Annotated in this window: 37 protein-coding genes; 24 read left to right on the top strand and 13 right to left on the bottom strand. The window is 34.3% G+C overall.

Annotated features, from left to right (window positions below; all coding sequences use genetic code 11):
• Window positions 1–65: 65 nt before the first annotated feature.
• The 12 genes from BMW37_RS11760 to BMW37_RS11705 all read left to right on the top strand — a co-directional run bounded on the left by BMW37_RS11760 (window position 66) and on the right by BMW37_RS11705 (window position 13,080).
• Window positions 66–665: a hypothetical protein gene (locus tag BMW37_RS11760; protein WP_093321336.1), complete on the top strand. Its 600-nt coding sequence runs from the start codon at window positions 66–68 to the stop codon at window positions 663–665.
• Window positions 666–895: 230 nt separating this feature from the next.
• A complete protein-coding gene (gene map / locus BMW37_RS11755; protein WP_093321334.1) occupies window positions 896–1,696 on the top strand; it encodes a type I methionyl aminopeptidase in 801 nt (266 codons plus the stop codon).
• 358 nt (window positions 1,697–2,054) lie between these two features.
• The gene (gene hglS / locus BMW37_RS11750; RefSeq protein WP_093321331.1) at window positions 2,055–3,461 is read left to right on the top strand and encodes a 2-oxoadipate dioxygenase/decarboxylase HglS; all 1,407 of its coding nucleotides are present in this window, start codon (window positions 2,055–2,057) and stop codon (window positions 3,459–3,461) included.
• 26 nt (window positions 3,462–3,487) lie between these two features.
• The gene (gene fbp, locus BMW37_RS11745; protein WP_093321329.1) at window positions 3,488–4,489 is read left to right on the top strand and encodes a class 1 fructose-bisphosphatase; all 1,002 of its coding nucleotides are present in this window, start codon (window positions 3,488–3,490) and stop codon (window positions 4,487–4,489) included.
• 217 nt (window positions 4,490–4,706) lie between these two features.
• Window positions 4,707–4,892: a hemin uptake protein HemP gene (gene hemP, locus BMW37_RS11740; RefSeq protein ID WP_093321326.1), complete on the top strand. Its 186-nt coding sequence runs from the start codon at window positions 4,707–4,709 to the stop codon at window positions 4,890–4,892.
• A 104-nt stretch (window positions 4,893–4,996) separates the two neighbouring features.
• Window positions 4,997–7,138, top strand: coding sequence for a TonB-dependent hemoglobin/transferrin/lactoferrin family receptor (locus tag BMW37_RS11735; RefSeq protein WP_245711062.1), 2,142 nt, complete (start codon window positions 4,997–4,999; stop codon window positions 7,136–7,138).
• Window positions 7,139–7,185: 47 nt separating this feature from the next.
• Window positions 7,186–8,265, top strand: a complete 1,080-nt coding sequence (locus BMW37_RS11730) for a hemin-degrading factor (RefSeq protein ID WP_093321324.1) — start codon at window positions 7,186–7,188, stop codon at window positions 8,263–8,265.
• Between the two features lies 1 nt (window position 8,266).
• Window positions 8,267–9,133, top strand: coding sequence for a heme/hemin ABC transporter substrate-binding protein (locus BMW37_RS11725; RefSeq protein ID WP_093321321.1), 867 nt, complete (start codon window positions 8,267–8,269; stop codon window positions 9,131–9,133).
• 132 nt (window positions 9,134–9,265) lie between these two features.
• Window positions 9,266–10,333, top strand: a complete 1,068-nt coding sequence (locus BMW37_RS11720) for a FecCD family ABC transporter permease (RefSeq protein WP_093321319.1) — start codon at window positions 9,266–9,268, stop codon at window positions 10,331–10,333.
• 41 nt (window positions 10,334–10,374) lie between these two features.
• Window positions 10,375–11,214, top strand: a complete 840-nt coding sequence (locus BMW37_RS11715; RefSeq protein ID WP_093321316.1) for a heme ABC transporter ATP-binding protein — start codon at window positions 10,375–10,377, stop codon at window positions 11,212–11,214.
• 50 nt (window positions 11,215–11,264) lie between these two features.
• The gene (locus BMW37_RS11710) at window positions 11,265–12,662 is read left to right on the top strand and encodes a TonB family protein (protein ID WP_177168659.1); all 1,398 of its coding nucleotides are present in this window, start codon (window positions 11,265–11,267) and stop codon (window positions 12,660–12,662) included.
• A gap of 28 nt (window positions 12,663–12,690) precedes the next feature.
• Window positions 12,691–13,080 carry a hypothetical protein gene (locus BMW37_RS11705; protein WP_093321311.1) on the top strand — a complete coding sequence of 130 codons (390 nt, stop codon included), beginning with the start codon at window positions 12,691–12,693 and terminating at the stop codon, window positions 13,078–13,080.
• A gap of 116 nt (window positions 13,081–13,196) precedes the next feature.
• Here BMW37_RS11705 and fbaA read toward each other — a convergent pair whose 3' ends face one another.
• The 6 genes from fbaA to mltA all read right to left on the bottom strand — a co-directional run bounded on the left by fbaA (window position 13,197) and on the right by mltA (window position 18,881).
• Window positions 13,197–14,273 carry a class II fructose-bisphosphate aldolase gene (fbaA, locus tag BMW37_RS11700; RefSeq protein ID WP_093321308.1) on the bottom strand — a complete coding sequence of 359 codons (1,077 nt, stop codon included), beginning with the start codon at window positions 14,271–14,273 and terminating at the stop codon, window positions 13,197–13,199.
• A 99-nt stretch (window positions 14,274–14,372) separates the two neighbouring features.
• Window positions 14,373–15,536: a phosphoglycerate kinase gene (gene pgk, locus BMW37_RS11695; RefSeq protein ID WP_093321305.1), complete on the bottom strand. Its 1,164-nt coding sequence runs from the start codon at window positions 15,534–15,536 to the stop codon at window positions 14,373–14,375.
• 353 nt (window positions 15,537–15,889) lie between these two features.
• The gene (gene rimI / locus BMW37_RS11690) at window positions 15,890–16,336 is read right to left on the bottom strand and encodes a ribosomal protein S18-alanine N-acetyltransferase (RefSeq protein WP_093321303.1); all 447 of its coding nucleotides are present in this window, start codon (window positions 16,334–16,336) and stop codon (window positions 15,890–15,892) included.
• Entirely contained in the window at window positions 16,314–16,805 is a 492-nt protein-coding gene (locus tag BMW37_RS11685) for a DNA polymerase III subunit psi (protein ID WP_093321301.1), read from the bottom strand. The genes rimI and BMW37_RS11685 overlap by 23 nt, the downstream gene beginning before the upstream one ends.
• A gap of 17 nt (window positions 16,806–16,822) precedes the next feature.
• Complete coding sequence (tcdA, locus tag BMW37_RS11680; protein ID WP_093321344.1) at window positions 16,823–17,650, bottom strand: tRNA cyclic N6-threonylcarbamoyladenosine(37) synthase TcdA; 828 nt, start codon at window positions 17,648–17,650, stop codon at window positions 16,823–16,825.
• Window positions 17,651–17,789: 139 nt separating this feature from the next.
• Window positions 17,790–18,881 (bottom strand): murein transglycosylase A, encoded by a 1,092-nt coding sequence (gene mltA / locus BMW37_RS11675; protein ID WP_093321298.1) that lies wholly within the window; start codon window positions 18,879–18,881, stop codon window positions 17,790–17,792.
• A gap of 310 nt (window positions 18,882–19,191) precedes the next feature.
• On the opposite strand from mltA, the gene BMW37_RS11670 reads away from it, so the two are divergent.
• The 6 genes from BMW37_RS11670 to ydiK all read left to right on the top strand — a co-directional run bounded on the left by BMW37_RS11670 (window position 19,192) and on the right by ydiK (window position 23,435).
• Entirely contained in the window at window positions 19,192–19,338 is a 147-nt protein-coding gene (locus BMW37_RS11670) for a YnbE family lipoprotein (RefSeq protein WP_177168661.1), read from the top strand.
• Window positions 19,339–19,408: 70 nt separating this feature from the next.
• Window positions 19,409–19,798, top strand: a complete 390-nt coding sequence (locus BMW37_RS11665; protein WP_093321296.1) for a YdbL family probable chaperone protein — start codon at window positions 19,409–19,411, stop codon at window positions 19,796–19,798.
• A gap of 144 nt (window positions 19,799–19,942) precedes the next feature.
• A complete protein-coding gene (gene yvcK / locus BMW37_RS11660) occupies window positions 19,943–20,860 on the top strand; it encodes a uridine diphosphate-N-acetylglucosamine-binding protein YvcK (RefSeq protein WP_093321293.1) in 918 nt (305 codons plus the stop codon).
• Window positions 20,861–20,873: 13 nt separating this feature from the next.
• Complete coding sequence (locus BMW37_RS11655) at window positions 20,874–21,632, top strand: SanA/YdcF family protein (protein WP_245711061.1); 759 nt, start codon at window positions 20,874–20,876, stop codon at window positions 21,630–21,632.
• Window positions 21,633–21,638: 6 nt separating this feature from the next.
• Entirely contained in the window at window positions 21,639–22,271 is a 633-nt protein-coding gene (gene nth / locus BMW37_RS11650; protein ID WP_093321290.1) for an endonuclease III, read from the top strand.
• 90 nt (window positions 22,272–22,361) lie between these two features.
• Entirely contained in the window at window positions 22,362–23,435 is a 1,074-nt protein-coding gene (gene ydiK, locus BMW37_RS11645; protein WP_093321288.1) for an AI-2E family transporter YdiK, read from the top strand.
• 393 nt (window positions 23,436–23,828) lie between these two features.
• Here ydiK and BMW37_RS11640 read toward each other — a convergent pair whose 3' ends face one another.
• Complete coding sequence (locus tag BMW37_RS11640; protein ID WP_177168658.1) at window positions 23,829–24,863, bottom strand: CorA family divalent cation transporter; 1,035 nt, start codon at window positions 24,861–24,863, stop codon at window positions 23,829–23,831.
• A 374-nt stretch (window positions 24,864–25,237) separates the two neighbouring features.
• Between BMW37_RS11640 and BMW37_RS14970 the strand changes: the two genes are divergently transcribed.
• Window positions 25,238–25,402: a transposase gene (locus BMW37_RS14970; protein WP_143047647.1), complete on the top strand. Its 165-nt coding sequence runs from the start codon at window positions 25,238–25,240 to the stop codon at window positions 25,400–25,402.
• Window positions 25,403–26,690: 1,288 nt separating this feature from the next.
• Here the strand turns inward: BMW37_RS14970 and BMW37_RS11635 are convergent.
• Together BMW37_RS11635 and BMW37_RS11630 are read right to left on the bottom strand one after the other, a co-directional pair.
• On the bottom strand, window positions 26,691–28,340 hold the full coding sequence (locus BMW37_RS11635) for a fumarate hydratase (protein WP_093321282.1): 1,650 nt from the start codon (window positions 28,338–28,340) through the stop codon (window positions 26,691–26,693).
• Between the two features lie 125 nt (window positions 28,341–28,465).
• Window positions 28,466–29,950 carry an anion permease gene (locus BMW37_RS11630; RefSeq protein ID WP_093321279.1) on the bottom strand — a complete coding sequence of 495 codons (1,485 nt, stop codon included), beginning with the start codon at window positions 29,948–29,950 and terminating at the stop codon, window positions 28,466–28,468.
• A gap of 811 nt (window positions 29,951–30,761) precedes the next feature.
• On the opposite strand from BMW37_RS11630, the gene BMW37_RS11625 reads away from it, so the two are divergent.
• The 4 genes from BMW37_RS11625 (at window position 30,762) to BMW37_RS11610 (ending at window position 36,833) form a co-directional block, all read left to right on the top strand.
• Window positions 30,762–33,545, top strand: coding sequence for a flavocytochrome c (locus tag BMW37_RS11625; protein ID WP_093321277.1), 2,784 nt, complete (start codon window positions 30,762–30,764; stop codon window positions 33,543–33,545).
• 451 nt (window positions 33,546–33,996) lie between these two features.
• Complete coding sequence (locus BMW37_RS11620; RefSeq protein ID WP_093321274.1) at window positions 33,997–35,031, top strand: FAD:protein FMN transferase; 1,035 nt, start codon at window positions 33,997–33,999, stop codon at window positions 35,029–35,031.
• A gap of 130 nt (window positions 35,032–35,161) precedes the next feature.
• Window positions 35,162–35,542 (top strand): lysozyme, encoded by a 381-nt coding sequence (locus BMW37_RS11615; protein ID WP_177168657.1) that lies wholly within the window; start codon window positions 35,162–35,164, stop codon window positions 35,540–35,542.
• A gap of 13 nt (window positions 35,543–35,555) precedes the next feature.
• A complete protein-coding gene (locus tag BMW37_RS11610; RefSeq protein WP_093321268.1) occupies window positions 35,556–36,833 on the top strand; it encodes a hypothetical protein in 1,278 nt (425 codons plus the stop codon).
• Window positions 36,834–37,476: 643 nt separating this feature from the next.
• Here BMW37_RS11610 and BMW37_RS11605 read toward each other — a convergent pair.
• The 4 genes from BMW37_RS11605 to BMW37_RS15815 all read right to left on the bottom strand — a co-directional run bounded on the left by BMW37_RS11605 (window position 37,477) and on the right by BMW37_RS15815 (window position 40,231).
• A complete protein-coding gene (locus BMW37_RS11605) occupies window positions 37,477–38,739 on the bottom strand; it encodes a hypothetical protein (RefSeq protein ID WP_093321266.1) in 1,263 nt (420 codons plus the stop codon).
• Between the two features lie 16 nt (window positions 38,740–38,755).
• Window positions 38,756–39,316, bottom strand: a complete 561-nt coding sequence (locus tag BMW37_RS11600) for a lysozyme (protein ID WP_093321263.1) — start codon at window positions 39,314–39,316, stop codon at window positions 38,756–38,758.
• Window positions 39,317–39,324: 8 nt separating this feature from the next.
• Window positions 39,325–39,534, bottom strand: coding sequence for a PAAR domain-containing protein (locus BMW37_RS11595; protein WP_093321260.1), 210 nt, complete (start codon window positions 39,532–39,534; stop codon window positions 39,325–39,327).
• Window positions 39,535–39,715: 181 nt separating this feature from the next.
• Complete coding sequence (locus BMW37_RS15815) at window positions 39,716–40,231, bottom strand: DUF6708 domain-containing protein (RefSeq protein WP_093321258.1); 516 nt, start codon at window positions 40,229–40,231, stop codon at window positions 39,716–39,718.
• Window positions 40,232–40,349: 118 nt separating this feature from the next.
• Here BMW37_RS15815 and BMW37_RS11585 point away from each other — a divergent pair.
• A partial coding sequence (locus tag BMW37_RS11585) for a helix-turn-helix domain-containing protein (protein ID WP_143047645.1) occupies window positions 40,350–40,575 on the top strand: 226 nt, incomplete at its 3' end.

Here is a 40,575-nt window from a genome sequence, read left to right as displayed (position 1 = left end):
GGCGCACTTTTCTGTTTTTATCTGTCATGTAATGTCTCCAGTTTGATTGTCATTGTAGGCTATAATTGCCTACAAGAAAACTATACCAGTACAAGACAGGGATTGTTAAATATAGAATTGGTCTCCCACCAACAGATGTTTTATCCTCTATTACTGAATATGAAAATGGTTTAAAGACATATCCGTTAATAGCTGCTACATACCGTTTTATTTTGGAATATATGGAAGGGAAAGATGAAGATATACCTAAACTACGAAAGTTAATTTATAGTTGTTTGCCTATCGATAAGCATAAAGAAACCCCTTATTGGAGTGCTTTAATATGTTTAAGGATGTTTGATCCGACATTTAAAACTATCAATCAGCCGTTGAGTTTTTTAAGTCAATTATCATTAACTCCTATTTTTTGGCCATTTCGAGTTTTGGCTAATTTAACATGTAAACGACCTATATGGAGTGATGAAATTGAACATTTGTGTCGTATTGAAAAAGATGACCCCAATGAAATTGATGGAAGTAAAAACCCTAAAGGATTTAAATTATTTCGTTATGCAGTAGGCTATCTTACCCTTAAAGAATACAGTCAATTGATCCATAATATAGATGAAGCTAGTCAACTAAATATTCCTTCATCTAATTCACAAAACATTAGAAAAAATAACTGATTGTTTTATCATATTTATTCTATCACACTAGCCTGGGTAAACGGATGATGTTCATACAGTTAGTTCTCCTGTATCGTTACGCCTTATATCCCCGCCCTAAAGGACGGGGTTTTACTGTAAAATGGATAAAAATCGTCACTTTTCACTTAAATTTTTGCTATAGTAACCTTACAAGGTAGACATTTTAACCATTCCAATGATTTAAAATCAAATGACGATAAGAGTAAATTATGACAATATCAATTAAAACGGCTGATGAATTACAAAAAATGCGTGTTGCAGGCAAACTAGCTGCTGAAGTATTGGAAATGATAGCGCCGCATGTAGTACCAGGCGTGAGTACTGGTGAACTTGATAGGTTGTGTGCAGAGCACATTACCATTAAACAAGAGGCGATTTCAGCATGCCTTAATTATGGTCCTAGAGATAATCCATTTCCAAAATCAGTTTGCATCTCAATTAACGAAGTGGTTTGTCATGGGATCCCAACTGACGAAAGAATTTTAAAAAACGGTGATATCGTTAATATAGATGTAACCGTTATCAAAGATGGATATTTTGGTGATACATCAAAAATGTTTATTGTAGGTGAAGGCTCAATCCTAGCTAAACGTCTTTGTAAAATCACCCAAGAAAGTTTATATAAAGCAATCAGGATCGTTAAGCCTGGTATTCGTTTGAAAGAAATTGGTGAAATCATCCAACCCTATGCTGAGTCAGAACGTTTTTCTGTTGTTCGTGATTTTTGTGGACATGGTATTGGAAATGTTTTTCATGAAGAACCCCAAGTATTGCATTATGCCGCTAATGATGGTGGTGTTATTTTACAGCCAGGAATGACATTCACAATTGAGCCTATGCTTAATGCTGGTGATTACAGAGTTAGAATTATGAAAGATGGCTGGACTGTTAAGACAAAAGATAGATCACTTTCAGCTCAATATGAACATACTCTTGCGGTGACAGAAACTGGATGTGAGGTGTTTACACTAAGAGAAGAAGAGGATTTTCCTGCGATAATACACCATTAGTTTTTCACTTTTCAGGTAAACCCGTACAGCATACCCTATATTTATTCCAAGCCAGAATGCAGGTAATATATAGGGTATGCAATCTTATCTTAAGGTATTGTTTAATTTGCTCCACCCTTCTATTCTTATCAATTGTTTATCAACGTGTTAAAAAACATTCACTTGAACATTAATTAGTCAGATGTGAAAAATTCTGTTAAAATCTCCTGCACTTCATGCCCTATTAATTGTTACTTTTAACAATCGAGATTTTTCTACCCAAGATAACCCCTATCAATTCGGAGGCTGTTTGTGAACTTACTGCCATTTGCTGCATCTAAATGCGAATTATCCGTAAATTAAACAAACTGCATAAATTATGAATGACACAAAATTGATTTCTAAAGATGAACTTAGAGCACTATTTTCAGCTGAACTATCAAAAATGTATCAGTCTGAAGTCCCTAAATATAGCACCTTGATTTCATTAACCCAAAAAGTCAATCAAGATGTATTGTCTAATCACCCATCGCAAAAAGAAGCTTTGATCAAAAATAATGAATTTGATAGATTATCTGAGGAAAGACATGGTGCTATTCGAATCGGTTCTGCCAAAGAATTGGGCATATTAAGACGTTTATTTGCTCTGTATGGCATGTATCCTGTAGGATATTATGACCTTGCACCTGCTGGGATACCCGTCCATTCCACTGCATTTAGACCAATAGAAAAATCTTCTTTAGAAGTATCTCCTTTTCGCTTATTTACATCATTATTAAGACTTGAACTTATTGATGATGCTGAAATAAAAGCCTCAGCAATACACCTATTAAATCAAAGAGAAATCATCTCACCGGAACTTTATCATTTATTAGTTAAGGCTGAAAATCAAGGGGGAATATTTAAAAGCGATCAATTACAATTTATAGCATTAACAGTTGATATCTTTAAATGGCACCAAACTGCGACAGTCACTGAAACACTTTATCAGAAACTTCTAACACAACATAGATTAATTGCTGACGTAGTTGGATTCAAAGGCCCACACATCAATCATCTCACACCTAGGACACTAGATATCGATGAAGTACAACGTTTGATGCCAGATTATCAGATTACTCCTAAGGCGACGATTGAAGGCCCTCCAAAACGTAACTGTCCTATTTTATTAAGGCAAACAAGTTTTCAAGCTTTAAATGAAGCTATTTTATTTTTAGATGAAAAGACAAATAACTGGGTAAAAGGAACACATACTGCTCGATTTGGTGAAATAGAAGCCAGAGGAGTTGCATTAACGCAAAAAGGAAGAGCTTTTTATGATGAGTTAATTCAAAAAGTTAAAGAGTTTTTCCCTGGTGAAATAAAACCACATGAAAGCCACCTATACAATGAAAAGCTCGCTTCAATTTTTAGTGTGTTTCCTGATAATTGGTATGAATTAATGATTAACAAATTGGCTTGGTTTAATTTTTATCCAGTAAAATCAGAGATGCATCACATTTTAGATAACACACATTCGCATAATCTGCTAACGCTTATTGATAATGGTATGATTGAATTTAGCCCCATTATATATGAAGATTTTCTACCTGTTTCCGCTGCGGGTATATTTCAATCGAATTTATCAAACAAAAGTACCATGCCACTAAAAGCGATTTCGGCTAGAGCTGATTTTGAATCAGCATTAGGACAAAACGTTTTAGATGAAATGTCACTTTACGAAAAAATTCAATTAGATTCAATCTCTCTATGTGAATCGGTGCTAAACATCCGTATTATTTATTAATTTATTTTCTTGTTTAAAGGAGCCTCATGATTACCTTAAGTGAATTTGTTTATGCCAAACAACATGAATTTTCTTCTGCTACAGGAGAGTTATCCGCTCTTCTCTCCTCTATAGCGACAGCAGCAAGATTTATTAACAGAGAAATCACTAAAGCAGGATTGAGCGACATATTGGGCTTTAATGAAAGTTCTAATGTACAAGGTGAGGCTCAGACAAAATTAGATGTTCTAGCAAATGAGCGAGTAAAAAAAGCGCTTTTATCAAGAGGTGAAGTTGCTGGTATCGCTTCAGAAGAAGATGATGATGTTGTCATATTTGAAGGAGGACGAGCTGAAACATCCAAATATGTAGTCTTAATAGATCCCCTAGATGGTTCATCAAATATTGATGTTAACGTGTCAGTCGGAACAATTTTTTCAATTTACAGAAGAGTGACGCCAATTGGTCAACCCATTTCTAAAATTGATTTTCTTCAACCCGGAAATAAACAAGTTGCCGCAGGGTATGTATTATATGGGTCATCAACCATTCTAGTTTATACTACCGGCCAAGGTGTACATGCATTTACCTATGAGCCTGCTCTTGGCATGTTTTGTTTATCGAACGAGTCCATGAAATTTCCTACAAAAGGTTCTACCTATTCAATTAATGAGGGTAATTACCTTAAATTCCCTTCTGGTGTAAAACAATATATGAAATATTGTCAAGAAATTGACACCGCGACTTCACGACCTTATAACTCAAGATATATTGGTTCTTTAGTTGCTGACTTTCATAGGAATTTGCTCAAAGGTGGGATTTTCATGTATCCTAATACTGCCTCTTACCCTCAAGGTAAATTACGTCTATTATATGAATGTAATCCAATTGCTTTTATAGCGGAGCAAGCCGGAGCTAAAGCAACTGATGGATTTCAATCTGTACTAACAATTGTACCGACGAGCCTACATGAACGGTCGCCATTTTTTGTAGGCAATGATCACATGGTTGAAACGTTAATGGACTTTTTATCCCTTCCTACAACTTAACTTTATTTATTTTCCTTGGTGATTGTCTATTTATGCACTAGGGAAATTTCTTATCTTAGATTAAGATCAAACCAATTAATTTCATTCTTGTTATGATCTACAAGGATTAAATCATAATTTAATCTTAATGATAATTATTATCATTTGCTATTGATTCCTATTAGCGTTTAGGTGTAAGATAACCACAACGCACTAACACACCATTAAAGGAGATAGCATGCAGATTTCACCCAACCAAGATACCAAGCTTCTTAATTCTGAGGAACAATTAGGCGTAACTGAAACCAAAATCATTAATAGTGCTTTACTGTTTAATGACGCTAATGTTATTTATATTCAACACCAAAATGGTTTATATCAATTAAGAGAAACTAAATCAGGAAAGTTGATTCTCACTAAATAACTGTAATTTTTAATATCTCATCTTGCTTTAGCCCCCAAAATATCATTAGGCAGCCAAAAGTAGGTTTAAACACTTATGTGTTCAAATTTATATTGGAGTTTTTCATGCTGTCATATATGCCTACTATTAGTTGTCATTCAAAAAAATCACTTTCTAAAGGGAAATTAAACCCAATCGTGTCCTTAATATCAATGTCGCTTGTCTGTGCAAGTTTGCCAGTTTTTGCACAAACAGCAAAAGCTGTTCCTGCTTCCAATAACTCGGAACCTAGTAATAAACAAGAAACCATTACAGTTGTTGCTACAGGTAATGCGAGGGATACATTTAATCTTCCCATGCAAGTTGCAGTAATAGAAAATACTGGCCCTAAAATTCATGCTTTTACAGCAACCGATCTTTTAAGGCAGCAAGCAGGATTGCAAATTACGGGAACAGGCCGTGCCAATGGACAAAATATTACGCTACGTGGCTATGATAAGAGAGGGATATTAATCCAAGTTGATGGTATTAAACAAGGAACTGACACTGGTCATATCGATGGTACATTTATCGATAGTAGCTTAATTAAACGAGTGGAAATAGTTAAAGGACCAAATGCATTACTTTATGGCAGTGGTGCTTTAGGCGGCGTTATTGCTTATCAAACAGTTGATGCTAATGATTTATTATTAGACGGACAACAATTTGGTATGACTCACTTTATACAAGGGGCAACTGGAGATAATAGTATTGGGACTGGTGTAACAGCCTATGGGAAAACGGATAATTTTGATGGCCTTATCTCTGGAGTCTTTCGCCAACGAGGAGATTTGAAGCAAGCAATTTTAACTTCTCCGAATGATGAGCAAATTGGAAATGTCTTAGCTAAAGCAAATTGGTATTTAGCACAGGGACAAAAACTATTTGCTCAATTGAGATTCTATGACAATGACGCACAACAGCCTAAAAACCCACAACAAAATGAAGCAAGTAATGGCCCTACTCCAACTTTAAGCGATCTTAATAATAGCTTAGTGCAACGCAAAACTAAACAGACGGATATCAACTTAGGTTATACCCTAAAGCCAATCAATCAAAATCTAATAGATTTGAGCCTCACAGGTTATCATCAAAAAATTACAATCGATCAAACTGCCTTTATTAATCCAGTTTTTGAATCTCGGGAACAAACAAAAAATGGACTTAAATTAGAAAATAAATCTATTTGGCAAAGCAGTTTCCTAGCTTCACATCATTTTACCTATGGAAGCGAGGTTTACCGAGAGGAGCAAACACCAAATGCACCAATTCAAAATGTCTTTCCAGAGGCTAAAATTGATTTTACTTCAGCTTGGTTACAAGATGAGATGACGCTGATTGATTTACCTGCATCGCTAATTATTGGTACAAGGTTTGATGATTATCATGCAAAAAATCCAAAATATGATGATGTAAAAGCAAATAACTGGTCCTCAAGAGCTGGAATATCCATCAACCCTCTAGATTGGTTTATGGTTTATGCATCATATTCTGAAGCGTTTCGTGCTCCTGGCCTAGCAGAACTTTATAACGACAGCAGGCATTTCGCAATAGGTCCTTTTTATACAAACAATTGGGTCCCAAATCCAAATTTAAAACCTGAACGCAATGAAACATTGGAATATGGCATCGGGTTTCAATTTGAAGATCTTGTCTTGCAAGATGATGTATTTCAATTAAAAGCTACCTACTTTGATACAAAGGCAAAAGATTATATTTCAACCACTGTAGATATGAATTTTTCCGCTCCCCCTCCTGGTTTTCCAGTAGGTATGCCTTATGGTAAAGGCACAACAATGGCTAGCAATATTGATAGAGCGTCTATTCACGGTTATGAAGCGGAACTGACTTATCAGACACCTTACGTTAATACAATTCTCAGTTATAGCAGAGTAAGAGGAAAGGATGATAGGACTAACCAATGGATTGAAGCACTTTCACCTGATGCTTTAGGTACACAAATAGATATACCTATTTTTGATTCCGGTTTAACCCTGTCTTGGTTGGGCAGATTTGTTGATAGATCGACCCGTGTAAATGGTTCAACTGATCATCAATCTGGATATGGTATTAATAATTTTTACCTCAGCTATGAGAACACAGATTGGCTGCCAAATGCACAAATGAGCGTTGGGTTAGAAAATGCCTTTGATAAAGAATATTTTTCACCACAAGGGATACCTCAACCGACACAAAATGCTGTTTTTAAAGCAAGTTATCGATTTTAATTTTATTTAAATTTTTATAACGTAAATTATTACAAGGAGTTTTACTTATGAGTCAATCACACAATTATCAAACCTACTTAGACATTAAGAAAAATAATCCAAGACTATATGCGGTCGATATCGCACTGAAGATGGGGATAACAGAAGCTGAACTGGCTCAAATTCGCATCGGTTTTGAAACAACTAGACTTGATATCGACCCAAAAACATTACTGACTAGACTAGAATCTTGTGGAGAGTTAAAGGCCATCACTCGTAATCCTTTTGCAGTGAGTGAACAAGTTGGTGTATATGGAAATGCTACATTAGATGGTCATGTTGGACTCATTCTTAACCCAAGAGCAATCGATTTGCGTATATTTTATAGTCAATGGAAGTATATTTTTGTATTTAATGAACCTTATTTTGACAAAGATAATCAATCAAAAATAAGGACTAGTTTACAGATATTTAATGCTGCGGGTTTAGCTATTCATAAAATTTATGTAACAGAAAATACCGATACTAAAGCTTTCAATCAATTAATCTCTCAATATGAGTCGAAATCTATTGATTCACTGCCTATAAACAATCAATTATTAGCAACAGAAACACCTAAAGAGTACGGAATTGATCTTAATATTAATAAAGAAGAGTTTGAATCTAAATGGCGCGCCTTAAAAGATGTTCACGATTTTTATGGGTTACTAAAATCTTATAAACTAACAAGGCAACAAGCATTTAATTTAGTCAGTAGAGATCTTGCCTATCAAATTTGCCCATCTGAAATTGAATCATTTTTGAATACGATTTTTCGTGCACAAAATGAAATTATGTTTTTTGTCTCAAACATTGGATGTGTTCAAATTTTCACGGGTAAACTTGAAAAAGTAGTACCTATGCATGGATGGTTAAATATTTTTAACCGTTCATTTACCTTGCATATGCAACATAATGAAATACATGAAGCGTGGATTACTCGTAAACCTACTCAAGATGGTATTGTAACGAGTCTAGAGCTTTATGCAAAAGATGGCACCCAAATATTGCAAATGTATGGTCAAAGAACAGAAGGATCTCCTGAACAAATAATTTGGCGTGAACAACTTCAAGCTTTATCTCCACTAGAAGTCGCTTTGGAATCTTAAAATGAAAATATTATCCAAAAACAAACCTATTGATAACATTATCCGTTTAATATTGCTAAATCTATCCTTGCTTTGTTTGGTATTTTTTTCTCATCCAATTTTTGCAAAAGAACAGCGAATTGTATCAATAGGAGGTGATTTAACTGAAATCATTTACGCATTAGGTGCAGATGATAAATTAGTTGCTCGAGATTCAACGAGCATATCTCCAGAACAAGTTTTGAAATTACCTGATGTCGGGTACATGAGAATGCTTAATGCGGAGGGAATATTAGCACAAAAACCTGATCTGATCATTGCTTCTGAAGATGCTGGACCTGCGTCAGTATTTACACAGCTAAATGCAGTGAATGCAAATGTTTTGCGTGTTACTTCTGAAAAAAGTGTAGAAAGTACAAGAGAAAAAATTATCGCACTTGGGAATGCGCTTGACCTTAAGGATAAGGCATCAATATTGATTGGACAGTTTGATGAGGAGCTATCACAAGTGACAACGTCACCATTAGGGGTTAAAGCTGTTTTTATTTTGACCTTTGAGGGAGCTGAAGCTAGTGTAGCAGGTACTCAAACAGCCCCAGATGCTATGTTTAATTATATAGGAATTAAAAATGCAGCCCAATCAATGACCCGTTATCAAAAATTTTCAGCAGAAGGCATGGCAGCGATGAACCCAGATGTCATAGTCGTTAGTAAAAGAGGAATAGATAAACTTGGTGAAGATAAAATATGGGAATTACCTGGCGTGAATGCAACTTTAGCAGGAAAGCATAAAAAGCTAATTGTTGTTGATGATATTGGTTTTTTAGGTTTTACGCTACAAACACCTAATACACTAAAAGATTTTAGATTAGCGTTAGAAGCATTATAATCCTCTATTTTTATCAACAAAATGTTATACTTTTACTCATCAATCGCCTTAAATGATGCAATTTAAGACGGTTGATGCATAGCTATAAGTAGCTATAATTTTACTTTACTACTGATATTATATTAAGAGTTTATGAAACCACCACAACCAAATCAAATTCTATTAAATCAAAAGAAACAACATAAAAGAGTTTTATGGTTTTTGTTAATTATAACAATAACGGTTTCTCTAATCGCCACTCAATTAGGGGCATTACCCATTAATTTATGGGCACTTATTAATGGGACATTGGATGATTATTTAATCAACATTTGGTTTGATATACGCCTACCTAGGGTACTTATGGCAGTCATCATCGGTTCCGGACTTGCTTTATCAGGAGCTGTATTGCAAGGCTTATTTAGAAATCCCCTTGCCGATCCTGGTTTACTTGGTATAAGTAGTGGCGCTGCTCTTATGGTTGGTGTTGCAATTTTACTACTTCCTATTCTGTCATTACAGGATAGCGGATTGAATAAACATGTTATGTTTTTCATAAAGCAGTATTCAATGATTATAGCTGCCTTTATAGGTGGTATAAGTGTTGCTCTTATATTATTTTCATTTTCTAAAAATAAGCAAACTTCTCTGATTAGATTGCTTTTATTAGGCATAGCAATCAATGCAGTCAGTGGTGGGTTAATTGGTCTATTTACATATTTAAGTACAGATACACAATTGCGTCAATTTTCACTTTGGACATTAGGCTCATTAAGCAACTCTAGCTTAACGTCCTTATTTGTCACATCAATCATTATAATTCCCGCTTCAATTGCACTATTATGGTTTGCAAATAAACTCAATCTACTCCAGTTAGGACAAGAACAAGCCTATTATTTAGGTATTGATGTCAACAAAACACAATGGCAGGTTTTACTTCTTTGTACATTAATAGTGGCTGTTTCTGTTTCAATGACAGGAATTATCGGGTTTATTGGGCTTGTTATTCCTCACTTATTACGCTTAAAATTTGGTGCAGATCACAAATTTTTATTACCTAGTTCACTGATTTGTGGTGGATTATTTTTATTACTCTGTGATACCTTAGCCCGAACTATATTAATACCTGCTGAGATGCCTGTAGGCATTATAACAAGCTTAGTAGGTGGACCTTATTTCATCTATCTCATTATCACAATGAAGCCTAATGGTATTGAATAATCTGTAATCTAAATTTAGTGCAGATAAAGGAATTATAATTAATGGAAAATTCATTAGAAAAAGCAATATGGCTTAAAGCAAATCAGCTATCGTTCAAGATAGGTTCAAAGTATTTGCTTAAAGACATTAATCTATCTATTGAAAATGGTGAATTCGTTGGAATTTTAGGCCCTAATGGTGCGGGCAAATCAACGCTAATCAAACTTCTAAGCGGTTTTTTAAAACCATTTGAAGGCGAGATATTTATTAATGAAAAGAAAATAAATGAGTATCCGTTAGCGAAATTAGCTCAATTACGTGCTGTCATGCAGCAACATCTCTCGATGAATATCGGTTTTAACGTTATTGACGTCATTTTATTCGGTCAAGTTAGCATAAAATCAACATCAAGTAGCTTGATGTTAGATACACATTATCATTCATTAAAAACTGACTCTGCACTGATAGAAATCATTGAATTAACAGAGTGCAATGCACTACTTAACCGAAATATTCAAAGCCTTTCGGGTGGTGAGCAACAGCGCGTGCATCTTGCAAGAACGCTATATCAAATATGGTCAAATACATCAGATATGGTTGGAATTTTTTTAGATGAACCAACCTCAGCTTTAGATTTATATTATCAACAGAACTTGTTAAGATTATTAAAAAATATAGCCAAAGAAAAAAAAATAGCTATCTGTGCTATATTACATGATGTGAATTTGGCTGCGCTTTACGCTGATCGATTAATTGTTTTAAATAATGGAGTTGTAAAACTAGATGCTCCACCACATTTTGTATTAACACACCCAGAGTTTTTCAATTGGTACAGACTAGATGGGGGGATTACTTATCATACAGAACATCAGAGTATCCCACAAATTTACTTAAAAAGATAAATCTGGTTTTATAATTAATCTAATATCACCTAATCATGGATATAAAGGCAATGCGTCAGTTTGATTTAAATTCAGCTATTAATTATAAATATCAAAATTCTGTGATGGGAATGAACATATCTCAAGCTAATATATTGCATAAAGACACAAATACGCTTAGCACAACGACTTCAGCTAACGATCCGCATCTTTTTGATCCAGACCAATCTTGTTTTGAAATTTGTGATAATAAAGCCTGTCAAATTAGCCAAACATGTATACAAAAATCACAGCTAGACACATTAAATGATAAAGAAAAATCCTATTTACCATCAATTGGCATACTGCCAACTGACGACTATATGGATAAAAGTGATGACAGTTCAATTGCTACACCTTCAGTTTTTAAAAGTTTAAATCAATTTGTACTAACCTCTTTTTTCCTACACGCCATGTTAATTAGCACGGCAATTGCATTAGTTATCTTTATAGAGCCGTTTATAGGTACATTACCCAATCACTCAAGCAATAAAACAGCTATGATTGACGTAGTTATGATTGATACGACCACAATGAATATATTACCAATAAACCAAGTAAAAGTTAGTGAATCCTTCGCTCAGAGTATCAATGATGTATCTCGTCAAGAACATTCAGTTCCAACACCTGATACTGATTTAATAGATAATAAAGAAACTAAGCAAATTCAAAATAATGAAATTTCAACTATTAGCAAGGACGACTCTCCACTTACAGATATTACACAAAAGCCTTCTGCCCCTGCTATCTCACCAAATACTTCGGTCAATAAGGAAATCATTAAGCCTAGTGCAGTGGATATCAAAAAAACGCCTGAAGCCTTCGCGCCTTCCTCTTTAGATACAAAGCAAAATAATCAGAACAACACTAAAGCCATTAATGAGCCGATTGAATCAAATATAAACATCGATAAGAAAAAATCAGAACCAAGTCAGCATAAGCTGAAAAATAATCAAAAAACAGCAAAAAAAGATACCCCAAAAAAGCAACTAGTTACTTCAGAGGTTAATTCGGTACAAATTAAAAATGAGCAATTAACTGCATTAAAAGTACAATCAGCACAATCAATTGCTACAAGTAGTAGCATAGAACAAAATCATGCTGATGAATCTACTATGAATAAAAATATTCAATCAAAAGAATCAAATTCTAACGTCTCAAATAGCCAAATGGCTAAACCCATCAAACGTCCCTACCCTGATTATCCCCAAAGAGCCGCTGCACTAAATTTAGAGGGTGCAGTGACGGCTAAATTTGACATCAATAGCAATGGTAAGGTAACCAATATTAGAATAATCTCGTCTTACCCTGATAATACGTTTGAGAAGGAAGTTAAACGAGCTTTACGAACCTGGGTTTACGAACGTAAACCAACACAAGATATTATGGTTACATTTCAATTCAAATTAAGTGGGGTTGTGATAAACTAATTAAAAACTGACTGAACCGAGGAATTTTATGATTATTAACACGAAAAAAGATACGGCAAACACTTCACAAGAAAATCTAAAAATACAACCACGTAGTTTTATACTGTTATTGATTAGTCAATTAACAATTTTTTCTTGTCTATTTGGCATAATCTTTTTTTATTCAATTCAACGCTTTTTTGAAACTGATAATAACCAACTTGAAGAAGTTTACCTACTCATACCGATATGGTTTTTATTTGTTTTTGCAATTATCTATGGTCTTCAATGGGCATGTTTAAGAAGTGAAAATTTTAAAAATCAACGAAAAGTCTCAAAGTTTTTAACAATAATTATAATCACACTTATCATTAATATTTTTACAGCTATTGATATACTTTATTATGGCAATAGCATTTTTGACCAATTTGTATGGTAAAAATATTTTAGTCCAAGCCACAATTTTATCAATATCAGTAATCTCAACTTTTTTTGAAATTCAAAAAATTAAAAGGCGCATAAATGCGCCTTTTAATTTTATATTAAGTTTTAAGACTAAAGTACATCTACCGCATTAAGCTCTTTAAATGCTTGCTCAAGTCTTGCAACCATCGCAGTTTGACCTGATCTTAACCAAACACGTGGATCATAAAATTTCTTATTTGGTTTGTCTGCACCTTCTGGATTGCCTAATTGCCCTTGAAGATAAGCTTCATTCTTTTTGTAATAATTTAATACGCCTTCCCAAGTAGCCCATTGAGTATCGGTATCAATGTTCATTTTAATCACACCATAGCTAACAGATTCTTTAATTTCTGCAGCAGATGAACCTGAACCACCGTGGAAAACAAAGTTCAATGTATTTTCTGGTAAACCAAATTTTTCAGAAACATATTTTTGAGAGTCTCTTAAAATGGTTGGTGTTAATACTACATTACCTGGTTTATATACACCATGAACATTACCAAATGAAGCAGCTATGGTAAATCTTTCACAAATTGCACTTAATTTCTCATAAGCATAAGCGACATCAGCAGGACTTGTGTATAAATCAGAGGCATCCAGATGTGAATTATCTACACCATCTTCTTCTCCACCTGTACATCCTAACTCGATTTCAAGCGTCATTTTCATTTTATTCATGCGCTCAAGATATTTTGCGCAGGTAGCAACATTTTCTTCAAGTGATTCTTCTGATAAATCAATCATGTGAGATGAGAAAAGAGGTTTACCCGTTTGAGCAAAATGTTTTTCACCAGCATCTAATAAGCCATCAATCCAAGGCAATAAATTCCTCGCACAATGGTCAGTATGTAAAATTACAGGCACGCCATAGAGTTCTGCCATATGATGCACATGCATAGCTCCTACTATTGACCCAGCAATTGCAGCAGCTTGGCCTTCACCTTTAAAACCTTTACCTGCAATAAATTGACCACCACCATTAGAGAATTGAACAACAACAGGTGAACGGACTTTAGCTGCTGCTTCTAAAACAGCATTAATAGAATCTGTTCCGACACAGTTTACAGCAGGTAGAGCAAATTTATGCTCTTTTGCAATTGCAAATATTTTTTGTACATCATCACCAAAAACAACACCTGGTTTCACAAAATCGAATACTTTTGACATAATTTAGTCCTTAATAAGTTAAAAATTGTTCGTGTTAAATAAAAAATTATCAGAATTATCTTCCTGTTTTATTTGAAACATAATTCAAAAAGAAGAAAATTAATCACGAGCTCTTTCTTCTAAAATAGCAACAGCAGGTAATTTTTTACCTTCAACAAATTCTAAGAATGCGCCGCCACCAGTGGAAATATATGAAATTTTATCTTCAATTCCAAACAGATCAATTGCAGCAAGTGTATCACCACCACCAGCGACAGAAAACCCTTCGCTTTGAGCAATCGCGTTAGCGATAATTTCAGTACCCTTACGGAAATTAGGGAATTCAAATACTCCAACAGGGCCATTCCACAAAATGGTTTTTGCATCGAGAATAATTTTAGCAATTCTATTTGCTGTTTCATCGCCCATGTCTAAACTTTGTTCATCATCTTGTATTTGTGATGCAGGTTTTAATGTCGCTTCAGCTGTTTCAGAGAATTCTTTTGCCACACGAACATCAGTTGGAACAGGGATATCACAAACATCTAGTAGTTTTTTTGCTTCTGGCACTAAATCTTCTTCGTAAAGTGATTTACCTACATTATTACCTTGAGCGGCGATAAATGTATTAGCAATACCACCGCCAACTATTAATTGATCTGCAACTTTTGAAAGTGAATCTAAAACAATCAACTTAGTTGATACTTTAGAACCTCCTACAATTGCTACCATAGGACGAGCTGGATTATCAAGCACTTTAGCAAGCGCTTCTAATTCATTTGAAAGTAATGGGCCTGCACAAGCGATAGGGGCAAATTTAGCCACACCATGGGTTGAAGCTTGTGCTCTATGAGCTGTCCCAAATGCATCCATCACAAAGACATCACATAACGCAGCATATTTTTTTGCGAGCGTTTCATCATCTTTCTTCTCACCTTTATTAAACCTAACATTTTCAAGCACTACTAGTTCATTTGCCTCAACTTCTACACCGTCAATGTAGTCTTTAACTAAACGAACAGGTACATCTAACTTATCACGGAGGTAATGTGCAACTGGCGCTAAAGATGCCTCTTCCGAGTACTCACCTTCTGTTGGTCGACCTAAGTGTGATGTAATCATCACTTTAGCACCTTTTTTCAGTGCCTCTAATATAGTCGGCATAGCTGCCCTAATTCTAGCATCAGATGTCACTTTACCATCTTTAACTGGCACATTAAGATCAGCACGTATTAATACGCGTTTACCAGCTAGTTCGACATCACTCATTTTAATAACTGTCATACAGTTTTTCTCCTTCATTGTTAAATAAAAATGCTTTCTTATAATTATAGTGTCATTTATGCGTCATTTTAAACTATTACATATACATTTTGTGCTTAAATTGCTATTCATGGATTGACTAGAATCACATTTATGTAAGTTTACGCCTTTTAAGTGCAAATAATTATTTTTTTGTTTAATTAATGATAAACATCTAGTCAATTTAAAGTATTTGAGCATTTCTCGCACAGATAGTAGCCTTAACATTACCGATCGTAGATGAAGACATCTTATAGAAACCACTCTTTCGACTCAAGCTTACTGCTAATGATTTACAATCAAACATTGAGACTTGTCTCTTAAAAATATGCTCATTACATAGCTAATGTCAATGCCATAACAAGTGCATCCTCCCGTGACTCACCTTTCGGATAGTAACCAACTCGCTTATTAACTTCATTAAAACCTAGTTTTCCATAAAGCGTAATTGCATTCTTATTTGATTCTCTTACCTCAAGCCAAACTGTTGAAATATTATATTCTACTAATTTATCAATCAAATAGGATAATAAATAATAGCCTATACCTCTGTTTTGAAATTCAGGTGTAACAGCTATATTATATATTGATGCTTCGTCAAGTACGTATTGACAGATACAAAAGGCAACTAAAGTATCTTTGTCATATACACCAAGATTGATATAACGTTCGGCAAAATTAAGTTCAAATACCTTGCGTGTCCATGGATGGCTATGAGCTTTGATTTCAATTTCAAAAGCCTCAGGTATCTGCTCTACACTAAGCGTTCGAATTGTCAACATAGTCAGAAAGTCCTTTCCATAATTCACGTTTTGAGTAAGATTTATTTCTAATATCTTCGTAAGACACTTCAAAGAATTTATCTTTTTTTCTTACTTTTAGTAAAGATAATATTTTTGCATTTTCCTCTAAATCATCATCAGAAATAGGTTGATTATCTTTAACAATTATTGGCAGATAAAGAAAAAAAAGCGGGTGATGATGTGAAAAAATTGCTTGATTCAGTAAGGGGATTTTTCTAAGTGAAAAAATCATAAGATTTAGATGGCTTAATCCAATTGATTTTAAAATATCTGAAATCAATTTATTTTCAAATGGAATGGTACTATTTGTAATAACAATCATTTTAGCTTCTGGTAATAACTCAACTGCTACCTCGCCATTAAAAATATTAGGTCTATTTATTGTCCAAGTCTGAATACCTAAGGCATTTAATGCACTTTGATATTTTAGCCTTTGCAGATGTGGCATATTGATGCTCCTAATGCCTATTTAAAGCTTAGTATTTTTTTAAGTATATGTGACACAGCCACAAACCCAAAGCTTGCAGTGACCATTGTAACAGCCCCAAAGCCATTACTACAATCCATGCGCATGCTTCCATCTAGCTGTTTTTTTTCAAAACACACTTCACCGTTTGCCTCCGGATAGCGTAACTGCTCAGTTGAAAACACACAATCAATTCCAAATTTGCCTTTTTTATCCTGACTTAATTTATGCTTTGATTTTAATATTGAGCGGACTTTTGATATCAAAGGATCTTGTACAACTTTACTAATATCTGCTACTTGAATTTGGGTCGGATCAATTTGCCCACCTGCTCCGCCTATTGTAATGACTTTTATTTTATTTCGCCTACAGTAGGCAAGCACCGATGCTTTAGTGCTAACGCTATCGATTGCGTCAATCACATAATCAAATCCTAAAGACAACAATTGAACCATATTTTCTTCGCAAATAAAGTCATCAATCCCTGTGACAACACATTCAGGATTAATAGAAAGCACTCTATCACGCATCACACTTACTTTTGATAAGCCTATTGTGTCCTTTGTTGCGTGAATTTGACGATTCGTATTAGTCAGGCAAATTTCATCAAGATCAATTATGGTAATAAAGCCTATCCCTGTCCTAGCTAGAGCTTCTACAATCCAAGTACCGACTCCACCTATACCTATCACACAAATATGTGCTTGATTAAATCGATTTAACGCTTCAAAACCGTATAATCGACCAATACCACTAAACCTTCTTAAGTATGCTTCTGTTAAATCAGGCTTGGTCTTAATATGATTACTCTTAATTATCCCAGTCATAGTGGATGAATCAATCTTAATATTTTGATTTTGATGCATATTCAATCTGTAGAATTCCATTATTTATTATCGATACATATATTATTTCTATATCTAGACAATTCAGTATACTTAAGAATAACGCTATTGTCCAAATTTGCTAAAGGCAATGTACAGCCTCATTAGTTTTGGCTAATTGCCAAGCGTCACCTTTAAATTTATTATTACCAGCTTGTAACCCAGCCTCATCACCTAAACCATGGTATATATCAAAGTGGTTATTTTTTATAGCACCACCAACATCAAGTGCAAAAAAGAGCCTTGGCTTATACTGACCAGAAAATTTCCCTTCAATATCAACATGAGGAACATGCGCATAAATAATGCTTCCGAAGGGAAAAATAGATTTATCGGCTGCTACTGCACCATGCCCAATAAGCGGGATATTAGCAGCACCTTTTACTTCTGCCTGTTCTTTGGGTTGAAAGAAAACCCATGACGGATTTTGATTAAGTAATGCAAGGACCTCTTCCTCTGAGTGTGATTGTGTCCATTCGTATATTGATTTAAGAGAGACATTTTCTAAGGTTAACTCGCCTTGTTCGATAAGGTATTTGCCAATTCCTTTAAATTTATGACCATTTTGTCCACCATAAGCAAAATACGTTGGGGGATTTCCATCCTCAAAATCGACATAACCGCTACCTTGTACGCCCATAATAAAGTTATCCACTCTTGATTGGGTATAAGCTAATTCAAGACCTAAACCTTCAAGCGCTCCACCATGAATTTCAGTACGAGTTGGCATTTTACCTTTACTTATATTAGGTTTACTATAAAGAGGATAAATGAATTCACCCGATTTAGTTTTTCTTCCTTTTAAGACAGGCGAATAATAGCCTGTGAAAAGTGCTTTATTATCATCTTTTGAAAAAACACTTACTCTTGTTAATCCAAATTCTGATAATTTGGTCTCATCTGCACCTGATTCTAACCATTTTTTAGTGCATTGATATAAAGATTTATTTTCATTTGTAAGCTTTGAGGAATACTCTTGAATAATTTCGTATTGTTCGATAAATGCTGTTTTATTAATACTCAAATCCACTTCCTGTGTTTGTATCTTTACTGGCTCAATTTTTGATTGGCATGCGCTTAAAACAAACAAGAAAAAAATAACAAAGCTGTAATAAAGCATTTGTTTAGTACTTATGTATCTATCTATTTTTCTTACAAAATAATACGTTAACATTATCACTCACTTCCTTAGACTAATATTCATAATAGTTTTCAAAATTTATACTATTTTAACGATATTATCTTCTTAAGCAAATTATAATGATAATGAATAAACTTAAACCTATTTTTTAATCCTTATCGTGAAGAAAAAATCAATTAACATTAGGTTTTGTTGTGTATATAATGAGAAGATTAATTTATGCGACTCTCATAAATACAACAAAAACCCACCGCTTTTCCGAGGAAACACTTTGCTCATAAAACCTATTTTAAGCATTTTAATTCGTCAACGATTTAATGTTCTAATTCCCATATTTTCGCTTATGATTGGCTGTACACCAAGAATTGAAGTTGCTACTCCTACAACACCAATAACAATTAACTTAAATGTTAAAATTGACCACGATATAAATATTAATGTCGATAAGCAGGTAGCTGCTCTTTTGGAATCAAATAGTGATTTATTCTGATATCTTTGAAAAATCAATTTAAAAATAGAAAAAGGCTTAACGTCAAATCATTTGGATTCAGTATAGGCATATGACTTATAAAAATAAATTAATAATCATTCTAATTTTTTCCATTTCTTACTGCCTTTTTCTAACGGCGTGTATATCTCCGGTTTTTGCTGATAACGGCATAGTTAATCTCAAATTAGCTAAAGAAAACAATTGGGTTGGTGAAACGCTTGATGGCTATATTGATATACTGGATGAAACTTACCATAGCTCGCCCATGACTCGTGAACGTTTATTAAAATTTGTTGATGAAATTAATCATAAGAGAGCTGAAGCTTATCGAAAAATAGCCAGTGAAAATCACCTTTCGACTGAAATTATTGCTAAAATTGCTGGTCAAAAGCAGATTGAAATGGCATCTAAAGGTCATTATATAAAAGGCATTAATGGTCAGTGGACACAAAAAAAATAGTATCAACATCAATTTTTCATCCCTAGCGTTTGTATATAAAATTGCTTGTTGAGATACCAATTGGATTAAGCTAAATACTCATAATTGGGTATTTTTCACTAAAATGTATTATGATATAGGTGTTAACTCATATAAAGGTGAAATATGCCAGAGAAATGTCTAACTAGTTTGAATCATGTTGTTGCTCTTGGTGGAGGACACGGTTTAGGTCGTGTCATGTCTTCACTTAATGATTTAGGCCCTAAACTGACAGGTATTGTTACAACAACAGATAACGGTGGTTCAACAGGCCGCATTAGGCGCTCTGAAGGTGGAATTGCTTGGGGTGATATGAGAAATTGTTTAAACCAATTAATCACTGTGCCAAGCACGGCATCTAAAATGTTTGAGTATCGTTTTGCTGGAAATGGTGAATTATCAGGGCATAACCTTGGCAATTTGATGTTAAAAGCATTAGATCATCTTAGCATTCGTCCACTTGAGGCTATCAATTTAATTAGAGATCTGCTTAAAATAGATTCTTTCCTAATCCCAATGTCTGAACAACCTGTTGATCTAATGGCTTTTGACCAAGACAATAATCCTATATACGGTGAAGTAAATATCGATGCACTTAGCTATTACCCTAACAATATCCAACTAACTCATAAAGTCACAGCAACTAAAGAAGCAATTACCGCAATTGAAAAAGCACAATTAATCATCATTGGTCCTGGAAGTTTTTTCACAAGCCTGATGCCACTTTTTTTAATGGAAGAACTTGTCATAGCACTTAACAAAAGCACAGCCATACTTTGTTATCTAGGTAACTTAGGTCCCGAAATATCAAAAGCTGCTGCAGCATTGTCCCTGTTCGATAAGCTTGGCATTCTCGAAGAAAAGATGCTTAGTAGAAAAATTGACGCAGTGGTGATAAGTGATTGGGGTAATAAACCCTCTAGATTAGAAGATAAAGTGCTTATTAAAACACCATTAAGCTCTTTAAATGAGCCTAATTTACATGATCGCAAGCTTTTGCGATTAGCATTAAATGAGATGATAAATCGATATCAAAATCAGTGAAGGATATGTTGTGATGCAAGATCGGGCAAATAGAAGAATCAAATCAAAACTTAAATCCAAACTTCTCTTAAAATGGATCGTAAAACTATTTTATGCAAGTATGATATTCGGACTGTTAAGTGGTTTGTTTTTATTTTCTATTAATTACTGGGTAACTTCAAAAACCAGTGCATATATATTCACAACAATAGATGAGATTCCTATAAATCAAGTCGGATTAGTACTTGGTACATCTAAATATTATCGTAACGGTAATTTAAACCAATATTATCAAGCAAGAATCGATGGTGCGGCGAACCTATTTTTTAATAATAAAGTGGAGTATTTATTATTAAGTGGGGACAATAGACAAATCAATTACAATGAACCTATCACTATGCGAAAAGATCTGATTTCTAGAGGAATCGATAAAAATAATATCATACTTGACTACGCAGGTTTTAGAACATTAGATTCAATAGTACGTGCAAAAAAAGTATTCCAACGTGAAAGTTTCACAATCATTACTCAGCGATTTCACTGCGAACGAGCTTTATTTATTGCTATGTTTGAAGGAGTAGATGCGGTATGTTTAGCTGTTGAAGACCCCTATTCTGGTCCGTTCCATTTTAGAGAAGTGCTTGCACGCGTTGCTGCAGTAATCGATCTATATCTTTTAGGTAAAGAACCGTACTTTCTTGGACCTGTGATTTCAATTCCTTCATTCCAGCCAATCAAACCTGAGGATGAAAACGCGGTTGAAATGCCACACACTCGTCAGTCACTGAATTAATATTATATGAATAAAACCAAACGCATCGCTATATTAGAAAGATTACGGGAAAATAACCCTAGTCCAACAACTGAGCTGAACTTCAATTCTCCATTTGAACTGCTAATTGCAGTGCTTCTTTCTGCACAAGCAACAGATGTAGGTGTTAATAAAGCGACACATAAATTATTTGCTGTGGCCAATACTCCTCAAGCTATTTTGGATCTTGGGTTAGAAAAAGTTAGAGAATATATTAAAACTATTGGTTTATTTAATACAAAAGCAGTAAATGTCATGAAGACATGTGAAATTCTAGTTAATAATTACAATGGACAAGTGCCTGAAAACAGGGATGCGCTAGAATCATTACCTGGTGTAGGAAGAAAAACGGCTAACGTAGTTCTTAATACCGCATTTAAATGGCCTACAATTGCAGTCGATACTCATATTTTTAGAGTCTCTAATAGAACAAATTTAGCGCCAGGAAAAAATGTCGTGGAAGTAGAAGAAAAACTCCTAAAGGTCATTCCTGATGAATTTAAATTAGATTGTCATCATTGGTTAATTCTCCACGGAAGATATACCTGTATTGCAAGAAAGCCACGTTGTGTTTCTTGTATTATTGAAGATTTATGTGAGTATAAAGAAAAAACAAATTAAGTGTTTTTTACAAAATGTTTATGCTAATTGCCACTTCTCGATGATATGGCCCAAAATAGATATTACTTTAACAAAAAAACTGGATGAAATATGACCACTAAAAATTTTGATTTAACGAAAATACTTTTTTCACTAATGTTTATTGGTTTAATGCTCGTAGGTTGCCTATGGATATTACGTCCTTTTTTACCAGGTTTAATTTGGGCTTCAATGGTTGTAATTGCAACATGGCCTATGATGCTAAAACTTCAATCTACCTTAAAGTGTAAGCGTATTGTCGCATCAACATTAATGACTCTTATTATCTTGCTTATTTATGTTATACCTGCAATATTGATTGTGGCAAGTGTGATTAAAAATAGCGGATTTATTCTTAATTTCACCTCTAATAATCAAGCAGTTGAAGTACCAGAGCTCCTTATCCTAAAAGATTTACCTTACATCGGTGAGAGTGCATATAACACTTGGCAGTCAGTGATAGCATCAAATGGTAAAGTTATCATCAACCAAATACAACCATATGTAGGTCAAGGAGTGACTTGGCTAGTATCTCAAGCAGCAAACATAGGTAGATTTTTACTTTATAGTGGCCTAATGGTAATGTTTAGTTTTATTCTATATCTAAACGGAGAATTGTGTGCAAACGCAATAAGGCGTTTTGCTATGCGTTTAGCAGGTAATCGCGGTGATAATACAGTATTATTGGCTGGTCAAGCAATTAGAGCTGTAGCGCTTGGTGTCGTAGTAACTGCACTAGCCCAGTCAATTTTCGCAGGTATTGGTCTTGGAATAGCAGGTGTTCCTGCAGCAACCTTACTCACGATGATTATATTCATTCTATGTGTAGCACAACTTGGCGCTTTACCCATATTAGTACCTGCCGTGATTTGGTTATTCTTGTCAGGACAAACGACACTTGGTTGTATATTGTTAGTTTGGACTGTTATAGTTACAACGATGGATGCAGTATTAAGACCATTTTTGATTAAAATGGGAGCTGATCTCCCAATGTTGCTTATTTTAGGTGGTGTTATTGGCGGTTTATTAGGTTTTGGACTAATTGGTTTATTTATTGGCCCTGTAGTCTTAGCTGTTTCATTCCGTTTAATCCAAGCTTGGGTGAGCGAACAAGATGAAATGACGGAACAACAAAAGCAAGAGTAAGCCAATTGCATAACGTATAATAAAATATTAATTTGATTTGCTAAGGCGTAAATTACATTGCTATATTAACAAGCATTTATTTATGAATTAGTTGTAACATTCTAAACTTCTGTAAGTTTAGCATTATATAAATTTCCGCAATGCGGATAATTTTTTTTGGAATAAACGCCATGCAAACTTTTTTATTTATTTCAGTTACATAACATCCCCAGTTTGATTATCAGCACAGGCTATAGGTAACTACAAAAAAACATACCATTTCAACCGTTATATAGATGGCAGACTATCCTTATAGGTTTGTATGGAATTTAGTAATATGTACCATCAAGATTCAGTGCTTAACATTAGTAAATACTATACTTAAAGTAAAATTGCAGTTAGATCGTACGGTAATCAAAACCACCTCTTCCTCTTTAAAATCAATACAATAAAAATCAATAATAGTATCAATGCAATAGAAAAAATAGCAAATGCAATTGCGCTATCTGCACCTGGTATCCCGCCTAGATTTATACCGAAAAGACCTGTAATTAATGTTGCAGGCATAAAAATTACCGTAATAATTGACATTACATATAATCTTTTATTCATTGAATCAGATAAAAGATTATTCAATTCTTCAGATATTATTGCTGTGCGGCTAATGCAAAGATCAATTTCTTCTAGCTCCCTTCTTAGTGCTTCACTTTGTTCATGCAAGTGTTTATGATGATCTCCTTCTAACCAACTAAGTTTTTCTGTCGCCAATCGAAAAACAAGTTCAGTGATAGGTACTAAATACCGACGTGTTAGCGTCAATTGTTTTCTAATTAAGATTAATTCTGTTCTATCATGCAAATTACTTTCAAGTAGTTTATTTTCAATATCCAGTATTTGGTCATGTAAGTAATTAATGTCCTGGCTGAATCTGTCCGTTAATGATTTAAGTAGTGTAATTAACCAATCTCCTACTTCAATATCTTGGTCATCTTCCACAATAATTCTCTGTAAATCATCAAACATTGCTGATTCTAAATTAAAATCTGAAAAAGATTGATTATCACCTTCAAATTCAGTAAGTGAAATAATCATTGTTTTTTTGATTAAAATCCGAATCAAAACATATCGATCTATTTTAGGGTCTTCCTGCTTTTGTGATGTGCTAACTGTATGGTACTTTAAATAAATGACTAAGCCATCAGTAAATCTAATTAGCTTTGATTTGTCACAGTTACTTGCTAAGAAATTTTTTTGTGCTGCATTCAAAAAATCTAATTGTTTAGTAATTTCGCTTTTTCCTATTTTATAGCGATTAGCATTAATATTAATCCATACCGGCTCAGGTATTTTTTTGCTTTTGAGCATTTCATTAACATCATGCACCGATGTTACTTGCTTAATGTACTCTGAATTGCTTAAATTAAATGCAACTATAGGCTTATTTAGCATTTTGAATATTCTCATTTCGTTATACAGTGTAATTTATATCTATTATACGAATTTGCAATACTAATGCTATCAGTTCTAGAATATAGTGAATTATGATTACATAAACCCTTTTGTTTTAAAGAGACTTTTAAGATTTAAATTAATAACATTAACTATTGAAATTTCATTACTTATACTTGACATCCTCCCACTGCTAAAGCAAGGGGATCCTTACTGTGGACCTTCAATTACTTAAATGAGTCACTTCGGTGGGTTCTTGCTTTACAGAGATGTCTAAATTAAGACGTGCAGAAGTATTAAAATTTTTCAGTGACTATGAACCCTGCCTGATTGGATTAGAAGCGTGTGGAACAGCTCACTATTGGGCTTGAGAATTGATAAAGTTAGGTCATGAAGTAAAATTGATAGCACCACAGAAAGTAAAAGCTTACATGGTTGGTAATAAGAATGTTATGCGTGATGCCGAGGCTATCTGTGAAGCAGTTGGTAGACCTCATATGAAATTTGTTAGGGTGAAAAATGAGACCCAGCAAGGCTAACTTGCTATTCATAAGATGCGATAAAATTACGTTAGAGCACGTACTGCTTGTATTAATATCATCAGAGGATTATTAAGTGAATTTGGATACCAGGCAAATCTAGGAAGAGCGCATGCATATAAACTCATAAGCGAAGCATTAGCACTAGAATCACACATACCAGGCGTTTTAAAAGAAGCGCTTGCTCTTCAAAAGGCATGACTAGAACAACTGGATGAAAACAGTAAAAAGCTAGAAGAAAGCGGCCTAAATGACGCGCGATAAAGCAAATGCTCCCGCAGGGTTCATATTCGTAGCAACCTTAGGTCACCACGACTAAGATAAAATTAAAAGAAGTGAAGTTTTTTGCTATAGAAAAAAAGTAAATATCAAAGACAATCCAACAGATTGCGCATAAAAAGATATGATGATTAACTGGTCGAACCGACATGAGAGAAATCTGTTTAAGCCTAAGGCTCCCTAGAAATAAAGCCGTTACATTGATAAGACCTCATGTGCGAATTTCATCCTGTGCTCAGGCTAAAATAGCCTACAAAGAAGCCGAATATATGGAAGTATATGAATTTTGTTAACAATCTCATTTTTTTCTTGCCAATTGGAAAAAAGTCCATATATGTGGGGGGGGCGCATTCTGGTCACCAAGTTACTTTGCGGGTGGCGGTGAGCCTATTACTGTTGTACGTCTGTATTCAGTATATTGAACAGCAACGTACACCTCACTAATTACCAAAAGGGCTGCGAGGCAGTCCGTGCTTACCTCTCTGCCCTAAAGGGCAAAGTTTTACACACTGTTGATAAAAATTGAAATTTGTACCGCTTAAGCATGCATTTTAGTATTTCACCACAAAGCGCTATACCTAAATTTAAAATATAATTAAGAAGAAAGACTCCAATTATGTTTGAAGCGTCCTGATATTTATTCTTACCGCTAGGCTTATTTAAATTTAGCTTAAAATTAAGGAGAGTAACCATTATGGCAAAACAGTCAAAATTAGAGAATGCTTCACAGTAAAGATAGAATTAAAAAACATTTAAATTCAAAATCATACTACGCCACTAGCATTTTTTTGAGCCATTGCGTCGAAAATTAAATTTTAACTCTAGCGCTAGTATTTTTACTTACAAATTAATACTCTATAATTCCAGCATATATAAATATCGTAAACTTTAGTTCTGACACTTCAATACCCCCTATGCCAAACTTCTTGCTTGATTAAAATCTAGCTAGAAAACAAACTGTTTAAAAAAAACAGTTTGTTTTCGTCACTAACTAAATCAATTAGGTTGATTAATTAATCGCGCAGCCATTACATTTCTTATCAAGAATTTGTGTATAAAAATCATTACCTTTATCATCCACAAGAATGAATGCAGGAAACTTTTCAACTTCAATTTTCCAAATCGCTTCCATTCCCAATTCAGGATATTCAACGCATTCAAGTTTTTTAATGCTTTGTTGAGCCAATACAGCTGCGGGGCCACCAATGCTGCCTAAATAAAAACCACCATGTTTATGGCAAGCATCTGTCACTTGCTTACTACGATTTCCCTTTGCAAGCATCACTAAACTTGCGCCATGGGATTGTAATAAATCTACATATGAATCCATTCTACCAGCAGTAGTAGGACCAAGTGAACCTGATGCGTATCCAGCTGGTGTTTTTGCAGGACCCGCATAATAAATTGGATGATTTTTTACATAATCAGGCAATTCTTCACCTGCATCTATGCGCTCTTTAAGTTTTGCGTGAGCAATATCCCGAGCTACAATAATGGTTCCTGTCAATGATAATCTTGTTCCTACTGGGTATTGAGAAATTTTATTCAAGATCTCTTTCATCGGTAAGTTTAAATCAATATTAATTTCACCATGCTCATTGTCATTACGTAACTCATCTGGAATATATTTACCAGGATTAGATTCTAATTTTTCAATCCAGACACCTTCAGCATTTATTTTTGCTTTAATATTCCTATCTGCTGAACATGAAACCCCCATACCAATCGGACAAGATGCGCCATGTCTTGGTAGTCGTATCACACGGATATCATGAGCAAAATATTTACCACCAAACTGTGCTCCTAACCCTAATTTCTGAGCTTCTTGAAGTAACTCAGCTTCAAGTTCTTTATCTCTAAATGCTTGACCATGCTCATTTCCAGTAGTCGGCAAAGTATCGTAATAATGAGTTGAAGCTAATTTAACCACTTTTAATGTTGATTCAGCAGAGGTTCCGCCAATAACGAAAGCTATATGATAAGGGGGACAAGCTGAGGTTCCTATAGACTTCATTTTATCCAATAAATAATTTTTTAATGTTGCAGGGGTGAGAAGTGCTTTTGTTTCTTGATATAAAAATGTTTTATTTGCTGATCCTCCGCCTTTAGCAATGCACAAAAAATGATATTCATTCCCATCAGTTGCATAAAGATCGATTTGAGCAGGTAAATTAGTGCCAGTATTCACTTCGTTATACATTGTCAGTGGAGCATTTTGTGAATACCTCAAGTTATTTTCAGTAAACGTTTTATAAATGCCTCTAGAAAGCGCCTCTTCATCATTTCCACCAGTCCAAACATTTTGCCCTTTTTTCCCCATAATGATTGCAGTACCAGTATCTTGACAAGTAGGCAAAATACCTTTTGCCGCGATTTCAGAATTTCTTAAAAACTGTAATGCAACGTATTTGTCATTATCACTTGCTTCTGAATCCATCAATATTGATGCGACTTGCTTTTGATGGGCTACTCTTAACATAAATGATGCATCATAAAATGCTTGTGCAGATAGCAAACTTAAAGCTTCTGGTTCCACCTTCAAAATTTTCTGACCATTGAATTCATCAATGCTGACATGCTCTTTTGTCAATAAGTAATATTCTGTATTATCTTTTGCAAGAGGAAATGGTTCTTTATATATAAAGGGCTTAGTATTCATGTTGAAAACTCCTAGCTAGTTCTACCTGACAATCTAAAACATGCCTTATTGCAGGAACTGAGTAATGCTGTGTTGAAAATAAAAAAGGGTTATCTATAAAAATAACCCTTTTAAGTTTTTTATATTTAAATGACCAATAGCATCCAAGGATATGCGATAACAAACAAGCCTACGAGGAAGATTAATCCAAAGATAGTTCCAAGTCTCCAATAATCCTTAGTTGGTAAAAATCCACTGCCATAATAAATAGGGCTCGGTCCTGTACCATATGGTGTAATAATCCCCATTAAACCTAACGAAGTTACCATCATCAATGAGAAGACTTCTATATTAATACCTGGCAAAGAAATAGCTATAGTCAAAAATGCAGGTAATAATGCGGTTGTATGTGCGGTAGTACTCGCAAATAAATAGTGCAATAGATAAAATGCAAGAATTATCGCAATGGTTGCAACTTGAGGATTTACGCCCTCTAAAATAATTGCGCCTTCTTTACCTAACCATGTTATGAAACCAACACGTGATAACCCACCGGCTAATGCAACCAATGTAGCAAACCAAGCAAAAGTATTCCAAGCAGGCTTATTTGAAATAATATCATTCCAATTCAAAACGCCTGTCCACAGCATTAAAACAATAACAAATAAAGCTGCCATTGCAGGTTCAATCCAAGCTGTTGCAAAAATCCACATAAATAAGGCTGAACAAACAAATATTAGTAATAAAATTTCATTACGTGTTAAACGACCTAATTTCTCTAATTCTTTACTTGCCCACTTTGGTACATCAGCATTGACTTTTACTTCTGGTGGGTATAGCCAGTAAGCTAATAGCGGTACTGCTAATAACAAAATGACACCTAAGGGTAAAAATGCCAAAAACCACTGTCCCCAAGATATTTTAAATCCTACTACGCTATCAACAATCGCTAATGCTAATAGATTGGGTGCTAAAGCAGACAAAAACATCGAACTTGTCACACAGGTGGTCGCAATAGCTACCCACATTAAGTAAGAACCAATTTTACGAGCACTTGGATCATTAGGTTTAGAACCATATAAAGGTGGCAAGTTTGCTATGATTGGATAAATAGTACCACCACTTCTTGCCGTATTTGAAGGTGTAAATGGTGCAAGTAATAGATCAGAAAAAGCAATGGCATATCCTAATGTTAAACTTCGTTTACCTAAATGCTTTACCAAAATTAATGCTAATCTGCGACCAAACTGAGTTTTATCATATCCAGCTGCAAACATAAATGCACCGAAAATTAACCAAACTGTTGAATTACCAAATCCACTCACAGCCCACTTAAACGCTTCACCAGTAGCTTTAAATTTAGGATCTGCTAGCTCTTCAGGGCTAAATAAAACCCATTGATTTAACATCGCAATCGCGACGATACCAGTTAAACCAATTACAGCTCCAGGCAGAGGTTCAAATATAAGTCCAACAATTACGCCTACAAAAATGGCAAAAAAGTACCATGAATGTGGTGATAACCCATCAGGCACAGGCAATAGAGCGATTAATATCGCGACTATCACTGGTAGTAAAAGCATTATAAGTTTCTTAATAGAAACTCTAGGTTTATCCATGGTAGTGTTCATGATTGAGACCTAATTAAAGTTATTGTTAAAAGAAAGATAATGTGATTTAAGATGCATTTAGCATAAAACACATTAATTATTATTTTAATACAAAAAAAAAAAACCATTCAACCAACCCAAAATAAAAAATGTTACATTAATGTTTATTTTTAAATATACTTAAAAATAAATTCACATTAACTGAATTAACAAATTAGGATCACTTAAAATGTATTAACAGCTAAAAACTGTTTTATTTAATCTTATCGCTTCCATTAATTAGAATCAATTTGAAATATACAGAACAAATGAAAAGTTGATATTAATCAAGTTGCATTCTTTTTTTTTACATAAGTGTTTATTATATGCTACCAGAGTGAACAATCAGAAACCTAAGCCTTTTAACATTTTTAAGTTACTTTCACTGTATATTACTTTGCCTTCACTTAAAGAATTTTAGATTTTTTGCTTAATGCCATTTAATGACTAATCAATTTGATAAATTAAATTAAAATGATATATGACTTATATCAAAAACTGTAATAATTTAATTAAATTTAAATCCAAAACAAGGTAAAATTAATATGATAATTATAGCTATTTTTATTTTCTTACAGAATTTAACCTAACTCAATTTATCAAAACTTGTATGACTAGATTGAGCGATAACATGGATGGGAAAAAACACTTTAACTATGCCTTTTTTAGCTAAAATCTTAGTATGAATTAAACTTCAGGATGGTGAAATAACGATGGATAACTTAAACCAACTGATCAGATAAGGGATTTTATAATACTTTATTAAGTCCCTCCTTTTTCGGAGAACAACCAGATGAATATACAAAACTTAGCGTTTGAACCAATAAAATTACCAAGAGGTGCATTACTAAAAAACCGTTTAGTAATGGCCCCTATGACAACTAGCTCAGGATTTTATGACGGCTCTGTAACTGATGATCTTATCTCATACTATAGCGAGCGAGCAGGTACTATAGGTGCAATTATTGTAGAGTGTTGCTATATTGATAATAAAGGACCTGCATTTCCAGGCGCATTAGCAATTGATAATGACAAAATGATACCTGGTCTTGCAAGAATTGCAAAAGCAATTAAGTCAAAAGGTTCTAAAGCTATTTTGCAGATTTATCATGGCGGGAGAATGGTTGAACCAGAGCTCATTGGAGGCAAAACTCCTGTAGCACCAAGTGCGGTTGCAGCCCCTCGTGAAGGAGCAACAACCCCAATCGAACTAACCGCATCAGAAATTGATATGATGGTTACTAAGTTTGGTGATGCCGTCAATCGTGCTATCAAAGCAGGCTACGATGGTGTTGAAATTCATGGTGCAAATACCTATTTAATCCAGCAGTTTTTCTCACCTCATTCAAATCGCAGAGAAGATAAATGGGGAGGCGATAGAGAGAAAAGAGCCACCTTCCCAATGGCAATTTTAGATATTACTCATAAAATGGCTGAACGTTCGGCTAATGATAACTTTATCATCGGATATCGTTTTTCTCCTGAAGAGATTGAAGTTCCTGGAATACGATTTGATGATACTATGTTCTTGTTGGAAAAATTAGCAGCACAAGGCCTCGATTACGTCCATTTTTCTATGGGACATTATAAACGTTCCTCAATAGTGAATACAGAGGATATGACTCCGCTTATAACCAAATTCATAAAGTCTCGTTCTGAAGCGCTTGCTAAAGTGCCAGTTATTGGTGTAGGTAGTGTAGTAAATACCGCAGATGTAGAACAAGCATTAGATCTTGGCTATGACTTAGTTGCTGCAGGAAAAGCTTGCATCGCTCATCCTGATTGGGCAGATAAAATCACTCAAAATGAAGAGCTTGATTTATCAATGGATTATAACCAAAGAATTGCACTTAAAGTGCCTGAGCCACTTTGGAGATTTTCTCTTGTAGATGCGATGATAAGAGAAGTTCAACCTACAACTCGTAATTATAAAGTAGGTGTTTATCAAGAAAAAATTGAATTAGAGGCTCAAAAACTCAAAATTAATGTTGAATTATCCACTGATAGAATTACAGATATTACTATGACAGTAGATGACTCACTTGATGTTGATTTTACTACTACCTTTGAAGAATTACGAACTCGCATGCTGGTAGCCAATAGTCCATATGTTGATGCCATAGCAGGCGCTACCGCGCAAAGCGAAGCCTTAAAAAAAGCTGTTTCACGTGCATTAACCACCTCTAGCAAAGATCATATCATCTCAACAGGTGGTAACCCTAATGAAGGGGTTGTCTATGATGTCGTTGTAATTGGAAGTGGTGGCGCAGGTTTATCTGCTGCCATTCAAGCTCACGATGAAGGTGCAAATGTTGTCATTATTGAACAAATGCCAACAATTGGTGGTAACACCGTAAAAGCTTCCGTTGGTATGAATGCTGCTGGGACAATTTATCAAAAACTAAAAGGTATAGATGATAATGCACAGCTTTTCTTTGACGAATCCTTAAAAGGTGGCCAATTTAAAAATGATCAAGAGCTTTTAAGAAGTTTTGTTGATTCAGCCCCTCTTGCAATTGAATGGCTTGCAGATCACGGCATTGAATTATGCGACATCACCATTACAGGCGGGATGAGTATTGATAGGACGCACAGACCGGGTGATCGTTCAGCTGTAGGAGGGTATCTAATTAGTGGTTTAGTTAAAAATATTGTTTCTAGACAAATTGAAGTATTGCTAGATACTAAGGTAATTGAAATTTTAACTGAAAATAATGAAATATGTGGTGTACGTGTCGAAGACGAATACAATGAACAGACCATTATTAAAGCAAAAAGTATCGTAGTTGCAACAGGTGGATTTAGCGCTAATAAGAAAATGGTTTTAGAATATCGACCAGAGCTTGATGGTTTTGTTACAACTAATCATAAAGGTGCTAATGGCTCTGGAATTAGTTTACTTCAAAAATTAGGTTCTGGTGTGGTCGATCTGAAAGAGATTCAAATTCATCCTACTGTAGAGCAAACAACTTCATACTTAATTTCAGAATCAATACGTGGTGGTGGAGCCATTTTAGTCAGTCAAGCAGGTCGCCGTTTCTATAATGAAATGGAAACCCGCGATAAAGTATCTGCTGCTATTATTGAATTACCTGAAAAAACAGCTTGGATTCTATTTGATGACCAAATTAGATCAAATAATAAAGCAGCAGACGAATATATTGAGCAAGGTTTTGTGCAGCAAGCACCTACATTAGAGGCGTTAGCTAAAAAGATCAATATTGACATTAAAGCACTTCAGCCCACTATCGATAAATTTAATCAAGCTGTTTCAATTCAGCATGATGAAGAATTTGGTAGAGCAACTGCTTTGCGTGTTCCAATCGAAAAAGGTCCATTTTATGCGATTCTTATCGCCCCAGGTATTCATCATACTATGGGTGGTGTGACTATTGATACTGATGCGACTGTATTGAAAACAAACCGTAGACCAATTCGTGGTGTGTGGGCAGCGGGTGAAGTTACTGGTGGGATTCATGGTGCTAACCGAATTGGCGGGAACGCTGTAGCTGATATCGTTATTTTTGGTATCAAAGCTGGTCGTCAAGCCGCTATTTATGCGCAAAACAAACGCTAAGTCATCATCTTTATTTGAAAGTGATATTAATCTTGATATCACTTTCATTTTTGACACTTTAAGCCTCGGTTCATTATTTAAAAGACATCACTATTTTGAAATACAGAATAAATCTTTTGATAGAGACTAAATGGTGATCTATTTAAATATCTATAACTTAAATGGCCAAAATGAAAACTAAATTATCAAAAGAATTTTCTCCTGTATCCGCTGCCACACATCAAATAACGGTTAGATGCTATTTGAAAATTTAATGAGAGGGTGGTATCACATGAGGAAAATAAATTCCTATGAAATTTAGCATACTAAAGAATCACGCTACGAAAGGTTCGTGCTAGCTTGCTTAGATGTACTAGGATGTTTATAATTAGTAAACTATGTCCACCCTACTGTTCTGTTAACATTTTCGTCCCACTTCCCTAAAATACGAGAATCAACCTTTAGGTGATTAATGAAAAATACCACTCCTTCCAATTCTTGCCTATATACTTTCGAATCTCAGATGATGGGTTCTACAATACAAATAAAAACATTTTCTGATGAAAAAGTACTTATTAAAAACATCTTTAGGATTATTAAACACTATGAGAATGTGCTGACAGTAAATCGGCTTAATTCACAAATTATGATGGTCAACAGCAATGCTGGCGTTGGCCCTATTAAAGTTGATAAGGATATCTATGCACTGGTAAAGCAAGCAAAAAATGCGAGTATTTTACCCAATAGCTTATTTAACCTCGCCATTGGCCCATTAGTCAAATTATGGAAAATAGGCTTTAAAGGACAAAACTTACCATTGCAGAAAGATATTCAAGAAAAGTTATCTCTTATTTCTCCATTTGACGTGATTTTAGATGATGATGAAAATTCTATTTTTTTAGCTAAACCTAGGATGGAAATTGACTTAGGTGCAATTGCAAAAGGCTTTATTGCTGACATTGTTAGAGAATATGCTATCGATAATGGTATAGCTTATATGTTAATAAACTTAGGAGGAAATATTCATACCCTAAGTCCAAATGATATGACCTATCATAAAGTTAATTCACATAATTGCAGCGATATTGCAAAAACAGATAATCATTTTGATGGTTGGTCTATCGGTCTAAAAAAACCATTTACTGAATCTGAGTTTATAGGTACTTTTTGTATTTTTAATCAGTCAGTGGTCACCTCCGGTGTATATGAACGTTATTTCCACCTTAATAATAAGCTTTACCACCATATCTTATGCAGCCAAACAGGTTATCCAGTTGAAAATGATTTGTTGAGTGTAACTGTATTCTCTAATTCCTCTATTGATGGTGAAATTTGGTCTACAATTTTGTTTGGCTTAGGTGCACAAGAAGGGATTAAAGTTATCCAAACTTTAAATGGTATCGATGCCATATTCGTTACTCGAGATGAAAAAATTTATTTGAGCCAATCAAACTTATCTCATTTTAAATTATTAGATACTTCCTATCATATTCATACCTTTACCTAATTATTGATTGGGTATTTTAGTCACTATCCACCTCACCTAAAGGCGAAGCTTTTATCAAATCTTATGAAGCTCTTGAGTTAAAACCCTACAATGATTCAGAAGGTTATTGTACAATTGGTTGGGGGGGCATTTGATAACAAAAAAATCGTGTAACTTAATTGAAATACCAGAGGAATTTGCTGAGAAAGATGAGGATGGAAATAATTTATTTGATATAGAAGCAGCTGATGATTTATTTAAAGAAGATATTGTTCGGTTTGAAGAAGCTGTTCGAGCGCTTGGTGTACAACTATATCAGCATGAGTTTTATGCGTTAACCAACCTTAGTTATAATATGGAGACATCTGGATTTAACAATACACCAAATTTAGTTAAAGCATTAAAAGCAGGTGATTACGAAAACGCGGCTCCTGAGTTTTTAGATATTACAAATGGAGGAGATAAAGGTTTGAAAAGGCGTCGACAAGCTGAATTTAATATTTTTACTAAAAATCACTATGAGAACAACTAAGGAAGTTCAGAACATGTCATTAAAAAAAATCACATTTTTAATACTCTTTTTTTTAATGCCGCACACCTGGGCTGAGGAGTCATTTTGGCGGTTTGAGAAAATGATTAAAACTGCCGATATTAGTAATGAATATATAGATATAGAACCAATCATGGATTTCTTCATACAACATCCATTAAGGATCACCCCAGAACAGATATTTATAAACGAACAATGTTTTTACCACTACGGTACTAAAATGAAATATTTTACTCAATTATCTACAGATGAGCTTGTACAAGAGAAACGCTATTCGGATGAGTATTACACTAAATGGATTCAAAATTTTGAACACTTTAATTTGAATGTGGAAAATGGAGTACCCGTAGTATTCGCCGATTGGAATAACACAACTTGCCCAACGAGTTTGTTAAAGCCATTAAGCTTTTTTTATCATTTTGAGAATAAATTAATCTTTTCTTATGATGCTTATAAGGTAAGTTATGTACAAAGTTCAGAAGCACCAACTCAAGTCTTTGATAAAAAAATTGAAGTCCTTCCACACCAGTATCCTTACTTATGTTATTTTAATTTATATCGCGAAATGACGCGTAGCGCGTGTAAGGAGTTACAACTAACACCGAAGCTAGTTAGGACATTATATATTCCGAAAGATGAGCAAATCTACTCTGTCTTTAACCTACCTGAGCAAGAAAATAACCCTATAGAAAAATATGAAATTATTTTCGAAAAAAAATATTCACAATTTAAAAATATTTTTGAATTAATTCCAGGTAATAAATCTTTAGATTTCTTTATTGAAGATGAAAAATTTACCGCGGTAGCTTTATCACAAGATAATACCATTTTAGATAAATGGCAATTTGATGGTGAAAATATTTATGTTAATGATGAACTTATGACTCATCCTGCAGGAAAGAAAGTTACCCAAATCTCAATTAATTTTTCACAGAATGAAGATGCTATTTCATGCATTAATACTCCATTTGATATCGAAAGTTATTCATGGTCACGGACATGCAGGTATCGACAAGATTTCATGCAAAGCTACAACCTTTTTGTAAAACGTAATTCAAAATCAGAAACTCCTGTTAATTTTTTAAAACAATTGACCCAAGGGAAAGATGAAGAAATTCCGTGTACAGAATCAGGCTGTATTAGTATTGATTATAAATGGATAAATAAAGCTCATTTAATGATTCGTGTCAGCTGGGATGGCGGCATAGATACATATGAATTCATTGAAAAAAATGGAGAAACATCTATCAAAGAGATAAATTATCCAGATTAGCTCTTTAGTTAATTCATACAAAAAAGCAGGGGAAGTTCACTCTAAGGCATTGACTTAATACAATTAAAATTCAACTCATTGTTCATGAATTATTTCTTGATACTAGTAAAATGAAACAAAAATAACCGGTCATAACATACAAAAAATAGCATTTCAACAACATGATATCAATAGGTTGCTATTGAAGTTACGAATATTCACAGCGTATTGCGGCAGATGTCAACACTATTGTCACAAAATTTTAAGCTTTGTGCTATTATTTTTTATTATCCAATTTCGAAACAGGATTTAGCGTCACCTGTGTGATTCGTGAAAAGCTTCTAGTTTTCCCTTTAGCAAACCTTTTAGGGTGTTTGTTAAAATGTTATTTGGCGAATTCAATTAACATTGAGTACATTACAAGTAATTTATTAGGAAATGACATTTCAAACACTGACGCTGCAAGATGATATATCAGATATTATAATTACAGCAGGATCAACTCTGTAATTGGCTACATGACGCCATTACAAAAAAGAAGAGAATTATTAAAAACAGGCTAAAAAACCCTACAAAAAAACTTGACCAGTACAAAGTTAAATGATTCAGAATAATTAATCGAACCAATAAGCTGAATCATCTTGCAAAATAAATAATGATAAAGTTAATCAGCCATATTGATTTTTTCAGTAGTCGTATATTCACCTTGCTGAGTGAATCGATAAATATCCTCTCCACCACTCCAACTCACACTAACCTCTAGGGTCATATTACCTTCCCAGCGGTATTGGATGTCTAAACACCCACTGTCATTACATTTTACCGTTTCGTTTTTATTCGGCTCAATTTCAGATAAAAAGTTTATTTTATTTTTTGACTGATTTAATTCTTGGATCAAGGATTTATATGATTCTGAAAGAGTATTTTTTGCTACACAAGTTATTTCATGCGTATAAAAAGCCCCCTCCACAGCTGACTCATAACACAATTGATTATTTTTGACATTATAATCAAATCCAATTAAAAGTGCGTTCTGTTCGTCTGTTTGCGGAATAACCCTATCATTTAAATAAATTTGTTTGCCATCAAACTGCCAGATTTGTTTAAATTCATGATTATTGGGTGTATTAAAAATCAGCGTAAACCGATCCCCCTCCATTTTATACGCATACTCAAATCCATTAGGTGAAAAATCGAGTATTTTTTGTGGAAAACTTTGAGGGAAATCTTCAGGAAAATTTAACCCATCTTGTTTTATAAGCAGTAGCCTTTCTAATTGATTATTTTTTTGTTTTGGAATTTGGACAAGAGAATAAACAAGATGACTGTTTTTACTGGAAAGCGACGTTAATAACTCAGATTTTAAGGAAAGGTTTCTACAATCCTCTTTATAAATCATATAATTATATAAATTATAGTAACAGAGGTATGGATAGGATGGTCCAACAGCCACACCCTTATTCGAATCTAATGTATTATTTGCTGAATTAGCGGATATTTTATGGTAGCTGACGTAGAAATCATCATAAAAAAATACAACATTATCGTTAAATAGTAGTGGGGGGTGATTAAACAGATTGCAGTGCGGTGATGAGGGTACGAGCACACTCGAATTTTCTTTGAAGTCAAACCCAAATTTAGCTAGTTCTCCACCACTGATTATTGCACTACGATCACTGCCATAATATTCAACGTCAGTCATTTGTTTTGCCACATAATCAAATTCACAAAAATTTCCCATTTTGAATTGATGATCAGACAAAGAAATATCTATTGTAGAAAAAATATTGCGTAATGATTCCATATCGACATACTCATTAGCAAAATTGCCCTTTTTTGTGATTTTATCAAAATGAAATAATTCCGCAGACTGTGAAAATGGAGAAATAATAGAGAACATGATGATTAAGTTTTTTATCCGTTTCATATAGATCCTTTAAAAATTATTTATTATTTATATATTCATCCTTAGTAAAAATATTATATTCTGCTTTTCTACGTCTGACTAAGCCCTTATCACCTTGATTTGTGATATCTAAAAACTCATTAGCGACTAAATCATAATCTTTTGATTGTAAGTATTTATACATTTTAGGGGCTCCATTCTCAACAAAGAAATTTTTACCAGTATTAAAAAGTAAACTAGCTAAAGCAACATATTCATATTGATAAAGAGGAATATCAAGATTTTGGACTACTTTCTCAACTGGTGCTAAATCGCTGGCGAACATTAAATCCGCCTTAGCTTGAATAACTCCCCCCTGAAATTCAATTGGAATAGTAATATTTTCACATGAATTACGTTCAATTAAATGACCATAGCCGATCGTGCAAAATCCTTTAGAATCATTATAAGCTTTCAGTTTTAGTGCTTCCCACGATTTGATAAACTCAATTCCTTTCTCAGATATTCTTAACTCTTTTGATGGTGTTCTATCGTCATCTGATTGACTTGTTCGTATTTGATTAAAGGTTGTTTCATAGCCTTCAATTAATATTTCCAACGGATCGTTTAAATCATCTCTTCGTTCAATTTTTTTACCTTGATACCCATTCTCTTCTGTTTGATTGATATGCCCCTTACAGGTGAGAGGTGCTTTGCTAAGATCCCCCAGTCACCCACTAATGCAATTTCACGCCCCAACACATTCTCATTAGATGACACTGAGACAGCTACTCCACCCTGCGACAGCTTATCTTCCAATCGAATTAAACCTTTCATCCTCCACTCCAATACTTGTTAGACTCAAAATAATTTGTTCAGTGTTCAGCCTGCTATACTAAAGCCTCTTAAAGAAAAAATACACGTGTATTTATTCTCTTCCTTTTGCAATAAATATATCACTATTTAATGATGCTATAGCGAATTAATCTTCCGGTTATGGTTGCGCTTCTTGCTGTAATTATTGCATTTCATTGCGCCTGCATTTGGGCGGTGGCGCGGTGCACGATTCGATATCAATCTCCAGTGGCCATTTAATGAGTTTTGCAAGTCGTACAGGATCCTCTGATGTAGTCGGGTTACCAGTGAAATACGGCGTGTCAGGGGCTTTCATGCCGAGCATATAACGGCAACAAAAATTCCATGTTTCACTCAGTTGCTTGATATTGCCGATTGTCCCCACCAAGACAAATTTATCGATCACTTCTTTTGTACCCTGTTTGCACGCCACACACGTTAAACGATACCCTTGATCATACCGTCCGACACGCGCTGTAATCACCCCATACACATCTTGCCAATCATACACTTTGACAGTGGTCGTCCATTTTGCATAAGGATTGTATTTTCTATTAAATTGATAGACATAGATTTTTTGACGCTTTCGGTTGAGACGGATGGGAATTTCACGGGGGTGCTTGATATAGAGTTTTAGTTGAAATAAACCTAAAGTGAGTAAAATGAAAAATGATATCACGTGGATTCGTATAATAAGTGCATAGCCGCTGTGAGTCGCATGGCATTAATTGAGGGTCGAAAAGATCAAGACTCAGAGATATAATGCTAAGCGACTAAACTAAGCAGAGGGCTACACAATGAGCTACAATCACCTGAGTCTTGAAGAAAGGCATTATATCAATACTGCATTAAAAAAAGAAATTTCTATATCACAAATAGCAAAAGATCTTGAGCGTTCACAAAGTACAATCAGCAGAGAAGTAAACCGTAATAAAGGACACCGAGGGTATCGTTATAAGCAAGCAAATAGCAAAGCCTTACAACGTCATAAAGATAAGCATAAACACGTAAAATTGACAGTTG

Source organism: Thorsellia anophelis DSM 18579 (assembly GCF_900111395.1).
Lineage (GTDB): Bacteria > Pseudomonadota > Gammaproteobacteria > Enterobacterales > Thorselliaceae > Thorsellia > Thorsellia anophelis.
This window is presented reverse-complemented; position numbering and strand designations above follow the sequence as displayed.

What these genes read in the sequence shown, in the direction of transcription:
- map (WP_093321334.1), top strand. Translation starts at nt 896, where the DNA reads ATGACAATATCAATTAAAACGGCTGATGAATTACAAAAAATGCGTGTT.
- hglS (WP_093321331.1), top strand. Translation starts at nt 2,055, where the DNA reads ATGAATGACACAAAATTGATTTCTAAAGATGAACTTAGAGCACTATTT.
- fbp (WP_093321329.1), top strand. Translation starts at nt 3,488, where the DNA reads ATGATTACCTTAAGTGAATTTGTTTATGCCAAACAACATGAATTTTCT.
- hemP (WP_093321326.1), top strand. Translation starts at nt 4,707, where the DNA reads ATGCAGATTTCACCCAACCAAGATACCAAGCTTCTTAATTCTGAGGAA.
- BMW37_RS11735 (WP_245711062.1), top strand. Translation starts at nt 4,997, where the DNA reads ATGCTGTCATATATGCCTACTATTAGTTGTCATTCAAAAAAATCACTT.
- BMW37_RS11730 (WP_093321324.1), top strand. Translation starts at nt 7,186, where the DNA reads ATGAGTCAATCACACAATTATCAAACCTACTTAGACATTAAGAAAAAT.
- BMW37_RS11725 (WP_093321321.1), top strand. Translation starts at nt 8,267, where the DNA reads ATGAAAATATTATCCAAAAACAAACCTATTGATAACATTATCCGTTTA.
- BMW37_RS11720 (WP_093321319.1), top strand. Translation starts at nt 9,266, where the DNA reads ATGAAACCACCACAACCAAATCAAATTCTATTAAATCAAAAGAAACAA.
- BMW37_RS11715 (WP_093321316.1), top strand. Translation starts at nt 10,375, where the DNA reads ATGGAAAATTCATTAGAAAAAGCAATATGGCTTAAAGCAAATCAGCTA.
- BMW37_RS11710 (WP_177168659.1), top strand. Translation starts at nt 11,265, where the DNA reads ATGCGTCAGTTTGATTTAAATTCAGCTATTAATTATAAATATCAAAAT.
- BMW37_RS11705 (WP_093321311.1), top strand. Translation starts at nt 12,691, where the DNA reads ATGATTATTAACACGAAAAAAGATACGGCAAACACTTCACAAGAAAAT.
- fbaA (WP_093321308.1), bottom strand. Translation starts at nt 14,273, where the DNA reads ATGTCAAAAGTATTCGATTTTGTGAAACCAGGTGTTGTTTTTGGTGAT.
- pgk (WP_093321305.1), bottom strand. Translation starts at nt 15,536, where the DNA reads ATGACAGTTATTAAAATGAGTGATGTCGAACTAGCTGGTAAACGCGTA.
- rimI (WP_093321303.1), bottom strand. Translation starts at nt 16,336, where the DNA reads ATGTTGACAATTCGAACGCTTAGTGTAGAGCAGATACCTGAGGCTTTT.
- BMW37_RS11685 (WP_093321301.1), bottom strand. Translation starts at nt 16,805, where the DNA reads ATGCCACATCTGCAAAGGCTAAAATATCAAAGTGCATTAAATGCCTTA.
- tcdA (WP_093321344.1), bottom strand. Translation starts at nt 17,650, where the DNA reads ATGACTGGGATAATTAAGAGTAATCATATTAAGACCAAGCCTGATTTA.
- mltA (WP_093321298.1), bottom strand. Translation starts at nt 18,881, where the DNA reads ATGTTAACGTATTATTTTGTAAGAAAAATAGATAGATACATAAGTACT.
- BMW37_RS11670 (WP_177168661.1), top strand. Translation starts at nt 19,192, where the DNA reads ATGATTGGCTGTACACCAAGAATTGAAGTTGCTACTCCTACAACACCA.
- BMW37_RS11665 (WP_093321296.1), top strand. Translation starts at nt 19,409, where the DNA reads ATGACTTATAAAAATAAATTAATAATCATTCTAATTTTTTCCATTTCT.
- yvcK (WP_093321293.1), top strand. Translation starts at nt 19,943, where the DNA reads ATGCCAGAGAAATGTCTAACTAGTTTGAATCATGTTGTTGCTCTTGGT.
- BMW37_RS11655 (WP_245711061.1), top strand. Translation starts at nt 20,874, where the DNA reads ATGCAAGATCGGGCAAATAGAAGAATCAAATCAAAACTTAAATCCAAA.
- nth (WP_093321290.1), top strand. Translation starts at nt 21,639, where the DNA reads ATGAATAAAACCAAACGCATCGCTATATTAGAAAGATTACGGGAAAAT.
- ydiK (WP_093321288.1), top strand. Translation starts at nt 22,362, where the DNA reads ATGACCACTAAAAATTTTGATTTAACGAAAATACTTTTTTCACTAATG.
- BMW37_RS11640 (WP_177168658.1), bottom strand. Translation starts at nt 24,863, where the DNA reads ATGCTAAATAAGCCTATAGTTGCATTTAATTTAAGCAATTCAGAGTAC.
- BMW37_RS11635 (WP_093321282.1), bottom strand. Translation starts at nt 28,340, where the DNA reads ATGAATACTAAGCCCTTTATATATAAAGAACCATTTCCTCTTGCAAAA.
- BMW37_RS11630 (WP_093321279.1), bottom strand. Translation starts at nt 29,950, where the DNA reads ATGAACACTACCATGGATAAACCTAGAGTTTCTATTAAGAAACTTATA.
- BMW37_RS11625 (WP_093321277.1), top strand. Translation starts at nt 30,762, where the DNA reads ATGAATATACAAAACTTAGCGTTTGAACCAATAAAATTACCAAGAGGT.
- BMW37_RS11620 (WP_093321274.1), top strand. Translation starts at nt 33,997, where the DNA reads ATGAAAAATACCACTCCTTCCAATTCTTGCCTATATACTTTCGAATCT.
- BMW37_RS11610 (WP_093321268.1), top strand. Translation starts at nt 35,556, where the DNA reads ATGTCATTAAAAAAAATCACATTTTTAATACTCTTTTTTTTAATGCCG.
- BMW37_RS11605 (WP_093321266.1), bottom strand. Translation starts at nt 38,739, where the DNA reads ATGAAACGGATAAAAAACTTAATCATCATGTTCTCTATTATTTCTCCA.
- BMW37_RS11595 (WP_093321260.1), bottom strand. Translation starts at nt 39,534, where the DNA reads ATGAAAGGTTTAATTCGATTGGAAGATAAGCTGTCGCAGGGTGGAGTA.